The organism is Brachybacterium epidermidis (assembly GCF_015209585.1).
In the GTDB taxonomy this organism is placed as follows: domain Bacteria; phylum Actinomycetota; class Actinomycetes; order Actinomycetales; family Dermabacteraceae; genus Brachybacterium; species Brachybacterium epidermidis.
Genome location: NZ_JADEYR010000016.1, coordinates 1 through 56076, shown reverse-complemented (window position 1 = coordinate 56076; position 56076 = coordinate 1). Strand labels below are relative to the sequence as shown.

Genomic DNA, 56076 nt, shown 5'->3' with positions numbered 1-56076 from the left:
GGTGTTGGAGATGTCGATCTCCGATGCGCTGGAGTTCTTCGACGCCGTGCCCGCGATCCGCCGCCAGCTGCAGACCCTGGTGGACGTGGGCCTGGGGTACGTGCGCCTGGGGCAGTCCGCCACGACGCTCTCCGGCGGTGAGGCGCAGCGCGTCAAGCTCGCCTCCGAACTGCACAAGCGCTCCAACGGCCGCACCGCCTACGTGCTGGACGAGCCCACCACCGGCCTGCACTTCGAGGACGTCCGCAAGCTGCTGGAAGTGCTGGGCGGGCTCGTGGACAAGGGCAACACGGTGATCGTGATCGAGCACAACCTCGACGTGATCAAGAGCGCCGACCACATCATCGACCTGGGCCCCGAGGGCGGCGCGGGCGGCGGCAGGATCGTCGCCACCGGCACCCCCGAGCAGGTGGCGAAGGTGAAGGGCTCCCACACCGGGCACTTCCTGGCCCCGATGCTCCAGGCGGGCCGCGCCGGCAGGAGCTGAGCATGGCCGATCCCGCCACCTACCGGCCCGCCACCGGGTCCATCCCCACCTCGCCGGGGGTGTACCGGTTCAGGGACGACGACGGCCGCGTGATCTACGTGGGCAAGGCGAAGAACCTGCGGCAGCGCCTGACCAACTACTTCCAGGACCTCGCGGTGCTGCACGAGCGCACGCGGCGCATGGTCACCACCGCCTCCTCCGTGGAGTGGACGGTGGTGGGCACCGAAGTGGAGGCCCTCACCCTGGAGTACACCTGGATCAAGGAGTTCGACCCGCGGTTCAACGTCAAGTTCCGCGACGACAAGTCCTACCCGTACCTGGTGGTGACTATGGGGGAGGAGGTGCCGCGGGTGCACATCACCCGCCGCACGCCCCGCAAGGGCGATCGCGTCTTCGGCCCGTACACGCAGGTGTGGGCGATCCGCGAGACCCTCGACCTGATGCTGCGGGTGTTCTCCATCCGATCGTGCAGCGCCGGGGTGTACCGGCGCGCCGAGCGCTCGGGGCGGCCCTGCCTGCTGGGCTTCATCGGCAAGTGCGCAGCGCCCTGCGTGGGCGAGATCTCCGTGGCCGAGCACCGGGAGCTGGCCGAGCAGTTCTGCGACTTCATGGCCGGCAACACCTCCACCTACACGCGGCGCATCCAACGGCAGATGAAGGACGCGGCCGCGGCCATGGACTACGAGGCAGCGGCCGCCCTGCGGGACGACCTGATCGCCCTGGACAAGGTGATGGAGAAGAACTCGGTGGTGCTCTCCGACGCCACCGACGCCGACCTGGTGGGCATGGTGCAGGACGAGCTGGAGGCCTCCGTGCAGGTCTTCCACGTGCGCGGAGGCAGGATCCGGGGCCAGCGGGGCTGGATCGCCGAGATCCTCGACGACTCCAGCCCCGCCGATCTCATGGAGCGCGCCCTCACCACGCTCTACGCGGAGGCCACCGCCCCCCGGGAGGTGCTGGTCACCTCCGTCCCCGCCAACCAGGACCAGGTCCAGGCCCTGCTGGGAGCGCGCACCGAGATCCGAGTGCCCCGCCGCGGGGAGAAGAAGGACCTGCTGGCCACCGTCACCGCCAACGCCGAGGAGGCGCTGCGGCTGCACCGCCTGCGCCGCACCGGCGACCTCACCGCCCGCACCAAGGCCCTGGAGGACCTGGCCGAGGCGCTGGAGCTGGCAGAGCCCCCGCTGCGCATCGAGTGCTTCGACATCTCCCACTCCCAGGGAACCAACGTGGTGGGCTCCATGGTGGTGTTCGAGGACGGCCTGCCCCGCAAGAGCGAGTACCGGCGGTTCTCCGTGACCGGCGCCGCCGCCCGGGACGACACCGCCTCCATGCACGATGTGCTCACCCGGCGGCTGAGGCACCACCTGGACCCGCCCGAGCCGGAGTCCGAGGACCAGAAGCGCCGCTTCGCCTACCCGCCCTCGCTGATCCTGGTGGACGGCGGCCCCGCCCAGGTCGCCGCGGCCCAGCGCGTGCTCGACGAGCTCGGCATCACCGACATCGCGCTGGCCGGGATCGCCAAGCGTCTCGAGGAGATCTGGCTGCCCGGGGACGAGCACCCCGTGATCCTGCCGCGCACCAGCGAGGCCCTGTTCCTGGTGCAGCGCCTGCGGGACGAGGCGCACCGCTTCGCGATCTCCTACCACCGCTCGAAGCGGGGGCGCGCCATGCAGGCCAGCGCACTCGACGGCATTCCCGGTCTGGGGCCGGCACGTCGCCGCGCTCTGCTGGACCGCTTCGTGACCGTGAGGGCCATCCGCGAGGCCGAGGTCGAGCAGCTGCAGGAGGTCGCGGGGATCGGCCCGTCCCTCGCTGCACAGATCAGCAGCGCGCTACGATCCGATGAGCCTCAGGACGTGGCCGTGGACATGGCCACCGGTGAGATCATCGATGGCTGACCGCCCCGAGAACCCCCTCGAGCAGAAGGAGCAGCACGTGAGCACCGACGACGCGCCCACCGATGCCGCAGCGCCAGAGGCGGACCCGCCCGCCGCTGCGGGGGAGCGCCGCCCGAGCGGGGAGATCATCATCATCACCGGCCTGGCCGGCGCGGGCCGCGAGACCGCGGCGCACGCGCTCGAGGACCTCGGGTGGTACGTGGTCTACAACATCGTCCCGCAGCTGATCCCCACGCTGTACGAGCTGCAGGCCACGGCCGAGGGCCGCGACAACCGCTTCGCCGTCGTGGTGGACCCCCGCTCCGGGCCGTTCTTCGGCGAGCTCGCCGGCGTCGTCGCCCAGCTGCGCCGATCCGATGTGCGGCTGCGCCTGGTGTTCCTGACCGCCGATGAGGCCACCCTGGTGCGGCGGTTCGACTCCGTGCGCCGACCCCACCCGATGCAGGGGGAGGAGGGAGTGCTGGAGGGCATCCGACGCGAGCGCGAGCTGCTGGCCCCCTACCGCCGCACGGCCGACGTGGTCATCGACACCTCCCCGCTGAACGTCCATGAGCTCACCATGAAGATGCGCTCCACCTTCGGCACGCGGGCGGAGCAGCAGCTCACGGTGACGATGCTGTCCTTCGGCTTCAAGTACGGGATCCCCCTGGAGGCCGACCACGTCAGCGATGTCCGCTTCATCCCCAACCCCTACTGGGTGCCCGAGCTGAAGGCGCTGCGCGGCACCGACCGGGAGGTCTCCGAGTTCGTGCTCGGAGACGCCAACGCCGCCGAGTTCGTGGACCGCTACCTGGAGATGATCACCCCCGTGCTGCGCGGCTACACCACGGAGAACAAGCACTCCACCACACTGGCGATCGGCTGCACGGGCGGCAAGCACCCCTCGGTGGCGATCTCCGAGCGGATCGGTGAGGAGCTGCGGCGAGCGGGTCACGCCGTGCGCATCCGTCACCGGGATCTGGGGCGGGAATGAGCATCGCCCACCGCAAGGGCGGGGGCCGCCTGCGCACCGCCGACCGCTCCTCCAGCGCCCGCCGCGGGCGTCGTGACAGCCCCGACGAGCCGATGCGCGTGGTCGCGCTGGGCGGCGGGCACGGCCTGGCCTCCAACCTGCGTGCGCTGCGCCTGCTGGCCGACGAGATCACCGCCGTGGTCACCGTCGCCGACAACGGCGGCTCCTCCGGTCGCATCCGCAACGAGATCCCGGTGCTGCCCCCCGGGGACCTGCGGATGGCACTGGCCGCACTGTGCGAGGACTCCGACTGGGGCTCCATCTGGGGCGATGTCATCCAGCACCGCTTCTCCACCGAGGGCCAGCTCGACGGCCACTCCCTGGGGAACCTGATGATCGTGGCCCTGTGGCAGATCCTCGAGGACCCGATCGAGGGCCTGGACCAGATGGCCGAGCTGCTCGGTGCCCGCGGTCGCGTGCTCCCGATGGCGCTGGACCCCCTGGACATCGAGGCGGACGTGCGCGGCGCCGACGGCACGGTGCGCACCGTGGCCGGCCAGTGGCAGGTCGCGACGGCGGAGGGCAAGGTCGAGGCGCTGCGCCTGGACCCGCCCCGTCCGAGGGTCCCCCAGGCCACGCTGGACGCCATCGAGCGCGCCGACTGGATCATCGTCGGCCCCGGTTCCTGGTACACCTCGGTGCTCCCGCACCTGATGATCCCCGAGATCGCCGAGGCCATCCGGGCCAGCGCGGCGCGGCGCTGCATCACGATGAACCTCTCGGTGGGACAGCAGGAGGCCGAGGGGATGACCAGCCAGAACCTGCTGGACGCCGTGCTGGAGCACGCGACAGGCACACGCTTCGATGCCCTGATCGCCGATCCCACGGCGCTGGAGGACGCCTCGGAGCTCGCCCAGGCCGCGCAGCGTCGAGGGCTCAGGGTGCTGCTGCGCCAGGTCAGCGTGGGGGACGGCTCCCCGAACCACGACCCGGTGCGGCTGGCCGCCGCGTACCGCGACCTCTTCGACGACGTGGTGGGGGATGTCACCGCCGACCCTGCCCCGATCACTGCCGCTGCGCCCGAGACGACCCCAGCACAGGAGGACACCAATGGCCCTGACCGCTGACGCCAAGGAGGAGCTGAGCCACCTGGAGGTGACGCGCCCTTCCGCACGCAAGGCCGAGGCGTCGGCGATGCTGCGCTTCGCCGGTGGCCTGCACCTGGTGGGCGGGCAGGTCGTGGTCGAGGCCGAGCTGGACTCCGCGGCCGTGGCGCGCAGGCTCCACGGCATCATCGCCGAGATGTACGGGCATCGTGCCGAACTGGCCGTGCTGGCCCCATCCGGTATCCGCCGCAGCACCCGCTACATCGTGCGGGTCGAGCGTGAGGGCGGGATGCTCGCCCGCCAGACCGGCCTGCTCGACTCGCGCGGCCGCCCCGTGCGGGGCATGCCACCGGCCGTCGTCGGGGGAGCCGCAGTCGATGCGGAGGCCGCCTGGCGCGGTGCTTTCCTGGCCCGGGGGTCCCTGACCGAGCCCGGCCGCTCCGCGGCACTGGAACTGTTCTGCCCGGGGCCCGAGGTGGCGCTGGCGATGGTGGGTGCAGCGCGCAGGCTGGGGGTGGCCGCCAAGGCCCGCGAGGCCCGAGGCGGTGACCGAGTGGTCCTGCGCGACGGCGATGCGATCTCCGCCCTGCTCACCAGGATGGGAGCCCACCGCACCGTCCTGACCTGGGAGGAGCACCGCACCCGGCGTGAAGTGCGGGCCACCGCGCACCGCCTGGCCAACTTCGACGACGCCAACCTGCGCCGCTCCGCACGAGCAGCTGTCGCCGCAGGTCAGCGGGTGCAGCGGGCCCTGGAGATCCTGGGCGACGAGGTCCCCGAGCACCTGCTCTCCGCGGGGCGGCTGCGGCTGGAGAACCGGCAGGCCAGCCTCGAGGAGCTGGGCCGTCTGGCTGACCCGCCGCTGACCAAGGACGCCGTGGCCGGTCGCATCCGCCGTCTGCTGGCCATGGCGGACAAGCGCGCCGAGGAACTGGGCGTGCCAGGCACCGAGGAAGTCGTGGACGAGGACCAATTGCCGCCGTCGCCCGACGGCAGGGATTGATAGGATCGTCTCGGTCGTCGGTTCACGCCGGCACCGTACGAGCGTACGAGGGCGTGCGCGCCACCCGTCCATATTTCACAGAGACACTGTGAACAAGGAGGAACCGTGACCATTAAGGTCGGAATCAACGGATTCGGTCGTATCGGGCGCAATTTCCTGCGCGCCGCCATCCAGCAGAACGCGGACCTTGAGATCGTCGCAGTGAACGATCTCACCGACACCAAGACCCTCGCCCACCTGTTCAAGTACGACTCCACCACCGGTCGCTTCCCCGGTGAGGTCACCCACGACGACAGCTCCATCACCGTCGACGGCGACACCTTCAAGGTGTTCTCCGAGAAGGACCCGGCCAACATCCCGTGGGGCGAGGTCGGTGCGGATATCGTCATCGAGTCCACCGGCTTCTTCACCGACGCCACCAAGGCCAAGGCCCACATCGACGGCGGCGCCAAGAAGGTCATCATCTCGGCCCCGGCGAAGAACGAGGACGCCACGTTCGTGCTCGGCGTGAACCACGAGGACTACGACCCCGCCAAGCACCACATCGTCTCCAACGCGTCCTGCACCACCAACTGCCTGGCCCCCATGGCCAAGGTGCTGAACGACGAGATCGGCATCGTCAAGGGCCTGATGACCACCGTGCACGCGTACACCGGTGACCAGCGCCTGCTCGACGCCCCCCACTCGGACCTGCGTCGCGCCCGCGCCGCCGCCCTGAACATCATCCCCACCAAGACCGGCGCCGCCGCTGCCGTGGCCCTGGTCCTGCCGGAGCTGAAGGGCAAGTTCGACGGCTACGCCCTGCGCGTTCCCGTGCCCACCGGCTCGGTCACCGACCTCACCTTCGAGGCCTCCAAGGAGACCTCCGTGGAGGAGGTCAACGCCGCCATCAAGAAGGCCGCCGAGGGCCCCCTCAAGGGCATCCTGGCCTACTCCGAGGATCCGCTGGTCTCCAAGGACATCGAGGGCGACCCGCACTCCTCGATCTTCGACGGTCTCAGCACCAAGGTGATCGGCAACCAGGTCAAGGTCGTCTCCTGGTACGACAACGAGTGGGGCTACTCCTGCCGCACCGTGGACCTCGCCGTCCACATCGGCAAGTCCCTCTGAACCTGACGGTTCTCACGGAGCCCGTCCGGCGCCGCCCTGTGGGTGGAGCACCGGGCGGGCTCCGCTGTCATCACCACTCATCACTCTCCTGAAGGAGACGCAGTGCTCAAGACCATCGACTCCCTCGGAGATCTGCGCGGAAAGCGCGTGATCGTCCGAGCTGATCTGAACGTGCCGCTGGACGGCACCACCATCACCGACGACGGCCGCATCCGCGCCGCCGTCCCCACCCTGAAGCGCCTGCTGGACGCAGGCGCAAAGGTGGTCGTGATCTCCCACCTGGGCCGCCCCAAGGGCGCACCGCAGGAGAAGTACTCCCTCAAGCCCGTGGTCTCCCGCCTGGGTGAGCTGCTGGGTACCGAGGTGGCCTTCGCCACGGACACCGTGGGCGATTCTGCCCGCAGCACCGTGGAAGGCCTCGAGGAGGGTGGCATCGCCCTGCTGGAGAACCTGCGCTTCAACCCCGGGGAGACCGCGAAGGACGAGGCCGAGCGTCGCGTGTTCGCGCAGGCCATCGCAGACATGGGCGATGCCTACGTCTCCGACGGCTTCGGTGTGGTGCACCGCAAGCAGGCCTCCGTGTACGAGCTGGCCACCCTGCTGCCCTCGGCCGCCGGTGAGCTGGTGCTCAAGGAGGTCGAGTCCCTGCGCAAGGTGACCGACGAACCCGCACGCCCCTTCGTGGTGGTGCTCGGCGGCGCCAAGGTCGCCGACAAGCTCGCCGTGATCGACAACCTGCTCGGCAAGGCCGACCGCATCCTCATCGGCGGCGGCATGGCGTACACCTTCCAGAAGGCCAAGGGGTACGAGATCGGCCAGTCCCTGCTGGACGAGGAGAAGATCGACACCGTGCGCGAATACATGGAGCGCGCCGAGAAGCAGGGCGTCGAGCTGATCCTGCCGGTGGACAACGTGGTGGCCGCGGAGTTTTCCGCCGACGCCGAGCCCACCGTGGTCGGTGCCGACGGCATCCCCGCGGACCAGGAGGGCATGGACATCGGCCCGAAGACGGCCGAGCTGTTCGCCTCCAAGATCGAGGATGCGGCCACCGTGTTCTGGAACGGCCCCATGGGGGTCTTCGAGTTCGAGAAGTTCGCCGAGGGCACCAAGGCCGTGGCGAGGGCCATGTCCGAGGCCGAGGGCTTCACCGTGGTCGGCGGCGGCGACTCCGCCTCGGCCGTCCGCAACCTCGGATTCGACGAATCCGTGTTCTCGCACATCTCCACCGGCGGCGGTGCGAGCCTCGAGCTGATCGAGGGCAAGGAGCTGCCGGGCATCGCGATCCTCGAGGAGGGCACCAAGTGACCACCCGCACCCCGCTGATGGCGGGCAACTGGAAGATGAACCTGGACTGGAAGCAGGGCCTGTCCCTGGTGGAGGAGCTGGGCGAGGCCCTGCGCGAGGTCGACACCGAGGCCGTCGAGGCCGCCGTGCTGCCGCCCTTCGTGAACATCCGCACCGTCCAGACCGCCGTCGAGGCCAGCAAGCTGCCCATCGCCTACGGCGCCCAGGACATCTCCGCGCACGAGTCCGGCGCGTACACCGGGGAGATCTCCGGCAGCATGCTCACGGCGCTGGGCTGCACCTACGTGGCCGTGGGCCACTCGGAGCGCCGCGAGTACCACGGTGAGGACGAGCAGGTCACGGGCGCCAAGGTGAAGGCCGCCCTGGCGGTGGGCCTGTCCCCGATCCTGTGCGTGGGCGAGCCGCTGGAGGAGCGCAAGGCCGGCAAGCAGGTCGAGTACACCCTTGCGCAGCTCGAGGGCGGCATCGAGGGTCTCTCGGCCGATGAGGTCGCCAAGGTCGTCGTGGCCTACGAGCCCGTGTGGGCCATCGGCACCGGCGAGGTCGCCACCCCGGACGACGCCCAGGAGGTGTGCGCCGCCATCCGCGACCTGGTGCGCACCAAGCATGGGGACGCCACCGCCGAGGCCCTGCGGGTGCTGTACGGCGGCAGCGTGAAGTCCTCCAACGTGGCTGAGCTGATGACCAAGGAGGACGTCGACGGCGCCCTCGTGGGCGGCGCCTCGCTGAAGGCCGAGGAGTTCGCCAAGATCGTCGGCTACCAGGGCTGACCGCTGCCTGAGCGAGCACTGCTCGCATCACACGGGCCGGGCCTCTTCGGGGCCCGGTCCGTGGCGTATGCTGGATCGGTCCGCCCGCTCCCCGGAGCCACCCGAGAAGAAGGTTCTGTCCTCGTGGATCTGCCCCTGATCAAGCTCATCCTGCAGGTGCTGCTGGCCGTGACCAGCCTCCTGCTGGTCCTGCTGGTGCTGCTGCACAAGGGGCGCGGCGGCGGCCTGTCGGACATGTTCGGCGGAGGCGTGTCCTCCACCGCGAGCGCCTCCGGCGTCGCCGAGCGCAACCTGAACCGCCTCACTGTGGGCATGGCCCTGGCCTGGGGCGCCTGCTGCATCGGCCTGGGGATCATCGAGCGCGTGCTCTGACCCCCAGGCCTTCCTGAGAGGCCCGCTCAGAGGTCCTTCGCTGCGGCCTCATCGAGGTACCACACGGTGCTCTCCAGCCCCCGCACCGCTGAGGCGGGCGTGATCCACGGGTCGATCTGCCCGTGCGCGCGGGCCGCGGCCTCGGCCTTGTCCTTCCCCGCCGCCAGGAAGCCCACGTGCCGCGCGGAGTTCAGCACCGGCCAGGTGAGGGAGATGCGCTCGGCGGGAGGCTTGGGGGAGTCGTCCACACCCACCGCGCTGGCACCGGTCTCGCGCTGATCGGGGTGCTCCGGGAACAGGGATGCCACGTGCCCATCGGGGCCCATGCCCAGCCACAGCACGTCGAAGAACGCACGCCCGCGCGTGCGGAAGGGCTGGTCGCCGCCGGCCAGGTCGAGCTGCTGCCCGTACCAGGCGGCTCCCTCCTCGCGGGAGACGCCGTCCGCGGGGGAGGGCATCGGATGCACGTTCTTCTCGGGCATCCCCGCCTCAAGCAGCGGCACCAGCAGGCTTTCGCGCACCTGCCTCTCGTTGCGGTCCTCGGACTCGGGGTCGACGAAACGCTCATCGCCCCACCACACGTGCAGCCCCTCGATGTCGGCCGCCTTCTTCACCGCGGCCTGCAGGGCCTTCGGCAGGGCCGCGGCGGCCCTGGTGCCCACGCTGCCGCCGGTGACCACCAGGTGGGCGGTGCCCGTCTCCGCGAGGGCCGCGGCGAGATGACCGGCTGCATCCTCGGCGGCGGCCTCGGCGACGGCATCGGCGTCCGCGAGCACGCGATCGTGCGGATCGGGCTTGCCGCCGGCGTACACGGCGGCGTCCTCGATGCCGCTGAAGGCGTGGGCGAGCACCTCGCCGTACACCTCGTCCGGGTCCAGGCGCCGCAGCTCCTCGGCCAGCAGCTCGTTCAGCGAGCGGCGGGGCAGGGTGACGTGCTGCCCGGACTCATCGCCGGGCAGGCTCATCACGATGGCATCCTCGTCGCCGTTCTTGCCCGGGGTGCGCGCCAGGGAGATGGTGCCGTCGCCGCGGGTGAGATGCACACCCAGCACCCCGGAGCCGTCGGCCTCGCCCACGCCGGGGGCGGTGATCTCGACGTCGAGGTCCAGGGCCTGCTCGAGCCAGGCGGCCATCAGCACGACGGAGGGATCCTCCTCGTGGCCCACGACACGGATGCTCGAGGGCGTGGTGGCCGGGGGGATCTCGAACACGCTGGCCACCAGACCGCGCCAGTTGGTCAGCCGCGACCAGGCGAGGTCCGAGTCGCCGCTGGCGTACCCGCGGCGCAGCCGCTTGAGGGTGGCCAGCGGATCCTCACAGGAGGCGGCATCGGTGATGCGCCGCTGCGACATCGAGCCCAGCACGTCGTGGACGGGGGAGGAGGGGGCGCCGTCGGGCCACCAGGTGACGATCGGTGCGTCCGGCAGCAGCAGCGGCATGATCAGGGTGTCCAGGGAGTACAGGATCTCTCCGCGGGCACGCAGGATCACGATCTCCCCGGCCCCGGCGTCGCGGCCCACCCGCACCTCGGCGTCCAGGCCGCTGCTGTCGGCATCGGGCTCGGTGTCCACCACGATCACGCGCGCGGGGTGCTCGTGACTGGCGTGCACGGCGGCCTCGACCGGTCCGTCGACGTCCTCGCCGGTAGCGACGATGATGAGGGTGAGGACCCGGCCGATGGTGGTGGCGCCGAAGGTCTCCCGCATCTCCATCATCTTCTTCTCGACGGCCGATGCGGTGGTGTCGGTCAGGGTGGTGATCACGGTCGCCTCCAGGTGCGCCCGTCACGGGCGAGCATCTCGTGTGCGGTGTCGGGGCCCCAGGATCCGGGGCGGTAGGGGGCGGGCTTCATGTTCTCGGCCCAGTACTCGGTGATGGGGTCGAGGATCTTCCAGCTCAGCTCCACCTCCTTCTGACGGGGGAACAGCGGCGGATCGCCCAGGAGCATGTCCAGGATCAGCCGCTCGTACGCCTCCGGGGACTCCTCGGTGAAGTTCATGCCGTAGGCGAAGTCCATGGTCACATCCCTCACCTCCATCTGGGTGCCGGGCACCTTGGAGCCGAAGCGCATGGTCACGCCCTCGTCGGGCTGCACCCGGATCACGATCGCGTTCTGCCCCAGGTCCGCGGTGTCGGTGGAGCGGAACGGCAGGAACGGGGCACGCTTGAGGATCACCGCGATCTCCGTGACCCGGCGACCCAGCCGCTTGCCGGCCCGCAGGTAGAACGGCACCCCGGCCCACCGACGGGTGGCGATGTCCAGGCGGATCGCGGCGAAGGTCTCGGTGGTGGAGTCGGCGGGGATGCCGTCCTCCTCGAGGTAGGAGGCCACCTCCTCCCCGCCCTGCCAGCCGCCCACGTACTGTCCTCGGGCGGTGTGCGCGGCGAGGTCCTCCGGCAGCTCCACCGCGGAGAGCACCTTCTCCTTCTCCGCGCGCAGGTCCGAGGCGCGGAAGGAGACCGGCTCCTCCATGGCCGTCAGCGCCAGCAGCTGCAGCAGGTGGTTCTGGATCACGTCCCGGGCGGTGCCGATGCCGTCGTAGTAGCCGGCGCGGGAGCCGATGCCGATGTCCTCGGCCATGGTGATCTGCACGTGGTCCACGTACGTGGCGTTCCACACGGGCTCGAACATCTGGTTGGCGAACCGCAGCGCCAGGATGTTCTGCACCGTCTCCTTGCCCAGGTAGTGGTCGATGCGGAAGACGTCCTCCGGGCGGAACACCTTCTCCACCACGTCGTTGAGCTCGCGGGCCGATTCGAGGTCGTGCCCGAAGGGCTTCTCGATCACCACGCGGCGCCATGAGCCGTCCCGGGGCGTGTTCAGGCCCGAATCGGCCAGCTGCGAGCACACCTGAGGGAAGGCGCTCGGGGGGATCGACAGGTAGAAGGCGTGGTTGCCACCGGTGCCACGGGTGGCGTCCAGCTCGGAGACCACCTCGGTGAGCCGGTCGAAGGCGGCCTTGTCGTCGAACTCGCCGGTGACGAAGCGCAGGCCGCCCCGCAGCTGCTCGAACACACTGTCGGTGAACGGGGTGCGGGCGTGCTCGGAGACGCTCGTGCGGACGTACTCCTGGAAGTCCTCGTCCGTCCAGTCGCGGCGGCCGAAGCCCACCAGTCCGAAGCTGGGCGGCAGCAGTCCGCGGTGGGTGAGGTCGTAGATCGCCGGCAGCAGCTTCTTGCGCGCCAGGTCACCGGTGACGCCGAACATCACCATCGAGCTGGGCCCGGCGATCAGCGGGAGCCGCCGGTCGCGCGGATCGCGCAGCGGATTGCCCAGCGAGGGATCAGGGGAGTCGGTCACAGAAGGGTCCTTTCAGCATCGGGGCCACGGCAGGGCGGCCCGTCGGGCCACGGGCGGGGTGGCCCCCGGGGACCGCGCGAGGGCGAGCCGACAGGATCGGCGGCCCGCCCCCGCGGCGGGTGGGGTCAGCCACGGGTGTCGTCGATCGTCGCCGACACGGTGCTGAGCAGCTCCTCCCAGGACTTCTCGAACTTGTCGACGCCCTCGCGCTCCAACAGGGCGAACACGTCGGCCAGGTCCACCCCGGCATCCGCGATCCTCTCCAGCACCTGCTCGGCGCTCTCGGCCGACTCGGCCGACAGGGGTGCGCCCGGCTCGGAGTGGTCCGCGACGGCATCCAGGGTCGTGCCCGGCATGGTGTTCACGCAGGGATCGGCCACCAGGGAGTCCACGTAGAGGGTGTCGGGGTACTCGGGGTTCTTCACGCCGGTGGAGGCCCACAGGGGCCGCTGCACGTTGGCGCCCTTGGCCTTCAGCGCGGCGAAGCGCTCGGAGCCGAAGGCCTCGAGGTACTCCCCGAAGGCCGCCTGCGCGTTGGCCACACCGGCGGAACCGCGCATCACCGCGGCCTCCCCGCCCAGGTCCTCCAGGCGCTTGTCGATCTCCGTGTCCACGCGGGAGACGAAGAAGGAGGCCACGGAGTGGATGCGGGAGAGGTCGTGCCCGTTCTCGGCGGCCTGCTCGAGGCCGCTGAGGTACGCCTCGATCACCTCGAGGTAGCGGGCCACCGAGAAGATCAGCGTGACGTTGACGCTGATGCCCTTGGCCAGCGTGGCGGTGATGGCTGGCAGTCCCGCCTCGGTGGCGGGGATCTTGATCATCACGTTCTCGCGACCCACGATCCCGTGCAGGCGCTCGGCCTGCTCGATCGTGGCCTCGGTCTCGTGGGCGAGGCGGGGGGCCACCCCGATGGAGACACGGCCGTCGTAGCCGTCGGTGGACTCGTACAGCTCCTGGAGCAGATCGCACGCGGAGCGGACGTCGTCGGTGGTGACAGCCTCCACCACGGCCTCCACGTCCTTGCCCTCACCGGCGAGGCGCGCGATGTCCTCGTCGTACACGGACACCCCGGCTATCGCCGACTGGAAGATCGACGGATTGGTGGTCACACCCACGACGTTCCGGGTGGCGATGAGCTCGGCGAGGTCGCCGGAGGTCATCGCCTGCCGCGAGAGGTCGTCGAGCCAGATGGACACGCCGGCCTCGCTGAGGGACTGCGTGCGCGGGTTCTGCTGCTGATCGTTCATCATGCTCTCCTCAGGGCTCTCGGGGGCCGTCAGGACTGCGCGGCGGCCAGGGACTCGCGGGCGGCCGCGACGACCGCCTGCGTGGTCATGCCGTACTTCTCGAACATCACCGTGTGGGAGGCGGAGGCGCCGTAGGTCTCCACCGAGACGGCGCGGCCGGCGTCACCGAGGTAGCGGAACCAGGGCATCGCGATGCCGGCCTCGACCGATACGCGGGCGAGCACGCCCGTGGGCAGGACGGACTCGCGGTAGGACTCGTCCTGCGCGTCGAACCACTCGAACGACGGAACCGACACCAGACGGGTGGGAACGCCGTCGGCCTCCAGCTGCTTCTGGGCCTCGGCCGCGATCTGCACCTCCGAGCCGGTCGCCAGCAGGATCACCTGCGGCTCGCCGTCCGAGGCGTCCTTCATCACGTAGGCACCGCGCGAGAGGTTCTCCGCACCGGCGTACTCCTCGCGATCGAAGGTGGGCACGGCCTGACGGGTGAGGATCAGGCCCACCGGGCCGTCGCGGTGCTCGAGCGTGGCCTTCCACGCAGCAGCGGTCTCGTTGGCGTCGGCCGGCCGCACGATGCTCAGGCCGGGGATGGCGCGCAGCGCGGCGAGATGCTCGACCGGCTGGTGGGTGGGTCCGTCCTCGCCCAGTCCGATGGAGTCGTGGGTCCACACGTAGATGCTGGGCACCCCCATCAGCGAGGCCAGGCGCACCGATGCCCGCATGTAGTCCGAGAACTGCAGGAAGGTGCCGCCGTAGGCGCGCGTGAGGCCACCGATGGTGATGCCCGAGAGGATCGCGCCCATGGCGTGCTCGCGGATGCCGAAGTGCAGGGTGCGGCCGTAGGGGGTGCCGGTGAACTCCTCCGTGGAGTGCTCCTCGGGGATGAAGGACGGCTCACCGTCCATGGTGGTGTTGTTCGAGCCGGCCAGGTCGGCCGAGCCGCCCCACAGCTCCGGAAGCACGTCGGCCAGGGCCGAGAGGATGGTGCCGGAGGCGGCGCGGGTGGCCACGCCCTTCTCGTCCGCCTGGAAGGCGGGCACGGCCTCGGCCCAGCCCTCGGGCAGCTCCTGCTTGCTCAGTCGGTCGAAGAGCTCGGCGCGCTCGGGGTTGGCCTCGCGCCAGTCCTTCAGGCTCTCCTCCCACCGGCGGCGCTGCTCGGCGCCCCGCTCGACCAGCTCGCGGGTGCGGGCCAGGACGTCCTCGCCCACCTCGAAGTCCTGCTCGGGGTCGAAGCCCAGCAGCTCCTTCACGGCGGCGACGGCCTCGCCGCCCAGCTTCGCGCCGTGCACCTTGTGGGAGCCCTTCAGGCCGGGGGTGGGCCAGCCGATGATGGTGCGCAGGTCGATGAAGGAGGGCTTGTCGGTGACCTTCTGCGCCTCCTCGATCGCGTGCTTCAGGGCAGCGACATCCTCGACGTACTCGGTGCCGCCGTTCGTCCAGTCGACCGTCTGCACGTGCCAGCCGAGCGCCTCGTAGCGGGCGGCGGTGTCCTCCGTGAAGGCGATGTCGGTGTGGCCCTCGATGGAGATGTCGTTGTCGTCCCACAGCACGATCAGGTTGCCCAGCTGCTGGGTGCCGGCCAGGGAGGAGGCCTCGTTGGAGATGCCCTCCTGCATGTCGCCGTCGGAAGCGATCACGTACACGAAGTGGTCGAAGGGGCTCTGCCCGGGCCCGGCGTCCGGGTCGAACAGGCCGCGCTCGCGGCGCTGCGCCATCGCCATGCCGACGGCGGTGGCGATGCCCTGGCCCAGCGGGCCGGTGGTGGTCTCGATGCCGTCGGTGTGGTGGTACTCCGGGTGGCCCGGGGTCTTGGACTCGTAGGTGCGAAGCGCCTTGATGTCCTCCAGCTCCAGGCCGAAGCCGCCCAGGTACAGCTGGATGTACTGGGTCAGGCTCGAGTGGCCGGCGGAGAGCACGAACTTGTCGCGGCCCAGCCAGCGGGTGTCCGCCGGGTCGTGCCGCATGACGTCCTGGTACAGCAGGTAGGCGGCCGGGGCCAGGCTCATGGCGGTGCCGGGGTGGCCGTTGCCCACCTTCTCGACCGCGTCGGCGGCGAGGATGCGGGCGGTGTCCACCGCGCGTCGGTCGAGCTCGGTCCAGCCCTCGGGTGCCTTGCACGTGTCCGTCACGGGGATTCCTTTCGTCGGGGGAGCGGTGCCCGGTGGGGGGCCGCTCAGGTCGACTGCCGCGAGCGAGGGGCGCGGCACACCCTCCTAGCCTAGTCGCGTGCGACGGCGACGCCACGGGGTGCCCGTAGTTGCCGGACCGCCCGGGTGCGCGGTCTCACCCGTCCGCATCCAGGTGCCTGCGCGGCGCACCGCATACACTGGCAAGAACGCACTCCGGCGGGACCATCGAACGGGACCAGCAGCCGGGACCACGAGGAAGGACGGTGGGCGGTGACCGCCACCCAGGGCACGTCTCCGATCCGGGGCGGGAACCAGCACGAGGGCGAGGCCCGCTCGCGCCGCGACGGCCGGGGTGGCCCCACCGGTGGCGACAACGGGACGGTTCGCGCTGATAGGCCTGATCGCTCGGCGGCCTCCGTGGTCCGGGCGTATGTGGCGCTGACCAAGCCGCGGATCATCGAGCTGCTGCTGATCACCACCATCCCCACCATGTTCCTGGCCGCGGGCGGGTTCCCCTCGCCGTGGCTGATCCTGGCCACCGTGGTGGGCGGCTACCTCGCCGCCGGCGGTGCCAACGCGCTGAACATGTACCTGGACCGGGACATCGACGCGCAGATGAAGCGCACCCGCAACCGGCCGCTGGTCACCGGTGAGATCGCACCGCGCCACGGCCTGATCTTCGGGATCGTCCTCTCGATCGTCTCGACCGTGTGGCTGGGCGTGCTGGTGAACTGGATGTCCGCGGCCCTGGCCCTGGCCGCGATCCTGCTGTACGTCGTGTTCTACACGATGATCCTCAAGCGCCGCACCAGCCAGAACATCGTGTGGGGCGGGGTGGCCGGCTGCATGCCGGTGCTGATCGGCTGGTCCGCCGTGACCGGGTCCGTCTCCTGGACCGCGGTGCTGCTGTTCGCCGTGATCTTCTTCTGGACCCCTCCGCACTACTGGCCGCTGGCCGAGAAGTTCTCCAAGGACTACGCCGAGGCGGGGGTGCCGATGCTGCCGGTGGTGGCCTCCCGCTCCACGGTGGCCGGCCAGATGGTCATGCACACCGCGCTGATGGTCCTGGCCAGCCTGGCGATCATCCCGCTGGGCCACACCGGCTGGGTGTACGGCGTCAGCGCCGTGCTGCTGGGCGGTTGGTTCGGCTTCCTGGTGCTGCGCTACGCCCACCGCGTCCGCAACGGCGCCAGCGGCAAGAAGCTCGCCCCCATGAAGGTGTTCCACGCCTCCATCACCTACCTCTCGCTGCTGTTCATCGCGCTGGCGATCGACCCGTTCGTCCACCTGTGAGGGACGGCCGGCGGTGAGGGACGGCGATCGCCGGATCCTCGAGCAGTACCTGAGCCACCTGCGCATCGAGCGCGGGCTGGCCGCCAACACGGTGGCCGCCTACCGGCGCGACCTCACCCGGTACCTCGCGCACCTGGAATCGCGGGGCATCGACCCGCTCGCGGTGCAGCCCGGCCAGCTGTCCGAGTGGCTGCAGGCCCTACGATCCGGGGCCGACGGGGGGACGGCGCTGTCGGCGGCCAGCGCAGCCCGCTCCCTGGCCGCTGTTCGCGGACTGCACGGCTTCCTGGACTCCGAACGGGTCTCCACCGCCGGCGATCCCACCCGGCTTATGCCCGCACCGGCGCGGCCCAGCAGGCTCCCGCACCCTCTGCCCATCGACCAGGTGCTGCGCCTGCTGGAGGCAGCCGGACGCCCCGGCACCGGCCGGCTCGCCACCGAGAGGGCCCTGCGCGACCGGGCCCTCCTGGAACTGCTGTACGGCATCGGTGCCCGTATCTCCGAGGCCACCGGACTGGACGTGGACGACGTGGACCGCGAGCAGCGCTCCGTGCTGCTGCGCGGCAAGGGGGACAAGCACCGCACGGTCCCCGTGGGCCGGTACGCGCTGGAGGCGCTGGACGCCTACCTCACGCGCGGCAGGCCCGCCCTCGCCTCCCGGGGCCGCGGCACCCCCGCCGTGTTCCTGGGCTCCCGTGGCACCCGGCTGACCCGTCAGGCCGCATGGCAGGTGGTGCAGCGCGCTGCACGCGATGCCGAGCTGGACGAGCAGATCAGCCCCCACACGCTGAGGCACTCCTATGCGACCCACCTGCTGCACGGTGGGGCCGACGTGCGCGCCGTGCAGGAGCTGCTGGGCCACGCCTCGGTGACCACCACCCAGCTGTACACCCAGGTGACCGTGGATTCACTGCGCGAGATCCACGCCACGGCCCACCCCCGCGCCCGCCGTAGCGGCGGCCGCGCTGAGCCCCCCGGAGCGCCGTCCGGTTCCGCGGGTCCGTGAGTAGACTGGCCCGGCATCACCCGGGTTCCGACCCGCAGCAGACGACCGCTCGACGACAGGAACAGCCACAGTGAGCCCGACCGCGAACCAGCAGCTCGACATCGATCTCGGCCCCACCGGCCGGCCGATGCCCGAGCTGCCGCAGCCAGAGCCCCTGGACGGCCACGGACCTGCTCGCATCATCTCGATGGTGAACCAGAAGGGCGGGGTCGGGAAGACCACCAGTGTGATCAACCTGGGCGCCGCGCTCGCGGAGCTGGGCCGCAAGGTGCTGCTGGTGGACCTGGATCCGCAGGGCGCCCTCAGCGCCGGCACCGGGATCAACTCCTTCGACCTCGACGTCACCGTCTACAACCTGCTGATGGACCGCAGCCACGACATCCGCGAGGTCATCCACACCACCGACACCGAGAACCTCGACGTGCTGCCGGCCAACATCGACCTCTCCGCCGCCGAGGTGCAGCTGGTCAACGAGGTGGCGCGCGAGATGGCGCTGGCTCGCGTGCTCCGCCCGGTCGCGGACGAGTACGACGTCATCATCATCGACTGCCAGCCCTCCCTGGGCCTGCTCACCATCAACGCACTGGCCGCCAGCCACGGCGTGATCATCCCGCTGGAGGCGGAGTACTTCGCGCTGCGCGGTGTCGCCCTGCTGGTGGAGACCATCGAGAAGGTCCAGGACCGCATCAACCCCCGCCTCGAGGTCGACGGGATCCTCATCACCATGTTCGATCCCCGCACGCTGCACTCCCGCGAGGTGTGCCAGCGGGTGGTCGAGGCCTTCCCCGACAAGGTCTTCCACACCACCATCACCCGCACCGTGAAGTTCCCCGACGCCTCCGTGGCGGCCGAGCCGATCATCTCCTACGCCTCCTCCACCAAGGGGGCCGACGCCTACCGCCAGCTCGCCCGCGAGCTGATCTCCCGCGGCGCCGCGGCCTGAGCGCGCCAGCGATGGCTAATCGCCCCTCGTCGTCCTCCCGTCGCGGTGCGCCCGCCTCGGGCTCGCGCCGCCGCAGCGCCTTCACCCCGCCCCGCGCCGTGCGCCTGCGCGATGACCAGGGGCGCCCGCGCGCCGGGAGCGCTGCGCAGTCGACGCGCAGCGGCGCCGACGACACCCCGGCCGATGCCCCGCCGGCCCAGTACGCCCAGGACGGCGAACGGCTGCAGAAGGTACTGGCCCGCGCCGGATTCGGTTCCCGTCGCGCCTGCGAGGCGCTGATCTCCTCCGGCCGGGTCACGGTGGACGGCAAGACGGTGCACACCCAGGGCGTGCGCATCGATCCCGCCCGGCAGGTCGTCCATGTGGACGGCAGGCGGCTCCAGCTGGACGAGGGCAAGACCACCGTGGTGCTGCACAAGCCCCGCAAGGTGGTCTCGGCGATGAGCGACCCGGAGGGCCGCCGGGACCTCAGCGAGTTCGCCGACCAGTACTCCCAGCGGCTGTACCACGTGGGCCGTCTGGACTACGAGACCGAGGGGCTGCTGCTGCTGACCAACGACGGCGAGCTCGCCCACCGCCTCACCCATCCCAGCTTCGAGATCGAGAAGACCTACGTGTGCCGCTTCCACGCTCCCGGAGGGCCGCCGCGGTCCCTGGTGCGCAGCCTGCGCGACGGCGTGGAGCTGGAGGACGGCCCCGCCCGCGCCGACAAGGCGCGCGTGCTCGCCCAGGACGGCCGCGAAGCCGTCGTCGAGGTGACGCTCCACGAGGGCCGCAACCGCATCGTGCGCCGCATGTTCGCCTCCCAGGGCTTCGAGCTCACCCGGTTGGTGCGCACCCGCATCGGACCGGTGCTGCTGGGGGACCTGGCGCCGGGGCAGATGCGTGAGCTCACCGACCGCGAGCTGGGAACCCTGATGGCGGAAGTGGGCCTGTGATGAGCCCGGTGACCACCCTGGTTCCCTCGCCCGTGAGGATCATCGGCACCGGACTGATCGGCGGATCGCTGGGCATGGCCCTCGGCCGCGCCGGCGTGAGCGTGCAGGTGGAGGACGTCTCCCCGGGCACCACCGCACTGGCCGTCGAGCTCGGCGTCGGCACCCGTGCCACCGAGGCCGATCCGGACCCCGCCCTGGTGCTGGTGGCGGCCCCACCGGACGTCACCGCCGAGGTGACCGCCCGGGCACTGCGGACCTGGCCCGAGGCACTGGTGGCCGATGTGGCCAGCGTCAAGGCGACGGTGCTGGAGGCCCTGCGGCCGCTCGTGGGCACCGAGCAGCTCACCCGCTACATCGGCACCCACCCGATGGCCGGGCGCGAGGTCTCCGGCGTGATCGCCGCGCGCGGCGACCTGTTCCGCGGCCGCCCTTTCGTGATCGTTCCGCACGAGACCACCCGGCCCGAGGCCACCACGGCCATGAAGGGCCTGGCCACCGAGCTGGGCTCGGTGCCGGTCGTGATGGATGCGGCCGCGCACGATCTGGCCGTCGCCCACGTCTCCCATGTCCCCCAGGTGCTCTCCAGCCTGCTGGCGACCACGCTGCTCTCGCCCACGGAGAACGCCCTGGCACTGGCCGGACAGGGCCTGCGCGACACCACGCGCATCGCGGATTCCGATCCCCGCCTGTGGGTCGAGATCCTCGGCGCCAACGCCCAGGCCGTGGCCCAGGTGCTGGGCAGCGCCAGGGATCGGCTCGACGGGGTGATCGGCGCGCTCGAGTCCCTGGCGGGGGATCCGGATCCCGCCATCGGCTCCCGGCGGGCGCTCGCGGACCTGGTGGCCGACGGCAACCGCGGGGTGCGCCGCATCCCCGGCAAGCACGGCGGGGCCGGGGACGACTTCGGCACGCTCACCGTGCTGGTGCCCGACCGCCCCGGGGAGCTGGCCCGTCTGCTCACCGAGATCGGTGACATCGGCGTGAACCTGGAGGACCTGCGGCTGGAGCACACCCTGGGGCAGCGGGTGGGTCTCGCGCACCTGGCCGTGGCGGCGGCCCGTGAGGACCTGCTCACCCGGGAGCTCGCCGAGCGGGGCTGGACCGTGGCCGAGGGCTGAGCGAGCCGTATCCTGAACGGATGCAGACGAGCACTTCTTCCGGCGTGACCATCGCCATCGACGGCCCGGCCGGTTCCGGCAAGTCCACGGTGTCCCGCCGGGTGGCCGAGGTCCTCGAGGGAGGCATCCTGGACACCGGCGCCATGTATCGCGCCGTGGCCTGGGCCTGCCTGGAGGGCGGCGTGGACCTCGCCGACCGCGAAGCCGTCGCCGCCGTGGCCGAGACGCTCGAGCTGGAGCTGGGCACCGACCCGGCCGGAGCCACCGTGGTGGTGGCCGGCACCGACATCACCGGCGAGATACGCACCGAGCGCATCTCCACCCAGGTGAGCGCCGTGGCCACCAACACCCTGGTGCGCGCGATCCTGCAGCGCCGGCAGCGGGAGCTGATGCTGGCCACCGCCGCCGAGCGCGGCAGTTGCGTGGCCGAGGGCCGCGACATCACCACCGTGGTCGCCCCCGATGCCGATGTACGGGTGCTGCTCTCGGCGAGCGAGGACGAGCGCATGCGACGTCGTGCCGCCGAGCTCTCCTTGGACGAGACCGAGGAGACCCGTGCGCGCATGAGCGACCAGGTGCTGCGCCGCGACCGCGACGACGCCACCGTCTCCGAGTTCTTCACCGCCGCCGACGGCGTCACCTCCATCGACACCACCGGCCTCGGCATCGATGACGTGGTGGTGCGGATCCTGGCCCTGGTGGACCGGGTCGAGGAGCAGCAGGCCGCCCGCGCGGAGGCCGCCGCTGTGTCCGGCGCCCGGGGCGAATCAGCCGCCGAGGCCGAGGCGGCTCGCGGGGGCGCCGGGAGCACCGATCCGCACGGTCACCGCTCAAGCCCCTCCGACGAGGACATCGCCACGGCGCTGCGCGCGGGCCTGCAGGACTTCGAGCTGGACGAGGAGGACCTCGCCCTGCTGGACGCCGGCGAGGAGGAGCTCCCTGCCGGCACCCCCTCGCGCAACCTGCCCGTGGTGGCCGTGGTGGGCCGCCCTAACGTCGGCAAGTCCACCCTGGTCAACCGCATCCTGGGGCGTCGGGAGGCCGTGGTCGAGGACGTGCCCGGCGTGACCCGGGACCGGGTGTTCTACGAGGCCGAATGGGCTGGGCGCGACTTCTGGCTGGTGGACACCGGCGGCTGGGAGGAGAAGGTCGAGGGCATCGCCCTGTCCGTGGCCCAGCAGGCCGAGATCGCCGTCGAACTGGCGGACGTGGTCATGTTCGTGGTGGACGCCAACGTGGGAATCACCACCACCGACGAGCAGATGCTGAAGGTGCTGCGGCGCACCGAGCGACCTGTGGTGCTGGTGGCCAACAAGGTCGACGACCAGCGCGGCGAGCTGGAGGCCGCAGCGCTGTGGAACCTGGGGATGGGGGAGCCGTACCCGGTCTCGGCCCTGCACGGGCGGGGCTCCGGGGACCTGCTGGACGCGGTGCTGGCCGTGCTGCCCCTGGAGGGCCGCGGGCAGCCCGTGGACCACGGTCCCCGCCGGGTCGCACTGGTCGGGCGCCCCAACGTGGGCAAGTCCTCCCTGCTGAACCGCCTGGCGGGGGAGACCCGCGTGGTGGTGGACGACGTGGCCGGCACCACCCGCGACCCCGTGGACGAGAAGATCACCCTGGGCGGCCGGGAGTGGACGTTCGTGGACACCGCCGGGATCCGTCGGCGGGCGCTGCAGTCCCAGGGAGCTGACTACTACGCCTCGCTGCGCACCCGCGCCGCTCTGGACCGGGCAGAGGTGGCGGTGGTGCTGCTGGAGGCATCCGAGCCCATCTCCACCCAGGACCTCAAGATCATCGACATGGTGCTGGAGTCCGGCCGGGCGCTGGTGCTGGCCTTCAACAAGTGGGACCTGCTGGACGAGGAGCGCCGCACGCAGCTCGAGCGGGAGATCGAGCGGGACCTCGCGCACGTGGCCTGGGCACCGCGCGTGAACCTCTCGGCCCTCACCGGCCGCCACGCGGATCGCCTGGTCCCCGCGCTGGAGACGGCGCTGGACTCCTGGGACACCCGCATCCCCACGGGCCGGCTCAACGCGTTCCTGGGAACCCTGGTGGCGGCCCACCCGCACCCCCTGCGGGGAGGGAAGCAGCCCCGGATCCTGTTCGCCACGCAGGCCCGCACCCGCCCGCCACGGTTCGTCATCTTCGCCTCCGGCTTCCTGGAGCACGGGTACCGCAGATTCATCGAACGGCGTCTGCGCGAGGACTTCGAGTTCACCGGTTCGCCCATCGTCATCGGCGTGCGGATCCGAGAGAAGCGCAAGCGCTAAACAGCCAGTAGGGTGGCCCCATGAGCAACCCCGGTGACAACGGCTCCTGGAACCAGAGCAACGACCCCTACGGCCAGTCCTCGGCGTCGGATCCCTACGGTCAGCCGGGTCAGCCCTCGGCGTCGGATCCCTACGCTCAGCCGGTCGACCCCTCGTCGACTGACAGCACCGCTGAACCCCCGGGGAAGTGATGACCTACCAGCCCGCGCAGGCCTCACTGGATCGCGGTTCCGTCCAGACCAACGCGATCATCCTGATCGTGGTCGGCCTCATGTGCGGAGGGATGATCCCCTCGATCTTCGGGATCATCGCCCTCACCCAGATGGACACCGACATCGACTCCGCCCGGCGCATGAACCGGTACGGATGGATCTCCGCGGCGATCCTCGCGGGCCTCGCGATCCTGGCGATCCTGCTGTACATCGTGGTGTTCGTCCTGATCATGGGTGCCGCATTCCTGCCGTTCATCTTCGGCGCCTGAGATGCCCACTCCTGAGTTCGTGCTGGAACTGCGCAGGCACATCGGCACCGCACCGCTGTGGATGAGCGGCGTGACCGCGATCGTGACGGATGCAGATCAGGACCGGGTGCTGCTGGTGCGCAGGGCCGACAACGGGGCCTGGACCCCCGTCACCGGCATCATCGATCCGGGGGAGGAGCCCGCCTCCGCTGCCGCCAGGGAAGCGCGCGAGGAGGCCGGGGTCGAGACCCGCATGGTGCGCCTGGTGGACGTTCGAACCCTGCCGGAGATCACGTACGACAACGGCGATCGCGCCATCTACCTGGATCTATGCTTCCTGGCCGAGCACATCGCCGGTGATCCCCACCCCGCCGACGACGAGAACACCGAGGCGCGCTGGTTCCGGCTCGATGACCTGCCTCCGCTGAACGCCCGTTTCCGTGAGCAGATCGCCACCGCACTCTCCGGTGAGCTCGAGGCGAGGTTCCGACAGTGACGCCGGCAGCTGCGGCAGGCGCGCCGACTCCCGGGACGACCGTGGCGCTGCCCCTGGGGACACCCCGCGGGGACCAGGCCCTGATCCGGCTGCTGGCGGTGCCGCGGCGAGATCTGACGCGGGCCGGTGGACTGGCGGTCCCACTGCAGCCGTTCGCCGACGCCCTCCTGGTCGAAGTGTCCGTCGACGGTCGGGTGGTGCTGCCCGGCGCCTGGGTGGAGCCCGCAGTGCTCCAGCACGGGCAGCCCGCCCCGCGCAGCCAGGTGGTCCCGCAGGACCTGCGATTCCCCGCAGTGGTGGCTGGGAACGGCGCCTCGGCCGCACTGCACTGGGGGGAGACCATCTGGCCCCTGCCCTTCGACGACACCGTGGCCATCCCGGCCGCGTGCCGGGCCGGGACCCACTCCGCAGCCCAGCTGCGCCGTCTGGCGCTGGTGGCCGCCGGGCGTCGCCAGGAGGTGGCCCTGACCCTGTGGCGCGATCCCGGTTTCGAGGTGCCCTGGCAGGACGTGCGCCTGGTGCCGCACGCCCGCTGGTGGTTCGAGATGGCGGATGTGCCCGCCACCGCCACCTACGCCGACGCCGCGCGGCTGCAGGGGATCGGCTGAGACCGCACTCCGCCTCACAGCCAGAAGAGGCTCTGATCCGGGGTCAATGGCAGCAGCCGCTCTCCTCGGATCCGGCACCCTCCCCGGTGGGTGTCCCGAACCCCAGCGGCAGTGGCCCCGCCGCTGCCACCGCTGCCTCGCCCATGGCGCTGAGACGGCACGCGCACGAGGCAGTCACAGGGACGTCCGCCTGGGCCCGCACAATCCCCAGGCGCCGCCCCACCACGGAGGCCAGCTCGTGCTTCCCCAGGCGGGTGAGGCATTCGTGGTAGCCGTGCAGGCTCCACACGTTGTCCGGATGCAGGTTCGCGCGCGGGATGGTCGGCTCGTACCCCAGGTCCTCCCGATAGACCTGCTCGGCCTCCTCGAGGCGGTCCTGCTCCATCAGCAGCGCCGCCAGGGCGTGCCGGGTGGGCTGCATCCATGACCACGGCTCGTCGTAGGGGAGGGCATCGTCGAGCTCGACGCTGCGACGCAGGTGGGCGAAGGCCGACTCGACCTCCCCGGCGCGGTAGTCGATCTCCCCGTCGAGCATCGCGGAGGCGACCTGCAGGATGTCCTGGCAGGTGTTGTTGAAGACCGTGCGCGAGGCGGGCACTCGCTCGACCGCGGCGCGGAAGAGCTCCCGCTGCGCACGGGCCTGGTCGACGTCCCCGAGCGCCGCGTGGGCCACTCCCTTGGCGTAGTGCATCACCGCGGTGGTGGTGCAGAACAGCTGCTGGTCCTCCGGCAACGGCTCGTCGATGATCTCCTGCCAGCGGCCGAAGCGGATCAGCGCGTGCATCGTCATCGGGAAGAACCCCTCGAGCCAATCCGCCATCGGCGGGGACTGGACCCGCAGCAGCTCCGGGGGAAGCGTCGCCTCCAGTCGCCGCCCCGCGTCGACCGCCACCTCGCTCTGCCCCAGGAACATCGCCCCGTACATCACGAAGTGGAGGTTGTGGGCGCGGTACAGGCTGTAGAAGTTGAGCGGGCCGCGCTCGGCGAGGTAGCGCTCGTCAGCCTCGACAGCGAGCTCGTTGGTCTCGATGACGCGTCGGTAGTCGCCGCACAGCACGTCGATGTGCGTGGGCATGTGCACGAGGTGCCCGCCGTCGGGCACCACCTGCCGCGACCAGTCCGCCACCCACAGGGCCGATTCCGGGGTGGGGGACATCTCCATCAGATGCACCGCGAAGTGCAGCAGACCGGGGTGCCGCCGTGCCTCGGGCACAGCGAGCGCCTGCTCGATGTGCTCCTTCGCCTCCAGGGTGGGCACACCCTCCACGGGATCCCCGGTGCGCAGGTCCCACAGCTGCCAGGGCCGCACCCCCAGCAGCGCGTCCACCAGTATCGCCACCACGTCCAGATCCTGCGGATAGGAGGCCTGCAGCTCGCGGCAGGCCTCCGCGTACCGAGCACCCACTGCTCCTGCCATCCCTCGACAGTGGGCGGGTGGCCGAGGGGAAGCGGTGGGGGAGCGCGCGGATGATCGCCTGCTCGACCGGCGGGGCGGTCTCGATCAGTTCGAGCGCGCGGCGGCTGTGCTCGGCCGCGTGGACGAGGCAGCGAGCGAGGTCCTCCGGGTCGAAGTCCTCCCAGGGCTTGTTGTAGTTGGGGCCGAGGACGTAGGCGGCGCCCCAGTGCGCCAGAGCGAAGCCGGGGTCCGCCTCGGTCGCTCGCACGAAGCAGCCGTACGCCTCCTCGTGGTTGAAGGAGTACGTCCAGATCAGGCCGCGATCGAACCAGAGGGCGGCTTCGGGATCGGCGGTGGAGGCCTCGCGGCGGGACGAGCCGAGGGCGAAGGGGTACTCGTGTGTGGGGTCTGTCACTCGCGGGTACATGTTGCCGACCGTAGCAAGCGGTGCCATGCCGGGGTGAGACCTCCGCCACATCTGCGTGTAGCCTGGGACACCCGCCGGCCCGCTGCCCCAGGGCCGCGGACCGAGCCGACGACGAGGAGGTCCCCGTGGCATCCCCTTCCCCACAACCGCGCGGCACCGACCGGCGCACATTCCTGCGCTACACCGCGGGTGCGGCGACCGTGCTGCCGCTGGCGGCACTGGCCGGCTGCAGCGGAGGTGACCGCGACCCCAGCACCATCCGCGTGGCGTACCAGCAGTTCGGATCAGGCACGCTGATGGAGGACTGGATCAACCGCACCGCCGAGAGCTACACGCAGGAGCACCCGGACCGCACCATCGAGCTGGTGCCCATCGTGGCCTCCGAGAACGACTACTTCACCAAGAACGAGCTGCTGATGAGCTCCCCCCGCACCAGCCCGGACCTGGTCTACGAGGACACCTTCATCCTGCTGTCCGACGTGGGCGCCGGGTACCTGCAGCCGATCGACCAGTTCGCCCCCGAGTGGGAGCACTGGGAGGACACCGCCGAGGCCTCGCGCGAGGCGGTCACCGCCGAGGACGGCAGCATCTACGCGATCCCCACCCATACCGACACCCGTGGCATCTGGTACCACAAGGGAGTCTTCGCCGATGCCGGCCTGCCCGAGGACTGGCAGCCCACCAGCTGGGAGGAGATCCTCGAGACGGCCCGCACTATCAAGGAGGCCCTGCCGGAGGTGGCCCCCATGTTCATCTTCTCCGGCAAGTCCCAGGGCGAGAAGGCCGCCATGCAGGGCTTCGAGATGCTGCTGTACGGCACCGAGTCGCGCCTGTACGACGAGGAGGCCCGGAAGTGGGTCACCGGCTCGCAGGGTTTCGTGGACTCCCTGGAGTTCCTGCGCACGGTGTTCGAGGAGAAGCTGACCCTCTCCATCTCCCAGCACCTGGACCCGAACATCGGGGAGACGATCTACACGCAGATCATCCCCGACGGGAAGCTGGGCTTCATCATCGACGGCTCCTGGATCTCCCAGAACTGGACCGAGGGCGCGCCGAACCCGTGGCCGGAGTGGACCGAGACCATGGGTATCACCCGTATGCCCACCCAGGACGGCGGCGGCGACGGCTTCACCACCCTGGCCGGCGGCTGGAGCTGGGCGATCCCGCAGTACGCCAGCGACCCGCAGATCAGCTTCTCCTTCCTAGAAGCCCTGATGACCACGGACAACGCCGTCAAAAGGGCGATCGCGGACAACCACATCACGGTGCGCGAGGACGTCGCCGAGGTGCAGGAGTACCGCCCCTACTCGCCCACCGCGGAGTTCTTCACCGGACTGCTGGGCACCGCCTACTACCGCCCCGCACTGCCGGCCTACCCCGAGGTGTCCTCGGCGATCCAGCAGGCCATGGAGATGGTGATGACCTTCAGCTCCACCCCGGAACAGGCCGCGGCCGAGTACGACGCCGAGCTCACCGACATCGTCGGTGAGGACGAGGTGCAGGAGGAATCGGCATGAGCATTGTCGCGACCGCCCCTGATCGGGGCACCCCCGCCCAGCGGGGCGACGAGCAACGACCCCACCGCTCCCGCAGCGGCATCGGGGATCGCCTCACCCTCACACGCTCGGTGCCGATGATCCCGGCACTGCTGCTGCTGGTGGCGTTCATGCTGGGGCCGATCGTGTACTCGGTGTACCTGGCCTTCACCGACAACGCCATCCGCGGGGACGGCGCCGCACAGACCTCCTTCGTGGGCTTCGACAACTTCATCGATGCCTTCACCGACGGCGCCTTCTGGAACTCGGTGGGTCTGACCCTGGTTTTCACGATCGTCTCCGCCGTGATCGGGCAGAACATCCTGGGCATGGTGCTGGCCCTGCTGATGGAGCGCGCCAACAGGGTCGTCACCTTCATCGTCACCTCGATCGTGATCGCCGCCTGGATCCTGCCCGAGGTGGTCGCCGGCTACCTGCTGTACACGTTCTTCGCCGACGAGGGCAGCCTCAACACGATCATCACGGCCGTCGGCCTGCCCCCGCAGGACCTTCTGTTCAGCCTGCCCATCCTGGCGGTGTCGTTCGCCAACGTGTGGCGCGGTGCCGCGTTCTCGATGCTGGTGTACTCCGCGGCGCTGAGCTCGGTGCCCAGTGACGTGTACGAATCCGCAGCGATCGACGGTGCCGGCCCGATGCGCCGCTTCTGGTCGGTGACCGTCCCGATCCTGCGCCCCGCCATCGCCACCAACCTGATGCTGATCACGCTGCAGACCCTCTCGGTCTTCGGCCTCATCTTCATCATGACCGGCGGTGGCCCCGCCCAGCGCAGCCAGACGCTGCCGCTGTACATGTACGAGCAGGCGTTCTCGTACGGCCAGCTGGGCTACGGCACCGCCGTTGCCCTGCTGCTTCTGCTCATCGGCGCAGCCGCTTCCTTGCTGTACCTGCGCCTGCTGCCGGAGGAGGACAAGAAATGACCGCCACGACCAGCTCCGGGACCGCCGTGGACCGCACCGAGGAGGAGTCCGGCAGCCCCCTGCGCCCCCGCAGCTCCGGCAAGGGACCGCGGGAGCGGATGGCCTCCACCGCCAGCAGCATCGCGATGATCGTGATCGGCCTGGCCTTCCTGATCCCCCTGTTGTGGGTGGTGCTGGCCTCCTTCGACACCGAGGCCACCCTGTCCGTGCAATGGCCCTCCCGGTGGAGCCTGGACAACTACAAGGCGATATGGAACGAGGAGACCACGTTCCGGCCCCTGTGGAACTCCCTGCTGCTTTGCGGGGGCGCCACCCTGGTCACCATGATCGCCGCGGTGCTGTGCGCCTACCCGCTCTCGCGATACCGGTTCCGGGCCAAGCGGCCCCTGCTGCTGACGATCATCTTCTCCACCGGGCTGCCGATCACCGCGATCATGATCCCGGTGTACGCCCTGTTCGTGCGGGTGAACCTGATCGACTCGATGTTCGGGGCGATCCTGTTCCTGGGTGCCAGCGCACTGCCGTACGCCATCTTCCTCACCAAGGGGTTCATGGACTCCGTGCCCATCGAGATCGAGGAGTCCGGCTGGACGGAGGGCGCCGGCGTGTACCGCACCCTGTGGTCCATCGTGCTGCCGCTGATGAAGTCCGGTCTGGCCGTGGCCACGATCTTCACCTTCGTTGGCATGTGGGGGAACTTCTTCGTCCCGTTCATGCTGCTGCTGAGCCCGGAGAACCTGCCGGCCGCGGTGACCCTGTACACGTTCTCCTCCCAGTACGGGCAGGTGGCCTACGGGCAGCTGGCGGCGTTCTCGATCTTCTACTCCATCCCGGTGGTGGTGCTGTACCTGTTCATGGGGCGCACCCTGGGTCAGGGCTTCGCCGCCGCCGGCGGAGTGAAGGGCTGAATCCCGACCGTTCGTTCGCTCCCATCTGGTGACCAGCAGGCACCTGCTGACTACCGTGGACGCATCCCGTCCTCGATGAAGGAGCCAGCATGAACCAGCAGAAGAACGCCGAGAGCACCCTGAGCCCGCAGGTGGCCGAGCACGCGCACGAGCTCGGCACCAAGGACGGCCAGCCGCACTTCCCCTCCCAGGACCAGCAGCCCCCGGGGCTCACCGCCCCGATGCAGCCGGTGCCCGACCACGGCGAGGAGTCCTACGTGGGACACGGCCGCCTGGAGGGCCTTGCCGCCCTCGTCACCGGTGGTGACTCCGGCATCGGCCGCGCCGTCGCGATCGCGTACGCCCGCGAGGGCGCCGACGTGGCGATCTCCTACCTGCCCGAGGAGCAGGAGGATGCCGAGGAGACCCGTCGCTGGATCGAGAAGGCCGGTCGCCGCGCCCTGCTGCTGCCCGGCGACATCCAGGACGAACAGCTGGCCCGCTCCCTGGTCACCGACACGGTGGAGAAGTTCGGCCGGCTCGACATCCTCGTCAACAACGCCGGCTTCCAGTGGGGCCGGGCCGAGCCCAAGGGCATCGAGGGCATCGACTCCGCACGCCTGCACCGCACGCTGACCACCAACCTCGAGGCACTGTTCTGGATCACCCAGGAGGCCGCGAAGCACCTGAAGCCCGGCGGCTCGGTCATCAACTGCACCTCGATCCAGTCCTACGACCCCTCGGTGCCGCTGATGGACTATGCCGCCACCAAGGCGGCGATCACCAACGTCACCGTGAACCTCGCTGCGGACCTCGGCGAGAAGGGCGTGCGCGTCAACGCTGTGGCCCCGGGGCCCATCTGGACCCCGCTGAACGTGGCCACCCGCACCCCGGACGACTACACCGAGTTCGGCGGCAACACGCCCCTGGGCCGGGCAGGCCAGCCGTCCGAGGTGGCCGGGGCCTTCGTGTTCCTGGCCAGCCCCGCGGAGGCCAGCTACGTCTCCGGGACCGTGCTGGGCGTGACCGGGGGCCGCCCCGTCTTCTGAGGAACCGCTCGAGCTGTGCGCCCGTCGGCCCGTGAGGGTCGGCGGGCGCTTCGCCTGGGGGGGCGCAGGGCCGTGACGCGCCCGTCACATCCTCAGGGGAAGACGACGGTGCGGGCGCCGTCGAGCAGCACACGCGACTGCGCGAACCATCCCACGGCCTGGCGCAGGGTGCGGCACTCGGTGTCCTGACCGATCGCCGTGAGCTCTGCCGGTGTGCGGGGGTGGTCCACACGCGTCACGTTCTGCTCGATGATCGGCCCCTCGTCCAGGTCGCTGGTGACGAAGTGGGCTGTGGCACCGATCTGCTTCACGCCGCGGGCGTGCGCCTGCCGGTAGGGGTTGGCGCCCTTGAAACCGGGCAGGAAGGAGTGGTGGATGTTGATGCACCGCCCGGACAGCGCCTCGCACAGCTCGGGGGAGAGGATCTGCATGTACCGAGCGAGCACCACCAGTTCGATGTCGTGCTCCTCCACTGCCTCCAGCACCCGTGCCTCGAACGCGGCCTTCTGCTCCGACCCCTTGATGGGCAGATGCTCGAACGGCACCCCGTAGAAACCGGCCAGGGGGGCCAGAGTGTCGTGGTTGGCGAGGATCAGCGGTACCTCCAGGGCGAGGTTCCCGGCGTCCACCTGGAACAGCAGGTCGCTCACGCAGTGCTTCGCGGTCGAGGCCAGCAGCAGGGTGCGCAGCGGCCGGCCGGCGACGTCGAGCACATGCTCGATGTCGTAACGATCGATAACAGGCTGCAGCTCCAGCTCGAACTGCTCCGGCGCAGCGGGGGTGTCGATCTGCAGGCGCATGTAGAAGCGGCCCGTCGACGCGCTCGCGAACTGCTGGGACTCCGTGATGTTGCCACCGGTGGCCACCACCGCACCGGTGACGGCATGGACGATGCCGGGCCGGTCGTGGCACACCAGGGTCAGGACGAGATGATGGCTGGGGCTGCTCATCCGAGCAGTGTAGGAACTACCGGAGCACCGGCGCGGTGGCGTCCGCAGTCCGGGTGCGCGCAGGGAACGGCCGAGGGCGGGTGCCCCCTGCCGCGACGGGTCCGCCGACTCAGAACAGGATCTCGCGGGTGGCCGGGGTGCCCCGAGCGATCAGGCGCCCCTCACGGTAGGAGGCGATGAGCCCGGCGTTCCAGCTGAGCGCCTCCTGCCAATCGGCGGCGTCCAGGATCACGAAGCTGGCCGGCCTGCCCACGTCGATGCCGTAGTCCTCGCCCAGGTGGAGGGTGCGGGCGGCATTGTGGGTGATGAAGCGGTAGGAGCGGCGGATCTGCTCGTGCCCCATCATCTGGGTGACGTACAGGCCGTTCAGCACCACGTCTCGAAGGTTGCCGGTGCCCAGGGGGTTCCACGGGTCCACGATGTCGTCCTGCCCGAAGCTGACGTTGATGCCGGCCTCGGTGAGCTCCTTGACCCTGGTCACTCCACGGCGCTTGGGGTAGGTGTCGGTGCGTCCCTGCAGATGCGTGTTCACCAGCGGGTTGGAGACCATGTTGATGCCGCTCAGGGTGAGAAGCCGCATCAGGCGCACCACGTACGCGTTGTTGTAGGAGTGCATGGCGGTGGTGTGGCTGGCGGTGACGCGGTCCCGCAGGCCCAGCTCGAGGGCGCGGGTGGCCAGGGTCTCCAGGCCCCGGGAGGCCTCGTCGTCGATCTCGTCGCAGTGCACGTCCACCAGCAGGTCGAACTCCGCGGCCAGCTCGCACACCAGGTTCAACGACTCCACGGCGTACTCGCGGGTGAACTCGAAGTGGGGGATGGCGCCCAGGGCATCCACGCCCATCTCGGCGGCCCTGCGCATCAGCTGGGGACCATCGGGGAAGGAAAGGATGCCCTCCTGTGGGAACGCCACCAGCTGCAGGGTGATGGTGTCCCTCAGCTCCTCGCGCAGCTCCAACAGTGCCCGCAGGGCCGTGAGCTCCGGATCGGTGACGTCGACGTGGCTGCGCACGTACTGGATGCCGAACCCCGCCTGCTGGCGGATGGCGCGACCGGCCCGCTCCTTGACGTCCTCCACGGTGAGCTCGCGCTTGCGCTCGCCCCACACCTCGATCCCCTCGAACAGGGTGCCGGTCTCGTTGTACCGGGGCTGGCCCGCGGTGAGCGCGGAGTCCAGATGCACGTGGGACTCGATCAGCGGCGGCAGCGCGAGTCGCCCGGCGCCGTGGACGATCTCCTCCCCGTCGGTCGGATCCAGACGGGGGGCGATCGCGGCGATGCGGCCGTCACGGATCCGCAGGTCGCTGGTGGACTCGGCGTCCTCGATGCGCAGATCCTTGATCAGCAGGCTGGGGTTGCTCATGCCGACAGTCTCTCAGGGGCAGCGGCCTCGTCGGGCCGGCCGGTGAGCAGGTCCCCCAGCAGGTAGCACGCCACCGCGACGGCCATCGCGTTGATGGAGGCGATGCCCAGGGGCACGAACCAGCCCACCAGGCCCCCGACCACCACGCCCAGCACCGATCCCCAGGCCAGGCCCGCGCGGCGTGCGGGCCGCTTGGCCGCGGTGCCGACGTAGGCACGACGATGCCGCAGGAAGTCCGCGATCAGGATCGCGCCGATCGGGGGCAGCGTGGCGTTCAGGACGTTCAGCCACACCACGAAGTTGTCGTACAGCCACAGCGCGCTCAGGGTGCCCACCGCACCGGCCACCAGCACCAGGGGGCGCTTGTCGATCTTGGTGACGTTCGCGAAGCCGAGACCGGTGGTGTACAGCGCGTTGTTGTTGGTGGTCCAGATGTTCGCACCCAGCACGATGAGGGCGGGGATGGCCAGCCCCTGCGCGATCATCACGTAGAAGATGTCCTCCTGGCCGGTGAACGCTCCACCCACGGCTCCGAAACCGAACATCAGGGCGTTGCCCAGCAGGAAGGCGACCACCGTCGTGATCACGGCGATGCGGGGGCTGCGGGCGAAGCGCGTGAAGTTGGGCGTGGCGGTGCCACCGGAGACGAAGGAGCCCATCACCAGGCCGATCCCCATCACCAGCGGCATGCCGGAGGAGGCGGCGAACACCTCAGCCAGGCCCCCGCCGTCGGTGGTGGCGGTGATCATCGAATAGGTGCCCAGCACCGCGATCAGCGGCACGGACACGAAGCTGACGATCTCGATGGCCCGGATCCCGTAGTAGGCCGACGCCGTCATCAGCGCACCGGCGATGATCACGATCGGCCACGGGCCGATGCCCAGCAGGTCCCCGGTGGGCAGGGCGAACATGGCCACCCCCACACCGAACCAGCCCATCTGCGTCAGGGCGATCAGCGCCGAGGGGAGCAGCGACCCGGTGACACCGAAGGCCCGCTGCGCCAGCAGGTCCATGCTCATGCCGGTGCGTGCACCGATGTAGCCGAGTGCCCCGGTGTACGCCGCCAGGATCAGGCCGCCGATCGTGGTCGCGGCGAGGAAGCCGGTGAGGTCCAGCCCGTTGCCCAGGCGGGCCCCGACGCTCATGCTGGCTGAGAAGAACGTGAACCCCAGCATCACGAAGCCCACCGCCCAGAAGCCGCGTCGAGCACTGAGGGGGACGGGTTCGAGGGAGTAGTCGTGGTCCCCTCGGGGAGGGGCGTCCGCAGTGGGGGCGGTGGGGGCGCTGTTCGTCACGGGGCACTGTACGACTCGCCGCGACCAGGGTGGTGGCGTTCCGGCATGGGAGCGCGGGGATGACGGAACGGACACCTGCACTGTTCCCCGCGGCGGCGCTCGCGGTCTCGGAGGTCGCTGTGATCGCATCGATCGCCACCGGTGACGCGGAGGCTCCTTGGTCCTGGAGGATCCTGCGCACGGTGCCCACGGCACAGGGAGGTCACCCTCCCACCCGGTGTGCGCCTCCCGCGCGGGGACGGAGAAGGGCCGGGGCGTTCCCACGGGAACGCCCCGGCCCAGCGGGACTGCTGGGTGGACCCGTCAGCGCAGCTTCACGAGCGACCAGCCCAGCACCGAACCGTCGGCAGCATGCACCGCGAACGTGTCGGCCCCGCCCCGCGTATCGGGGAGGGCGACGGCGATCGAGCCGCTGGCATCGGCCTGCTGCCAATCGCCCAGCTGGGTGCCGGCAAGAGTGGTGCCGTACCAGGCGCCGGGCTCCAGACCAGCGATCCGGACCGTGGAGCCGCGCTCGACCTTCCCACCGGGCAGCTCGAGGTCGCCCTGGTCCGTTCCCCGGATCGAGGGGTGCACAGTGCCGGTCAGGGACAGCTCCGGCTTCGGCTCTGCGGGCGCTGCGACCTCCAGCGGCACCGGCTGCGCATCGACGGAGGCGGTCGCCTCGAGCCCGCCGTTGACGGCGGTCACGGTGAGCGACGGGAGGGTGGCCGTGCCTGCGACCACGTCGGCCTCGGTCAGGGTGTAGGTGCCGGTCGCGGCAGCCGTCTCCTCCGTGGCCAGCTGCTCGGCGTGGACCGCGCCGGTGAGTCCGGTCAGGCGCACGTTTCCCGTGTTCGTGGCCGTCACGGCGTACTCGATGGAGTCGCCCACCGAGTCGGTCCCGTCTCCGTCCACCTCCACGGTGCGGGTCACGGAGCGCTCCAGGGCCACCTCGGGGGTGCGCTCCCGCAGGTCCACCTCCTCGCCGACCACGCGCACGGTCTCGGCATCCAGACCACCACCGGTCAGCTCCCAGCTGGTGTCGGGGACGAAGAACCCGTCGGCCGCCTCCTCAGCGGTGACCAGGTGGCGAGGGGTGAGGCAGTCGTAGCCGTCACCGGCCGGCAGGTTCCGCCAGCGGCAGTTGCCGGGCTCCGGCGGCACGAACGGGGTGAGGTTCCCGGACACCGGCGTGACCGTCTGCGAGACGTTCGAGGTGGATTGCACACGGAAGCGGTACGGCACCTGATCGCCCTCGCCGTACGGATCGGCGGCGAGATCGCGCCCGGCATCATTGCGCTCACCGGTGATCTGGGCGCCCAGCATGGCCGGGGGCCCCTGCTCCACGGTGATCTCCGCATCGCCGCGCAGTGCGTAGCTGCCCGCGCTCACCTGGATCTCACCACGGGTGACCCCCACCTGGGCGAAGGCCGGGGCGGTCACCGGGATGCGCAGCTGGATGGACTCGCCGGGATCCAGGGCAGGCAGCTCGACGGTCTTGGCGGTCCATCCAGCCGGGAAGGACGCGGTGGCGGTGCAGGCGGGCAGCGCCACCTGATCATCGTTGCGCACGGTGAATTCCAGCTCGGTGCTCTGGCCGGCATCGAGGCCGGCCGCGGCGGGGGAGAATGCCGCGCAGAACGGGTTCAGCCACGCCTTGTCGAAGGCGCCGTAGCGGATCTCGCTGTTCGCCGCTTCGTACAGCACTCCGAAGGTGCCGTCCTGCAGCGCGACCAGATCCGAGTACGAGGTCGCACCGGACTGGAACACCTTCGCCACCGGCCAGGTGGCGCCGTCATCGCACGAGTAGCGCACGGTCCCGTTCTGACGCCCGGTGGTGCTGTTCGCGTTGGAGAACAGCAGCTCCTTGGCCTCGGGGCTGCCGGCCGTGGCATTGGGGTTCATGGGTATGATCGCGGCGTTGTTGCGGGGATCGGTGAGCGTGTGGTCCACCTCGGGCTCGGACCAGGTCTCGCCGCCGTCGGAGGAGTAGGCGACGTACCGAGCGCTGCCGCCGGAGTGCATGCGCGAGTTCAGCATCAAGGTGCCGTCGGAGAGCTCCACCACCTTGTTCTCGTCCATGTTGGTGCCGACGGGTGTGCCCATCTGCCAGGTCTGCCCGTGGTCGTCGGAATAGACCGAGTAGGCCTTCACGGTGCCGTCCGAGAACGCGCCGGCGTACTGCAGGACCAGGCGGCCGGCGTGCTCGCCGTGGCGGATCTGGATGCCGTGGCCGGAGGTGGCGAAGGTGGCGCGCACCTCCGGGGGCTTGACCACCTCGGTGACCGATTCCTTGGTCCAGGTGTGCCCGCCGTCGGTGGAGATCGAGACGGAGGCGCTCATCACCGAGCGGTCGGCGTCGTCGTTGCCATAGGCGCTGTTCCAGAACCCGGTGTCCTTGGAGAACACGTGGAAGTTGAACAGAGTCCCGGTCTCGCGGTCGTACACGTAGGAGGGATCGGAGTACCCGATCTTCTGGGCCCCGTCCTCTCCTTGGGCGACAACCGTCTGCTCTCCCCAGGTCCTCCCGCCGTCGGTGGAGCGGCGCTGCAGGATGGAGTTCGGGCCGGGGGCGTCGATCCCGGTGGGCCGACCGTCGTAGGAGGCGAGCAGGTCGCCGCCCTCCAGCTGGATGATCGCGGGGATGCGGTAGTTGGGGAACGCACCGTCACCTCCCAGTGCGATGCGCTGCTCCTCGAAGGCTCCGGGTTCCTCGGCGTGGACCATGCCTGATCCTCCCAGACCGGAAGGACCTCTCGTGCACTCGCTCACCGAACCGCTGCGCGGCGGACTGATCGCCTCCTGCCGGGCCTACCCGGGGGAGCCCCTGCGCCACCCGGAGACCATGGCGCTAGTGGCCGCCGCCGTCACCGAGGGCGAGGCCCTCGCCGTGTGCGCTCAGGGGCTCGCGGACGTGCAGCTGGTCTCGACCCGCGTGGACGTGCCGACCATCGGCATCGGGAAGGACGGCGAGAGCGGCGTGTTCATCACCCCGACACTGCGCCACGCCCAGGCGGTGATCGCTGCCGGGGCGGCGTTGCTGGGGCCGGTCATGGTGCCCCTTCGCGTGTGAGGACAACCGTCGTGCGACCGAGCGTGCGGGGGAATGCCAACGGGCACCTCCCAGATTCTGGAAAGTGCCCGTGGCCTGCTACTTCTTCGGTCGGGCTGACAGGATTTGAACCTGCGACCCCTTGACCCCCAGTCAAGTGCGCTACCAAGCTGCGCCACAGCCCGAAACCCTCCACGGCGGGAGGGCCGACGTCGATAGTACCCTGCAGGAACGGCGGGGAGCGAATCGAGAGCACCGTGACCTGCGGCACCCTACGGAAGGCGGAGCATGGTCGATAAGGATCGTCTGCAGCAGTGGAGTCGCGTGGTGGCCGAGGAGGCCCAGGCGAAGGACCACTCCGCGCCCGAGATCGCCGGCTTCACCGAGCACGAGGCCCCGTGGCGCTTCGAGGTGCTGGTCGACAACCTCAGCCAGGTCGCCGACAGCGTGCTGGACCTGGGGGACGATCTCCCCGATGCCAGCGCCGGCACCTATGACCTGGTGGTGAGCCGCTTCCGTGGGATCGACGCCGGTGAGATCGCCTCCCTGCTGCAGCCCGACGGCACCTTCCTGACCGAGCAGGCCGGCAGCGACGACCTCGCCGAGGTGCGCGAGGAGCTCTGCGCGCTCAGCGGCCCCTCGTCCCAGCCCGCCGCTCCCACCGTGTCGCTGATGGAGATGGAGAACGCACTGGTGCGCTCCGGTCTCACCATCGAGCGGGCCGACGCGCACCGCGGGCACTACACCTTCGAGGAGCCCGAGGCGCTGCTGCGCTACGCGGCCCGCATGCCGTGGCTGCCCACACCGCACCCGGACGCTCCCGGTCTCGAGGATGCCCTGGCGCGGTTCGCCGCGCGCTTCGAGGACGGCCCGCTGGAGGCGACCGCGAGTCGCTTCGTGCTGTTGGCCCGCGCGCCCGGCACTCCCGACGCCGGCAGGCTCGACCTGAGCTCCCTTCCCGATGACGATCTGAAGGTGCCGCGCGTCTGATCGACTCCCGGGACCTGCGATGCTCGCCCCGCCTGCGTGGGACCGCTGTTGCGACCACCCCGGGGGCTAGTGTGCAGGTATGCATGCCGAGCAGTCCGACACGCCCGCTGGGGGAGTGCCGCCGGAGCCGCCCGAGCAGCCGGAGGTCGCCGCGGCCTCCACCGGTGATCGGCGCGAACGGCCCATGACCCCGCACGGTGAGACCCCGTACTCACCGATGTCGCTGCTGCGCGCCCTCACCTCCAACCCGCTCGACGTCGACGCCCTGCGCGGCACCGAGGACAGCCACGAGGACGAGGAGCTCGTCGACACCCCCACCACGCGCACGCTGACAGCGATCGCGGCGGTGGTGCTCGGCTTCGTGTTCGCGGTCTCGGTGACGAATCTGCGCGAGGCCGCCTCCGGGGAGGACAGCCCCCGCGCCCAGCTCCAGCAGCGCGTGATCGAGTCGCGCAGCGAGGCCGATGACCTCGAGACCCATCGCGACGAGCCCATCGAGAGGATCGCCGAGCTCCAGCAGCAGGTGCTCGAGAGCGGGGATGCTGGCGCCGGTGATCGCCTGGCCGCCTATGAGCGCGCCACCGGCGCAGTCCCCATGACCGGACCGGGCGTGGTGTTCACCGTCGATGACTCCGCACCGCTGCCCGCCGAGCCGGGCACCACCGGAGGTGTGGTCAACCGCGTCACCGACGGCGACCTGCAGATCGCGGTGAACGGCCTGTGGGCCGCTGGCGCCGAGGCCGTCTCCATCAACGGCCAGCGCATCACCTCCACCAGCGCCATCCGCCGCGCGGGCGATGCCGTGCTGGTGGACTTCCGGCCCCTCTCACCGCCCTACCAGGTCACCGCGCTTGGCGACAGCGCCGAGCTGCGCTCCGGGTTCGAGCAGAGCCAGGACGGCACCTACCTCAGTGGCCTGTCCACGCGGTTCGGCATCCGCCTGTCCTGGGAGGCGGGGGAGGAGCTCACCGTCCCTGCCCGCACCGCGGCGACGCTGCGGGAGGCCTCCGGTGTGGAGCCCGAGCGCGGCGCCGTGCCCGAGGGCAGCCCATCCACCGACGACTCCGAGGGGGAGAACCCATGATCGCCATCATCGGCCTGCTGCTGGGCGTGATCATCGGGGTGGTGCTCCAGCCCGACGTGCCCGTGTTCCTGCAGCCCTACCTGCCGATCGCCGTGGTGGCGGCCCTGGACACTCTCGCCGGTGGTCTGCGCGCAGCCCTCGACGGCGCCTTCGACTCCCACGTGTTCATCACCTCGTTCCTGTTCAACGTGCTGATCGCAGCGTTCCTGGTGTTCCTGGGGGACCAGCTGGGCGTGGGGGCACAGCTGTCCACCGCCGTGATCGTGGTGCTGGGCATCCGCATCTTCTCCAACGCGGCAGCCATCCGGCGCCGCCTGCTGCGGTCATGACCGGCACCCGCATCCCCGAGTCCCACGGCCAGCAGCGCCGGGCCTGGCGCAACCTGCGCGGCACCCTCGCCCCGCGGGCCACCCTCTCCCAGCTGATCGTGGGCCTGCTGTGCTTCCTGCTGGGGCTGTCGATCGCGGTGCAGGTGGGCCAGCGCGAGGAGGACTCACTGCAGGGCGCCTCCCAGCAGGAGCTGCTGCGCCTGCTGGACGAGTCCGGTCGCCACGTCGACTCACTGGAGGACGAGAACGCTGAGCTGGACCGCACACTGGCCTCCCTGGAAGCGGGACAGGAGGACGATGCCGCCGCGCAGAGCGCCGCCGCCGAGCGCCTTGAGGACCTGGAGATCCTGGCCGGTACCGTGCCCGCGGAGGGCCGCGGCCTGCACGTCACCATCTCCGATCCCGCCGGCAGCGTCTCCACCGGGATCGTGCTCGGCGTCGTGCAGGAGCTGCGCAACGCGGGTGCGGAGGTGCTGCAGATCGGGCCGGTGCGGGTGATCGCCTCCACCTCCATCACCGCCGGGGCCGACGGCGGCATCGTCGTGGACGGCACCGAGATCCCCTCGCCCTACGTCATCCGCGCCATCGGCGACCCGACCGTCATGGAGCCCGCCCTGAAGATCCCCGGCGGGGCTGCGGACTCCGTCTCCTCCGCGGGGGGCACCTTCACCGTTCGCGCGGAGGACGAGATGCGGATCGACGCGGTGCGCGAGCTGGCAGAACCCACGCATTCCCAGGTGGTCAAGTGATCGTCAAATCCTGGCGGTGACGGCGGATTCTGCTCGCCCCACCCCCGGTGTCGTGCGAAGATTGATGGGCGGCGCCCGGTGCCAGTACCGTCCCCGGGCAGACCGCTGATCAGGGAAGGGGTGCGCGATGTCGGACAATACCGAATGGAACGACACGAATCTGGATCACACGTCGCAGCTGAGTGCGATCTCGCCCGTCGATCCGGCTGACGACGGCGATGCCGGCATCACGTCCCAGGATCGCGCGGCGATCGACAACCTGCCCCCGGACAGCGCCCTGCTGATCGTCCGCAAGGGCCCGAACATGGGTGCCCGCTTCCTGCTGGACTCCGAGACCACCATCGCCGGCCGCCACCCCAACAGCGAGATCTTCCTGGACGACGTCACCGTCTCCCGCAAGCACGCCGCCTTCGTGCGGGACGGCGCCGGCTTCCTGGTACGGGACCTGGGCTCCCTCAACGGCACGTACGTGGCTCGTGAGCGAGTGGACGAGGCCCACCTCGAGCCCGGTCAGGACGTCCAGATCGGCAAGTACCGCCTGACCTACCACCCGTTCCACGGGAAGGGCTGACCCGGTGCCGGCCTCCGCATCGCGCAGGCCGAGCTCGGGGGCCGCACGGCTGAGCATCGGCCAGGTCCTCGATCTGCTGCGCGACGAGTTCCCGGACCTGGCGCACTCCAAGCTCCACTACCTCGAGGCGGAGGGCCTGATCGAGCCGGAGCGCACCGCGTCCGGCTACCGCAAGTACTCCCGGGCGGACGTGGACCGCCTGCTGTTCGTGCTGCGCGCCCAGCGGGACCGCTTCTGGCCGCTGAAGGTGATCAAGGAGCACCTGCTCGAGCACGGTGTCGACGCTGCGGCCAGCTCCACGGTGACCTCGATCGCCTCCAGGCCCGGCCCCAGTGCACAGATCCAGGCGGTGCGCCTGGACCGCCGGGGGCTCGCGGAGCAGGCCCGGGTCGACGAGGAGTTCCTCACCGAGCTGGAGCAGTACGGTCTGCTGGCCGACGGGCTGCTGTTCTACGGCGCCGCGGAGCTGGAGATCACCACCGCCGCCCGGCGCCTGGCCGATGTGGGCCTGCATCCGCGGCACCTGGTGATGCTGCGCACCTCCGCCGAGAGGGAGGCGCACATGATCAACTCCATCGCGCGCCCCCTGTCGAGGCCCGGCGACCCGGCCGCCCGCGGGGGCGCGGAGGATCTCGCACGGGACCTCGGCGAATCCATGATCGGCCTGCACAGCGCACTGCTGCGGTCGAAGCTGCGGGGCCGCTGAGCACGTCGGACCGTCACCGAGCCGTGACCTGGAACCGGCGAGTTGCTGTCGGTGGGACGCCCGAAGGCGCTACGCTGACGGGGAGCTCCTCTCCTTCCCCGTCAGGAGCCGGATCCCGGAGGTCAATGTGAACGCCAGTCGCGGCGACGATCGCACCGCTCAATCCACCGTGCCTGCCGAGCCTGCGCAGGGCGTCCTGTTCGACGAGGTCGTCGACACGCCCGGTGAGCTCGGCTACCGCGGTCCCGCCGCCTGCAAGGCCGCCGGCATCACCTACCGCCAGCTGGACTACTGGGCCCGCACCGGGCTGGTCGAGCCGTCGGTGCGCGCCGCGTCCGGCTCCGGCAGCCAGCGCCTGTACGGCTTCCGCGACGTACTGGTGCTGAAAGTGGTCAAGCGCCTCCTGGACACCGGTGTCTCCCTCCAGCAGATCCGCGTTGCCGTCGCCGCCCTGCGCGAGCGCGGCATCGACGATCTCGCCCAGATCACCCTGATGAGCGATGGTGCCTCGGTGTACGAGTGCACCTCCGCCGAGGACGTCTTCGACCTGGTCCAGGGCGGCCAGGGCGTGTTCGGCATCGCCGTGGGTCGCGTGTGGCGCGAGGTCGAGACCGAGCTGGCCGTGCTGCCCAGCGTCGACCCGGCCGATGACGCCACCCTGGCCCTGCAGGACGAGCTGGCGGCCCGCCGCCGCGCCCGCCAGGCCGGCTGAGCCCCCGCACCACGAAGAACGGCGAGCCCCGGGGAAGGGGGCTCGCCGTTTCTGTGCGGCTGCACGGTGGGCGGCGGTCCGTGCCGGCGCGCTCAGGAGAGCTGGCGGGAGTCCATCACCGTGCGCAGCAGGGCATCGAAGTCCTCCGTGAGGCGCTTGCCGGAAGCGCCCTCGTAGCGGTGCAGGGGCACGGCGCCGCCCTGCGCCTGCTGCAGGCCCACGCGCTCCTCGATCACCGGCTCCAGCACCTTGTCGCCGAACAGGTCGCGCAGCTCCGCCAGGCGGTACTGGTGCTCCACCGAGCGCGGGCGGTACCGGTTGACCACCAGGCCCAGGGGGATCAGCCGGGGCGCAAGATCCTCCTCGCGCATCTCAGCCGAGAGCTTCAGAGCGCGATCGGCGGCGGTGACGGCGAAGAAGCCGGGCTCGGCCACCACCAGGGAGCGGTCCGAGGCGGCCAGGGCCGTCTGGGTGAGTCCGTTCAGCGAGGGCGGGCAGTCGATCAGCACCAGGTCGTACTGGTGGGTGCGCCTGTCCAGTGCATCTCGCAGGCGCCGCAGGTCCCGGGGTGCCGGGGCGGGGGAGTCCATCACCGAAGAGCGTGCTGAACCGGGGATCACGTCGAGATGGGAGCGCTCGTCCTTCGACCACGGGGTGGGGCGGATCGCCCGATCCACGGTCTCGGTGCGAGGCGAGGAGAGCACCTCGGCGACGTCCGGGCCGGTGGCCGGCTCGCCCAGCAGGCCCAGCGTGGTGTCCCCCTGAGGATCCAGGTCGATCACCAGCGTGTTGACGCCCTGGTGGAGAGCAGCGGACGCCAGGCCCAGGGTGACAGAGGTCTTGCCGACCCCGCCCTTGAGGGAACACACACTCACGATGAACACGCCCCGCAGTCTACCGATCACCCGGCACTGCTCCAGCGCAGACCAGGCGATAGCCTGCTACGACCGCGTCACCCCGAGCGCTGCGTGCCCACCTCCACCCCACTGTCCCAGGAGACCCCATGCCCCAGATCGAGCATCAGCTGGTCCTCGAGCTGCTCGAGGGCTGCGCGGCCAGTGCCCGCGCCGAGGCCGAACAGCTCGGGGCCGTGGGCACGGTCTCGCCCACGGAGCTGGTCCTGGCCACCGCAGATCTGGACGCCGTACGGGGGCTGCGGCGCGTGGTCGCCGCGTACACCACGGTGACCGTCCCGGCGCGCCGTCCCCGCGAGCTGCTGGAGACCTCCGTGCTGCAGCAGGTGTCGGCCCTGATCGAGGACCTCGGCCGCCAGCGCCCCCGGCAGCGCTTCACCGGCCTGCGGCTCGCCGCAGCGGGAGCCGACAGCACCGAGATGCAGCGCATCGCCGAGGCCGTGGCGGAGCTTGCCCGGGTGCCCGTGGACGAGGAGGGCGATCTGCTGCTGCGGGTGCGCCGTGGCGCAGCGGGCGCGGGGGAGTCCTGGCAGCTGCTGCTGCGCACCACACCACGGCCTCTCTCCGCCCGGCCGTGGCGCACGGTGAACTACCCCGGCGCCGTCAACGCCACCATCGCGGCCACCGTCCTGGACCAGATGGTGATCGGTGCAGGCGACGAGCTGCTCGACATGACCTGTGGATCCGGGACCTTCCTGGTGGAGCAGCTGCACGAGGTCGCCCCGGCCCGTGCCGTGGGCGTGGACCTGGATCCCATGGCGATCGAGGCCGCCCGTGCGCATCAACGTGCTGCCCGGCGCAAGGGCCGCATCGACTGGATCACCGGCGATGTGCTCACGGCCCCCGTGGAGGCGGGCTTCACCCGGATCCTCACCAACCCGCCATGGGGCACCCTGCACGGTGAGCATGCCACCAACGAGCAGCTGCACGCGGACCTGCTGCGCCGCGCCGCCGCCCTCGCTGCGCCCTCCGCCCGCCTGGGAGTGCTCACCCATGAGATCCGCCGGATGAAGCAGGTGCTCCAGGCGCAGGTGGACGAGCCCGGCGCCTGGCGGCTGGAACGGGAGCACCGCTTCTTCCAGAAGGGTCACCACCCGCGCCTGTTCCTGCTGCGCCGCTGAGACGGCCGGCAGCGGCAGGGCTCTCGCTCAGAACCCTCGCCGGGCGCCCTCCAACGCCTGCAGCGCGGAGTCCTCGCCCTGCAGGCTCACCTGAGCGTGCTCCCGGCCGAACGCCCACAGCAGCAGCTCGGAGGGCCGGCCGTGGACGCTCACCGCGCCACGGGCGTTCCTGGTGGGGATGCGCACCGAGCCGTGGGGGGATATCAGGGTCACCTCCACGTCGGCCTTCACCAGCAGGCGGGCCATGCGGCGCAGGCCGGACCAGAGCTGGGCCTGGTCGGAGGTGGCGAGCTCGCGCGGCTCCCAGTCGGGGCGAGCGCGGCGCAGGTCCTCGAGGTGGATGAAGTACTCCGCCGTGTTCATCAGCCCGTCCAGCACCCGCACGGGGGAGAGCTTCTGCGGGCCGGAGCGGAACTTCTCCACCCGCTGTGCCCAGGGCAGTGCACGCAGCGCGTCCAGGCCCTCCTGGGCCTTGCGGGCCACGGGCGCGACCGGAAGCTTCGGACCGATCATCAGATCGGGGCGCTGCTCACGCAGCAACAGGTGCTCGAGCAGATCGGAGGCGTCCCATCCGGGAAGGACCGTCGGCGCCGCGGGGCCACCGGCATCAAGGAGATCGGCGAGGGCAGCTCGCTCACGCTGGACCAGGGAGGCTGCTGATGTGTCGCTCATGTCACCCATCCTAGAGACAGCCCCTGCGCCGTCACCTGATACGGCGGTGGGGGAGTGACCGCCCTGCCGGCTCCGACTGTCAGCTCTGGTTGCTGAAGGCGTCGTCGAAGGACGTCTCGGAGACGGGGTAGTCCAGGGTGCGCAGGTGCTCCAGGGCCTCCTTCGCACCGTGCAGGCGGTCCATCCCGGCGTCCTCCCACTCGATGGAGATGGGGCCGTCGTAGCCGATGGAGCGCAGCGCCCGGAAGCAGGCGTCCCACGGAACGTCACCGCGGCCGAAGGACACGAAGTCCCAGCCGCGGCGCGGGTCGCCCCACGGCAGGTGCGAGCCCAGGCGGGTGTTGCGACCGGTGGTGCGCACCCGGATGTCCTTGCAGTCCACGTGGTAGATGCGGTCGGCGAAGTCGGTGATGAAGGAGACCGGGTCGATCTCCTGCCACATGAAGTGGGAGGGGTCCCAGTTCAGTCCGAACGCCTCCCGGTTCCCGATGGCCTCCAGAGTGCGCTTGGTGGTCCAGTAGTCGTAGGCGATCTCGGAGGGGTGCACCTCATGGGCGAACCGCACCCCGCACTCGTCGAACACGTCCAGGATCGGGTTCCAGCGGTCGGCGAAGTCCTGGTAGCCGGCGTCGATGACGTCCTGCCCGACCGGCGGGAACATGGCCACGTACTGCCAGATCTTGGAGCCGGTGAAGCCGATGACGGTCTTCACGCCCATCTTCTGTGCCAACCGGGCGGCGTCCTTCATGTCCTCGGCGGCACGCTGGCGCACGCCCTCGGGGTCGCCGTCGCCCCAGATGCGCTGGGGCAGGATCGCCTGGTGGCGGAAGTCGATCGGGTCATCGCAGATCGCCTGACCCCCCAGGTGGTGGGAGATCGCCCAGCACTTCAGGCCGTGCTTCTTAAGGATTCCCAGACGCTCGGCGACGTAGTCCTCGTCGTCCCAGCGGGAGGCGTCCAGGTGCTCCCCGGAGATCGCGATCTCCAGGCCGTCGTACCCCCAGCCGGCCGCGAGCGCGGCGACCTCGTCGAGGGTGAGATCGGCCCACTGGCCGGTGAACAGGGTGTGCTGTGCCATAGCTGCTTCTCCTTCGGGTAGAGGGCTCTGTCAGAGGGGGATGGTGGCGCCGTCGGCCGCATCGGAGGCGATCACCGCATCGAGCACGCGCTGCAGCGCGAGCCCGTCGGCGAAGTCGGGGGCGTAGGTGGCGGCCTCGCCGTCCCGGATCGCCACCAGCAGGTCACGGGCCTGGTTCGTGAAGGCGTTCTCCCAGCCCAGCACGTGCCCCTGCGGCCACCAGGCCTCGAGGTAGGGGTGCTCCGGCTCGGTGACCAGGATGCGGGTGAAGCCCTGCTCGGCGATGGGGGCGGTGGAGTCCAGGAACCACAGCTCGTTGGGGTTCTCGAGCTCGAAGCGCAGAGCGCCCTCCGTGCCGAACAGCTCGATGCGCAACTGGTTCTTCGCGCCGTTGGCGACCCGGGAGACCTCCACCGAGCCGAACGCGCCTCCGTCCAGCTCGAGGGTGGCCCAGGCGGCGTCATCGACGGTCACCTGCTCCATGCCGTCCTCGCCCTGCCGCTGCGGGATCATGGTCGCCAGCCGGCCGCGCACCGCGGTGGTGCGCTGCCCGGTCAGGTGCTGGATCTGGTCGATCGCGTGGGAGCCGATGTCCCCCAGCGCTCCCGAGCCGGCGGTCTCCTTGCGCAGGCGCCAGGTCATCGGGGCGTCCTCGTCGACCAGCCAGTCCTGGAGGTAGGAGGCGCGCACCTGGCGGATGCTGCCCAGGCGCCCGTCGGCCACCAGCTGCCTGGCCAGCGCCAGGGCGGGGACCCGACGGTAGGTGAAGCCCAGGGCCGCGACCTGACCACGGGCCTTCGCGGCCTCGGCCGCCTCGACCATGGCTTCGGCCTCGGCGGTGTCGTTGGCCAGGGGCTTCTCGCACAGCACGTGCTTGCCGGCCTCGAGCGCCGCGATCGCGATCTCGGCGTGGAGGAAGCCGGGCGTGCAGATGTCCACGATGTCGATGTCGTCGCGGGCGATGACCTCGCGCCAATCGGTGGCGTGCTCCTGCCAGCCCAGCTGCTGGGCGGCCTCGGCCACGGCCTGCTCGTCACGGCCGACGATGACCCTGCGAGCCACCTCGGGCACATCGAAAGCAGCACCGACGGTGCGCCATGCCTGGGAGTGGGCCCGCCCCATGAAGGCGTAGCCGATCATGGCCACCCCCAGTGGGCGGTCGGTGGGGACGGTGGGACTGTTCACGGGGATTTCTCCTCGGGGTCGTGTCGATCAGAGCGTCGCGGCGAGGGGGTCGAAGTCCTCGTCCAGCAGCGCCGGGGCGCTGACGGTGGAGGCCAGGTCCACGCCGGAGGTGGTGCCGGTGGCCTCGTCCAGGCTGATCATGATGTCCAGGACGTGGTCGGCCAGCTCCCCCGTGAGGCGGTGGGGGCGGCCTGCGCGAATGGCGCGGGCCATCTCCAGCACGCCCAGGCCGCGCCCGGTCACCGCACCGGTGGCCTCGTGCTCGGTCCAGTCCTCGTCGCCGCGCTGGGCGACCAGGGTGGGGCCCTCGAACACGTTCGGATCCGGCAGGGCGATGGTGCCGGTGGAACCGGTCAGCTCCAGCACCGGCGGCCGCCCGATCGGGTCGTCGAAGGAGAACTCGACCGAGCCGGTGGTGCCGCTCGCAAAGCGCAGCACGCCGTTGACGTGGGTGGGGACCTCCACCTCGAAGGACTCCCCGGCGCGGGGCCCGGAGCCGATGGTGCGGGTCTCGCTGGCGCGGGAGCCGACGGCGCTGACGGAGGAGACGGGGCCGTAGGCCATCACCAGGGCGGTGAGGTAGTACGGGCCGATGTCGTAGAGCGGTCCCGCGCCGGCCTGGAACAGGAAGTCTGGGTTGGGGTGCCAGGACTCGGGGCCGGGGGAGCGGAAGCGCGCCACCGCGGAGCGGGGCTCGCCGACCACGCCGGAGGCCAAGGTGCGCAGGGCGGTCTGCACGCCGGCACCGAGCACGGTGTCGGGGGCGCACCCGACCCGCAGGCCCGTCTCGGAGGCCTGGCGCAGCAGGGCGGCGGCGTCCTCACGGTTGGTGGTCAGCGGCTTCTCGCTCCACACGTGCTTGCCGGCCTCGAGGATGGAGCTGGAGACCGCGTGGTGGGCGGCCGGGATGGTCAGGTTGATGACGATCTCGACGTCCGGATCGTCCAGCACGGTCTCCACCCCGCCGTGGTGGGGGATGCCGTACTCCTCGGCGCGAGCAGCGGAGGCCTCTGCCCTCAGATCGCCGATGGCGCGCACCTCGACGTCGGGGAAGGTGGCGAGCTGGGTGAGGTACTGGGCGGCGATCACGCCGGCACCGATGATGCCGACGCCGACGGGTCCGGTGGGGGTGGTCATCGGGCGCCACCTCGCTGGAATTCGCCGAGCTGGGCGTAGGAGCGGGCGATGGCCTCGAGCACGTCACCGCTGTAGTCGTCGAACTCGATCACGCCGGTCTGGATCCAGTCCGCGGCGGCGAGAACGGAGGGAACGTCCATGTCGCCCTGACCCAGGGGCTGCTGATCGGCGGTGGAGCCCTCGAAGGGCCCGTCCTTCAGGTGCAGCAGCTGGACGCGCTGTCCCAGCCGGCCCAGCAGCTCGGCCGGGTCGGTGCCGCCCACAGCGCACCAGAAGGTGTCCAGCTCAAGGACCACGCGGGGGTCGAGGTGGTCGGCGAGGACCTCCAGGCCGCAACGGCCCTCGAAGATCGGGCGGGCCTCGAAGTCGTGGTTGTGGTAGCCGACGTTCACGCCGTGCTCGGCGGCGATGCCGGCCAGTTCGTTGAGGCGGTCAGCGGTGGCCTTGATGTCGGGGACCTGGTTCCACTTCTCACGGTCCACGTACGGGTCGATCACGGTGCGCACGCCGAGGGAGGCGGCGGCCTCGAACACGCGTGCCGGGTCCTCACTGGTCACCAGGGAGGCATGGGTGGAAGGGGCGGTCAGGCCGTGCATCGGCAGCTGCTCGCGCAGCATCTCGACATGGTCCATGAGAGCGAAGGGCTCCACCTGGGTGAAGCCGATCTCGGCCAGGCGGGCCAGGGCGGCGGTGGGGTCATCGGTCAAGTGCTGGCGGATGCTGTACAGCTGGACGGAGATGTCCACGGGGGCGACTCCTCGAAGCCGGGGGGTGTCAACTGGATCACACAACCCTATGGCTCTGAACTGGGGTCCGGCAAAAGCCTTCAGGACTCGTCACATCCGGGCGGCCGCGCCCACGGGAGCCGACCCCATGGACGGGCCTGGGCGAGGTCGATCACCTCACGGATCTGCTCGCCTGCCCGGATCTGCATACCTGCCAGTACGACCACTCGCCGGGGCGCGCACAGGACTGGGGATGGCGCACACTGAGGGGGTGGAACGAGACGTGAGCGCAGCCCTGACCTTCGACGTGATCGACGGGACGGAGGTGGCGCTGCTGTTCGCCGTCTCCGCTGCCCCCATCGAGCAGGAGACGCTCGAGGTGACCATCGGTGGCCGGGACGTCCTGGTGGAGGAGACCCGGGACCGGTTCGGCAACCGCATGCACCTGCTGAAGGACCTGCCGGAGGGCACGGTGCGCCTGCGGTACAGGGCCACCGGAGTGGGGCAGGCGGAGCCGCCCACCGTGGAGCCCACCGATGCGGCCTCGCACCTGCGGCCCTCCCGCTACTGCGAGGTGGACGAGTTCACCAAGGTTGCCGCCGAGGTGGTGGGGGATCGCACCGGGATGGCCGCGGTCCACGCGGTGGTGGCCTGGGTGCACCAGCACCTGGACTACGTGCCCGGCTCCAGCACCGTCACCGACTCCGCGCGCAGCACCTACGTGGCGCGGCAGGGCGTGTGCCGGGACTACGCGCACCTGACCTCGACGCTGCTGCGGGCCGGTGGGATCCCCTCGCGCTGCGTGTCCGCCTACGCCCCGGGCCTGTCCCCGATGGACTTCCACCTGGCCGTGGAGGCGCTGGTGGATGAGCAGTGGGTGGTGGTCGATGCGACCCACCTGGCGCCGCGCGCCTCCATGGTGCGCATCGCCACCGGTCAGGATGCGGCCGACACGGCCTTCATGACCACGCTGGCGGGCAGGCTGAAGCTGACGGGGATCCGCGTCAACGCGGTCGCGAACCCGGGCCTGCCGGAGGAGAACTGGGAGCAGACCGTCCAGCTGCGCTGATCGGCCTGACCGGCACTGACCAGATCAGGCCGGGGTCGGGCCCTCGGGGGTGTCCTCGCCCGGCTCGTCGTCGGGCCGGCCGTCGGCGTCGGTGGGCCGGCCGGGCTGCTCCGGCTGCTCGCGGTCCCGGTCGTCACCGGACTCGTCGAGCCCGGCCAGGTACTGCTCGAACTCGGCGGCCAGGTCCTCACCGGTGGGGACTTCCTCGCCGGCACCGGCGGTGATGGCCCGATCGAACTGCTTCTCCAGGCTCGCCACCATCTCCTGCAGCTGCGGGGCGGCCTCCACCTGGGCGGCGATGGACTGCCGCACGGGCTCGGCCTGCGACTCCAGCGCTCCGTAGGGAACGGTGGGGCCGGCCTCCTCGCCCACCGCGCGCAGCAGCGCCATCGCGGCGTCGGGGTAGGCGATCTCGTGCAGGTACTGCGGGACGTGCGCCACCAGGCCCACCACCTCGTGACCGGCGTCGGCCAGGCGCATGGTGAGCAGGGCGGTGAACGGCGCGCGCAGGCGGAACGTGCCGGGCATGGTTCGGCGCACGCTGATGGAGTCGGGGCTGCCGGCGAAGCGGGTCACCGGCAGCTCGCGGGTGTGGGGGACCGGTGCCGGGAAGCTCTGCAGCAGCAGGGTGCGCTCGATGCCCAGCTGGTCCACGACGATCCGCAGGGCGGTGGCCACTCGCTCCCACTGGAAGGAGGGCTCGGGGCCGGTGAGCAGGAAGAACTGCTCGCCGTCGATGTCGGTGACCTCGTGCAGCAGGATCTCGGGGCGCTCGTAGTCCTCGAAGTGGTCCAGCTCCAGGGTGACCTCGGGGCGGCGGCCGGCGTAGTCGTACACCTGGTCCATGTCGAGCCTGCCCACCACGCGGCTGGGCAGGGAGTTCAGCAGGTGGTCGTCGATCACCGCCTGCGCGCTGCCGGCGTCGCTGAAGGCACCGAGGGTGACCAGCAGGGTGCGGCCCTGCAGGCTGCGCGAGTCGATGTGTCGCTCGTAGCTGAACAGGCTCGTGGGATCCATCAGGGCCTCCTGTGATGCGTGCACCGGGCGGGCGCGGGGATGACCTACGTTCCAACCAGTCGCGGTGGCGGATTATTCCGTGGCGGTGATCACCCCCGCGTCGGCGGGGGCGTCACCGCAGCAGAGCGAGGGAGTCCACCGCCAGGCGCGCGGCGAGCACGGCGATCACGATCAGGAACACCACGCGGACGAACCGTGATCCGAGCCTCAGCGCGAGGCGTGCCCCGAGGTAGCCGCCGGTGATGTTGGCCAGCGCCATCACCGCTCCCAGGATCCACCACACCTGGCCCTGCAGGCCGAACACCAGCAGGGCACCGATGTTGGTGGTGAGGTTGGCGAGCTTGGCGTGCACGCTGGCCTCGAGGAATCCGTAACCGAGCACCACCACCATCGCGATGATGAAGAAGCTGCCGGTGCCGGGCCCCAGGATCCCGTCGTAGAAGCCCACCGCGCTGCCGATCGCACCGGCCCGCAGCACGTGGGAGCGCCCCCGATGGCGGGGCTCGTGGACGAGCCCCATGGCGGGTCGCAGCAGCGTGTAGGTGCCCACGCCGATGAGGGCCACCAGCACGATGGGGGACATCCAGGCGCGGGGGATCAGCGAGGCCAGGGCCGCACCTGCGGCGCTGCCGGCCAGCGCGCACAGGACCAGGGGGATCGTGGTCGCGGCCACGGGCATCACGCGCCGTACGTAGGTGGCCGCGGAGACCGCGGTACCGGCGGCGCTGGCCAGCTTGTTGGTGCCCAGCACTGTGGCGGTGGAGGTGTCCCCGGGCAGGCCGGTCAGCAGGGCGGGCAGCTGGATGAGACCGCCGCCGCCGACGACGGCATCCACCCAGCCGGCGAGGAACGCGGCACCGATCAGCAGCACGAGGGTGAGGGCGGTGAGCTGGGTGAGCTGGTCGAGCAGGGGCACCCGTCAAGTGAACACCGCGGGCGGCGGTGCCTGCCACACTGGTGCCATGACCTCGGTGATCTGGGACATGGGTGGAACGCTGGTGGACACCTATCCGGACGTGGACCGCGCCCTCGCGGCCGCGGTCCACGCTGAGGTGGACGACGACGCCCTGATGGAGGTGGCCCGGCTGACCAGGGTCTCCAGCTCCCGCGCGATGAGCACGCTGGCCGGTCGCTACGACGTGCCGGAGGAGACGCTGCGCTCCGCCTACAACGCACTGAAGGACCGGTGGGAGCGGCAGGCACCGCCGCTCATGGACGGCGTGCTGGAGGTCATGGATGCCGTGCGCGCGGCCGGCGGTGTGAACCTGGTGGCCACCCACCGCGACCGCGACAGCGCGACGGTGCTGGTGGAGTCCCTGGGCCTGGAGATCGATGACATGGTGTGCGCCCCGGACGGCTTCCCCCGCAAGCCCGATCCGGCGATGCACCGGGCCCTGCTGGAGCGCAACGACCTGACCGCGCAGAACTGCCTCGCAGTGGGGGACCGGCCCGCCGATGTGGAAGCCGCCGAGGCAGCCGGCATCTGCGCCTATCTGCTCACCACCCCGGGAATCCCCCTGGGGGCGCCGGGGATGAGGAGGATCGAGTCGCTCAGCGAGCTGCCCGTGTGAGGGCTGGAGCCCATCGACACCGGCAGGAATCCCCCCCGAACCGCGGCGACCAGTGGCACCGTTCGGCTATGACGACGATCACAGGACAGTCGCGGTTAGGGGAGTGACCAAGCGCGATCTGCGAATGGGCCGCCGCATGAGCGAGCTCGCCGAGAAGGCGGGCGGGGAAGCGGACCCGTGGGCCCCGGCGATGCTCGAGCTGGCCTTGGACACCGCCAACCGGGATGTGATCGCACCGTTCTGGGCGGCTCTGCTGACCGGCGATGCGTGCAACGTCGACGGGGATGGCGTCGTCGATCCCAGCAAGCGGGTTCCGGCGGAGCCTGACGGCGCATGACCCGCGGCACTCGGGACATCCTGTGGCCCGACGCGCCAGGAGATCGTCCACGCGCTGGCGGGCGCTGTGTGTCAGGTAGACCCGTATCTGTCACCAGCGCCTAGGGCAAGTGCCAAGTAGTTGCGAGAAATGATCAAGAAACTGGATTCGCAGGCAGTTGGCACAATCCGAACCCGCCTGCGCTTCATCACCTAAACTCCAGCATGGACGTTACTAGAGAAGCAAGGTGCATGACCTAGCATCGCTGCGCAAGGCCAAAGAACCTGGCTACAGTCCAGGCGCATGACGAGAGCGACCAAGCAGCAGACCCTGATCTCCACCGTCTTCGAGGCAGCCGAGCGCGCGACGGACAGCCTCACCCACCTCGTCCCCGACCTCGACCGGGGCCGCTGCGAGTACGCCGTGGCGAGCGTGCTGCTGGAGGAGGCGTGGGTCAGTGGTCGTTGACGGACTCTCAGCGACTCCGGATGGGCCAAACCGAACCTGTGGGGTTGTGGACAGCCCGGCAAGAATGGACGCATGAGCACCGACGCGGAGTACCCCGGAGGCCCAAGGCATCCTGAGCACACCGACTGGCTTCTTGAACTCGGGAGGGCTACCTACGCGGCTGCCGGGCTGTCCGGCATCGCTTTCGATCTCCTGCGGGTGCACTCAGGTTTCGAGTCCGGGGACCTGTACAAGGACCCTCTGGGCAGGTTGCTGGAGAAGTTGCGCACGTCGCCTCCCACCGTGGAGGGGATCGAGGACTTCATCGCTCTGGCCGAAGAGGCATTGGTGGTCCGCAACGATGTCCTGCACGCCCTCCCGGTACTGCACGGGTTGTATCGTCGTCGCAGTGACGACCTTGGCTACGTCCGCAACTACTACGACCTGAACTCGCTCCGCGAAGCGACGCAGGTCATGGAGAACGCGAGCCGGAAGGGCAACGAGGTGCTCTACGCCGATGGTGATGAAGCCGTCAGGCGCTGGGTCGAGAGCGGCTGATCAGTTCGCCTCAGGGCGCACCGCGTTGGCGATCTTCACCGCCACCTGCTCCAGCGTGTCCTCCCCGGTGCTCAGTCCAGACCGGGACGCCAGCAGCGGGCTCTCCTCACGGAGTTCCTCGTAGGTGATGCCGTGGACGACCGGAATCACCCGGTCTGTGGCGAGCAGCGCCGACAACTCCTTGTCCGCGATGCCCTCGGCGGCGAGGCTCTTCACAAGGTTCGGGGTGGCCAGCACGATGCCGATGTGTGACATGCGCAGACCCTTGTCGATCTCTCGCACCAAGGAAGTACCCAGGGCAACGTCCTTCTCCGAGAACCACACCTTCACCCCGAACCCCTCCAAGAGGTCGTGGAGTTCTTGCGCCGCTCCCTGCCGGTCGCCCCAGGCATGGCACAGGAACACGTCGCGACGCTCGGGATGCGCTGCCGCCTGGCGCTCGGCTTCGGTGGCCACCGAAGCCAAGGTGCGCTCCTCCGTGGCACGGTACGTGACTGTGGGACGACTGGCCGACTGCAACTTCCGGTTCGTGTCCCGCACCCACTTGTCGATCTCGCGCTGAGCGGCCTGCTCGTTCCGACGTTGCTGAACTTTGGCGTCGCTCTCAGCCTTGCGCTGCGCAGCCTTCAGGTCGCGCTCGAACTGCTGCTCGGCCTTTCGGACCTCGCTCTTGATCTGCTGCTCGACCTTGCGCTGAGCCGCGCGCATCTGGGACACGATCTGGGACTGCGACGGCATTCGTGGTGTTGGCACCTTTGGACTCCTAACTGATCGGTGGAGTCCAGCATGACAAGGAGCACTGACAGAACTGAAGGGATGAGTCGACAGAGGACGATATGCACCTCAGCCGCGAGGAGCCGCTCCACCGTCCGCGAAGCCGTCGAAGGCCCGGATGTCCCGCTCGGGCTCGGGAAGGCCGTCACGGCGGCGCTGGGAGTCCTTGCGGCGGTCTTCTCGATCCTCGGCCTCGAAGACTTCAGCGAGCGCCTCCAGATCGGCCTGGAGGGAGTCCTTGGGGTTGTGCTTGGTCATGACGGTCCCTCCTGGTGTGGGTTTGTGTGACTGGGTGCTATCGAGAGTAGACACACAGGTGTCCGAGGAGCGGCCTACAGTGAGGTCCATGGCTCCACCGATCCCGTTCGAGGACATCCGCAATCTCCCCCTCCCCGACCTCGCGCTCCGGCTACTCAACGGGATGGGCGACAGCCCAAACTTCAACAACTTAATCCAGGGGATCAGGAACTCGAACCCGTATGGCGAGCCCCTCCCTTCTGACATCGGAGCCCTCCTGGGAAGGCTCTCTGACGCTTGGTCCTGAGTTGGACCTCTTTAGTGACCCATGTGTCAAGTCATCTTGAGGGCCTTGAGGATGGTGCGGGCATCGTCGGTGAGCTCGGCCTTGGCCGTGATGTCCTGGCCGGCCAGGGTGATGGTCACGT

Annotated in this window: 57 protein-coding genes and 1 tRNA gene (1 of these 58 only partly in view); 38 read left to right on the top strand and 20 right to left on the bottom strand. The window is 70.3% G+C overall.

Going from position 1 to position 56076, the window contains the following annotated elements:
• The 9 genes from uvrA to secG all read left to right on the top strand — a co-directional run.
• On the top strand, positions 1–487 hold the final stretch of the coding sequence (gene uvrA / locus IOE58_RS12340) for an excinuclease ABC subunit UvrA (RefSeq protein ID WP_193866673.1). 2372 nt of this gene lie to the left of the window's left edge; the window shows 487 of its 2859 coding nt (coding positions 2373–2859); the start codon falls outside the window, past its left edge; it ends in the stop codon at positions 485–487.
• Between the two features lie 2 nt (positions 488–489).
• Positions 490–2388, top strand: a complete 1899-nt coding sequence (gene uvrC / locus IOE58_RS12335) for an excinuclease ABC subunit UvrC (protein WP_193866672.1) — start codon at positions 490–492, stop codon at positions 2386–2388.
• Positions 2381–3361, top strand: coding sequence for an RNase adapter RapZ (gene rapZ, locus IOE58_RS12330; RefSeq protein ID WP_228019985.1), 981 nt, complete (start codon positions 2381–2383; stop codon positions 3359–3361). Before uvrC ends, rapZ begins: the two co-directional genes overlap by 8 nt.
• Positions 3358–4467: a gluconeogenesis factor YvcK family protein gene (locus IOE58_RS12325; RefSeq protein WP_228019983.1), complete on the top strand. Its 1110-nt coding sequence runs from the start codon at positions 3358–3360 to the stop codon at positions 4465–4467. The genes rapZ and IOE58_RS12325 overlap by 4 nt, the downstream gene beginning before the upstream one ends.
• Complete coding sequence (whiA, locus tag IOE58_RS12320; protein WP_193866671.1) at positions 4451–5449, top strand: DNA-binding protein WhiA; 999 nt, start codon at positions 4451–4453, stop codon at positions 5447–5449. Before IOE58_RS12325 ends, whiA begins: the two co-directional genes overlap by 17 nt.
• Positions 5450–5554: 105 nt before the next feature.
• Positions 5555–6559 (top strand): type I glyceraldehyde-3-phosphate dehydrogenase, encoded by a 1005-nt coding sequence (gene gap / locus IOE58_RS12315; RefSeq protein ID WP_193866670.1) that lies wholly within the window; start codon positions 5555–5557, stop codon positions 6557–6559.
• A gap of 102 nt (positions 6560–6661) precedes the next feature.
• Positions 6662–7864: a phosphoglycerate kinase gene (locus IOE58_RS12310; protein WP_193866669.1), complete on the top strand. Its 1203-nt coding sequence runs from the start codon at positions 6662–6664 to the stop codon at positions 7862–7864.
• Positions 7861–8634 carry a triose-phosphate isomerase gene (gene tpiA / locus IOE58_RS12305; protein WP_193866668.1) on the top strand — a complete coding sequence of 258 codons (774 nt, stop codon included), beginning with the start codon at positions 7861–7863 and terminating at the stop codon, positions 8632–8634. The genes IOE58_RS12310 and tpiA overlap by 4 nt, the downstream gene beginning before the upstream one ends.
• Positions 8635–8757: 123 nt before the next feature.
• Positions 8758–9006, top strand: coding sequence for a preprotein translocase subunit SecG (secG, locus tag IOE58_RS12300; protein ID WP_431831708.1), 249 nt, complete (start codon positions 8758–8760; stop codon positions 9004–9006).
• Between the two features lie 26 nt (positions 9007–9032).
• On the opposite strand, the gene pgl is transcribed toward secG, so the two are convergent.
• The 4 genes from pgl to tkt form a co-directional block, all read right to left on the bottom strand.
• Positions 9033–10769: a 6-phosphogluconolactonase gene (gene pgl / locus IOE58_RS12295; protein WP_193866667.1), complete on the bottom strand. Its 1737-nt coding sequence runs from the start codon at positions 10767–10769 to the stop codon at positions 9033–9035.
• Positions 10766–12307 carry a glucose-6-phosphate dehydrogenase gene (zwf, locus tag IOE58_RS12290; protein WP_193866666.1) on the bottom strand — a complete coding sequence of 514 codons (1542 nt, stop codon included), beginning with the start codon at positions 12305–12307 and terminating at the stop codon, positions 10766–10768. Before zwf ends, pgl begins: the two co-directional genes overlap by 4 nt.
• A 125-nt stretch (positions 12308–12432) precedes the next feature.
• On the bottom strand, positions 12433–13554 hold the full coding sequence (gene tal, locus IOE58_RS12285; RefSeq protein ID WP_193866665.1) for a transaldolase: 1122 nt from the start codon (positions 13552–13554) through the stop codon (positions 12433–12435).
• Between the two features lie 29 nt (positions 13555–13583).
• Complete coding sequence (gene tkt / locus IOE58_RS12280; protein WP_193866664.1) at positions 13584–15683, bottom strand: transketolase; 2100 nt, start codon at positions 15681–15683, stop codon at positions 13584–13586.
• A 270-nt stretch (positions 15684–15953) separates the two neighbouring features.
• Between tkt and IOE58_RS12275 the strand changes: the two genes are divergently transcribed.
• From IOE58_RS12275 to IOE58_RS12230, 10 genes are all read left to right on the top strand, one after another.
• A complete protein-coding gene (locus tag IOE58_RS12275; RefSeq protein WP_348981978.1) occupies positions 15954–16976 on the top strand; it encodes a heme o synthase in 1023 nt (340 codons plus the stop codon).
• A gap of 13 nt (positions 16977–16989) precedes the next feature.
• A complete protein-coding gene (locus IOE58_RS12270; RefSeq protein WP_193866663.1) occupies positions 16990–17982 on the top strand; it encodes a tyrosine recombinase in 993 nt (330 codons plus the stop codon).
• A 70-nt stretch (positions 17983–18052) separates the two neighbouring features.
• Complete coding sequence (locus IOE58_RS12265; RefSeq protein ID WP_431831707.1) at positions 18053–18925, top strand: ParA family protein; 873 nt, start codon at positions 18053–18055, stop codon at positions 18923–18925.
• 11 nt (positions 18926–18936) lie between these two features.
• Complete coding sequence (locus IOE58_RS12260; protein WP_193866662.1) at positions 18937–19863, top strand: pseudouridine synthase; 927 nt, start codon at positions 18937–18939, stop codon at positions 19861–19863.
• A complete protein-coding gene (locus IOE58_RS12255; protein WP_193866661.1) occupies positions 19863–20981 on the top strand; it encodes a prephenate dehydrogenase in 1119 nt (372 codons plus the stop codon). The genes IOE58_RS12260 and IOE58_RS12255 overlap by 1 nt, the downstream gene beginning before the upstream one ends.
• Positions 20982–21001: 20 nt before the next feature.
• Positions 21002–23251, top strand: a complete 2250-nt coding sequence (der, locus tag IOE58_RS12250) for a bifunctional cytidylate kinase/GTPase Der (RefSeq protein WP_193866660.1) — start codon at positions 21002–21004, stop codon at positions 23249–23251.
• Positions 23252–23271: 20 nt separating this feature from the next.
• On the top strand, positions 23272–23442 hold the full coding sequence (locus IOE58_RS12245) for a hypothetical protein (RefSeq protein ID WP_193866659.1): 171 nt from the start codon (positions 23272–23274) through the stop codon (positions 23440–23442).
• Entirely contained in the window at positions 23442–23732 is a 291-nt protein-coding gene (locus tag IOE58_RS12240) for a hypothetical protein (protein WP_193866658.1), read from the top strand. Before IOE58_RS12245 ends, IOE58_RS12240 begins: the two co-directional genes overlap by 1 nt.
• Position 23733: 1 nt before the next feature.
• Complete coding sequence (locus tag IOE58_RS12235) at positions 23734–24207, top strand: NUDIX hydrolase (protein ID WP_193866657.1); 474 nt, start codon at positions 23734–23736, stop codon at positions 24205–24207.
• Between the two features lie 41 nt (positions 24208–24248).
• Complete coding sequence (locus IOE58_RS12230; protein WP_348981977.1) at positions 24249–24815, top strand: hypothetical protein; 567 nt, start codon at positions 24249–24251, stop codon at positions 24813–24815.
• 43 nt (positions 24816–24858) lie between these two features.
• Here IOE58_RS12230 and IOE58_RS12225 read toward each other — a convergent pair whose 3' ends face one another.
• Positions 24859–26232 carry a tetratricopeptide repeat protein gene (locus IOE58_RS12225; protein WP_228019976.1) on the bottom strand — a complete coding sequence of 458 codons (1374 nt, stop codon included), beginning with the start codon at positions 26230–26232 and terminating at the stop codon, positions 24859–24861.
• Positions 26233–26763: 531 nt separating this feature from the next.
• Here IOE58_RS12225 and IOE58_RS12220 point away from each other — a divergent pair.
• The 4 genes from IOE58_RS12220 (at position 26764) to IOE58_RS12205 (ending at position 31047) form a co-directional block, all read left to right on the top strand.
• Positions 26764–28155: an extracellular solute-binding protein gene (locus tag IOE58_RS12220; RefSeq protein ID WP_193866655.1), complete on the top strand. Its 1392-nt coding sequence runs from the start codon at positions 26764–26766 to the stop codon at positions 28153–28155.
• Complete coding sequence (locus IOE58_RS12215) at positions 28152–29111, top strand: carbohydrate ABC transporter permease (RefSeq protein ID WP_193866654.1); 960 nt, start codon at positions 28152–28154, stop codon at positions 29109–29111. Before IOE58_RS12220 ends, IOE58_RS12215 begins: the two co-directional genes overlap by 4 nt.
• Positions 29108–30019 (top strand): carbohydrate ABC transporter permease, encoded by a 912-nt coding sequence (locus IOE58_RS12210; protein WP_193866653.1) that lies wholly within the window; start codon positions 29108–29110, stop codon positions 30017–30019. The genes IOE58_RS12215 and IOE58_RS12210 overlap by 4 nt, the downstream gene beginning before the upstream one ends.
• 89 nt (positions 30020–30108) lie before the next feature.
• Positions 30109–31047: an SDR family oxidoreductase gene (locus IOE58_RS12205; RefSeq protein ID WP_228019973.1), complete on the top strand. Its 939-nt coding sequence runs from the start codon at positions 30109–30111 to the stop codon at positions 31045–31047.
• Between the two features lie 92 nt (positions 31048–31139).
• Here IOE58_RS12205 and IOE58_RS12200 read toward each other — a convergent pair whose 3' ends face one another.
• The 4 genes from IOE58_RS12200 to IOE58_RS12185 form a co-directional block, all read right to left on the bottom strand.
• The gene (locus IOE58_RS12200) at positions 31140–31997 is read right to left on the bottom strand and encodes a formyltetrahydrofolate deformylase (RefSeq protein WP_193866652.1); all 858 of its coding nucleotides are present in this window, start codon (positions 31995–31997) and stop codon (positions 31140–31142) included.
• Positions 31998–32106: 109 nt separating this feature from the next.
• Positions 32107–33357, bottom strand: coding sequence for a cytosine deaminase (gene codA, locus IOE58_RS12195; RefSeq protein WP_193866651.1), 1251 nt, complete (start codon positions 33355–33357; stop codon positions 32107–32109).
• Entirely contained in the window at positions 33354–34652 is a 1299-nt protein-coding gene (gene codB, locus IOE58_RS12190; protein WP_348981976.1) for a cytosine permease, read from the bottom strand. Before codB ends, codA begins: the two co-directional genes overlap by 4 nt.
• A 303-nt stretch (positions 34653–34955) precedes the next feature.
• A complete protein-coding gene (locus IOE58_RS12185) occupies positions 34956–37361 on the bottom strand; it encodes an exo-alpha-sialidase (RefSeq protein ID WP_193866649.1) in 2406 nt (801 codons plus the stop codon).
• Between the two features lie 31 nt (positions 37362–37392).
• Between IOE58_RS12185 and IOE58_RS12180 the strand changes: the two genes are divergently transcribed.
• Positions 37393–37707: a hypothetical protein gene (locus IOE58_RS12180; RefSeq protein WP_348981975.1), complete on the top strand. Its 315-nt coding sequence runs from the start codon at positions 37393–37395 to the stop codon at positions 37705–37707.
• A gap of 90 nt (positions 37708–37797) precedes the next feature.
• Here IOE58_RS12180 and IOE58_RS12175 read toward each other — a convergent pair.
• A tRNA-Pro gene (locus IOE58_RS12175) sits at positions 37798–37871 on the bottom strand.
• A gap of 103 nt (positions 37872–37974) precedes the next feature.
• Between IOE58_RS12175 and IOE58_RS12170 the strand changes: the two genes are divergently transcribed.
• The 7 genes from IOE58_RS12170 to IOE58_RS12140 all read left to right on the top strand — a co-directional run bounded on the left by IOE58_RS12170 (position 37975) and on the right by IOE58_RS12140 (position 42827).
• A complete protein-coding gene (locus IOE58_RS12170) occupies positions 37975–38676 on the top strand; it encodes a hypothetical protein (RefSeq protein ID WP_193866647.1) in 702 nt (233 codons plus the stop codon).
• Between the two features lie 79 nt (positions 38677–38755).
• Positions 38756–39760 (top strand): DUF881 domain-containing protein, encoded by a 1005-nt coding sequence (locus tag IOE58_RS12165; RefSeq protein ID WP_193866646.1) that lies wholly within the window; start codon positions 38756–38758, stop codon positions 39758–39760.
• The gene (locus tag IOE58_RS12160) at positions 39757–40089 is read left to right on the top strand and encodes a small basic family protein (RefSeq protein ID WP_193866645.1); all 333 of its coding nucleotides are present in this window, start codon (positions 39757–39759) and stop codon (positions 40087–40089) included. The genes IOE58_RS12165 and IOE58_RS12160 overlap by 4 nt, the downstream gene beginning before the upstream one ends.
• On the top strand, positions 40086–40838 hold the full coding sequence (locus tag IOE58_RS12155; RefSeq protein ID WP_193866644.1) for a DUF881 domain-containing protein: 753 nt from the start codon (positions 40086–40088) through the stop codon (positions 40836–40838). The genes IOE58_RS12160 and IOE58_RS12155 overlap by 4 nt, the downstream gene beginning before the upstream one ends.
• 127 nt (positions 40839–40965) lie before the next feature.
• On the top strand, positions 40966–41409 hold the full coding sequence (locus IOE58_RS12150; protein ID WP_193866643.1) for an FHA domain-containing protein: 444 nt from the start codon (positions 40966–40968) through the stop codon (positions 41407–41409).
• 4 nt (positions 41410–41413) lie between these two features.
• Positions 41414–42115: a transcriptional regulator FtsR gene (ftsR, locus tag IOE58_RS14685; protein ID WP_193866642.1), complete on the top strand. Its 702-nt coding sequence runs from the start codon at positions 41414–41416 to the stop codon at positions 42113–42115.
• A 127-nt stretch (positions 42116–42242) separates the two neighbouring features.
• Positions 42243–42827, top strand: a complete 585-nt coding sequence (locus tag IOE58_RS12140) for a MerR family transcriptional regulator (RefSeq protein WP_193866641.1) — start codon at positions 42243–42245, stop codon at positions 42825–42827.
• 92 nt (positions 42828–42919) lie between these two features.
• On the opposite strand, the gene IOE58_RS12135 is transcribed toward IOE58_RS12140, so the two are convergent.
• Positions 42920–43711 (bottom strand): ParA family protein, encoded by a 792-nt coding sequence (locus tag IOE58_RS12135; protein ID WP_193866640.1) that lies wholly within the window; start codon positions 43709–43711, stop codon positions 42920–42922.
• Positions 43712–43830: 119 nt separating this feature from the next.
• Here IOE58_RS12135 and IOE58_RS12130 point away from each other — a divergent pair, with 119 nt between their 5' ends.
• On the top strand, positions 43831–44862 hold the full coding sequence (locus tag IOE58_RS12130; protein ID WP_193866639.1) for a methyltransferase: 1032 nt from the start codon (positions 43831–43833) through the stop codon (positions 44860–44862).
• Positions 44863–44889: 27 nt separating this feature from the next.
• Here IOE58_RS12130 and IOE58_RS12125 read toward each other — a convergent pair whose 3' ends face one another.
• The 5 genes from IOE58_RS12125 to IOE58_RS12105 all read right to left on the bottom strand — a co-directional run bounded on the left by IOE58_RS12125 (position 44890) and on the right by IOE58_RS12105 (position 49680).
• Positions 44890–45534 (bottom strand): TIGR03085 family metal-binding protein, encoded by a 645-nt coding sequence (locus IOE58_RS12125; protein WP_193866638.1) that lies wholly within the window; start codon positions 45532–45534, stop codon positions 44890–44892.
• 79 nt (positions 45535–45613) lie between these two features.
• Positions 45614–46612 carry a sugar phosphate isomerase/epimerase family protein gene (locus IOE58_RS12120; protein WP_193866637.1) on the bottom strand — a complete coding sequence of 333 codons (999 nt, stop codon included), beginning with the start codon at positions 46610–46612 and terminating at the stop codon, positions 45614–45616.
• Between the two features lie 30 nt (positions 46613–46642).
• A complete protein-coding gene (locus IOE58_RS12115) occupies positions 46643–47752 on the bottom strand; it encodes a Gfo/Idh/MocA family protein (RefSeq protein WP_193866677.1) in 1110 nt (369 codons plus the stop codon).
• 72 nt (positions 47753–47824) lie between these two features.
• Entirely contained in the window at positions 47825–48934 is a 1110-nt protein-coding gene (locus IOE58_RS12110) for a Gfo/Idh/MocA family protein (protein WP_193866636.1), read from the bottom strand.
• A complete protein-coding gene (locus IOE58_RS12105; protein WP_193866635.1) occupies positions 48931–49680 on the bottom strand; it encodes a TIM barrel protein in 750 nt (249 codons plus the stop codon). The genes IOE58_RS12110 and IOE58_RS12105 overlap by 4 nt, the downstream gene beginning before the upstream one ends.
• 262 nt (positions 49681–49942) lie before the next feature.
• Between IOE58_RS12105 and IOE58_RS12100 the strand changes: the two genes are divergently transcribed.
• Positions 49943–50728, top strand: coding sequence for a transglutaminase domain-containing protein (locus tag IOE58_RS12100; RefSeq protein ID WP_348981974.1), 786 nt, complete (start codon positions 49943–49945; stop codon positions 50726–50728).
• 24 nt (positions 50729–50752) lie between these two features.
• Here IOE58_RS12100 and IOE58_RS12095 read toward each other — a convergent pair whose 3' ends face one another.
• The gene (locus IOE58_RS12095; RefSeq protein ID WP_228019970.1) at positions 50753–51745 is read right to left on the bottom strand and encodes a PAC2 family protein; all 993 of its coding nucleotides are present in this window, start codon (positions 51743–51745) and stop codon (positions 50753–50755) included.
• Between the two features lie 112 nt (positions 51746–51857).
• Positions 51858–52661, bottom strand: coding sequence for a TSUP family transporter (locus tag IOE58_RS12090; RefSeq protein WP_193866633.1), 804 nt, complete (start codon positions 52659–52661; stop codon positions 51858–51860).
• 46 nt (positions 52662–52707) lie between these two features.
• Between IOE58_RS12090 and IOE58_RS12085 the strand changes: the two genes are divergently transcribed.
• The 4 genes from IOE58_RS12085 (at position 52708) to IOE58_RS12070 (ending at position 54637) form a co-directional block, all read left to right on the top strand.
• A complete protein-coding gene (locus IOE58_RS12085; protein ID WP_193866632.1) occupies positions 52708–53316 on the top strand; it encodes an HAD-IA family hydrolase in 609 nt (202 codons plus the stop codon).
• 136 nt (positions 53317–53452) lie between these two features.
• Positions 53453–53653 carry a hypothetical protein gene (locus IOE58_RS12080; RefSeq protein WP_193866631.1) on the top strand — a complete coding sequence of 67 codons (201 nt, stop codon included), beginning with the start codon at positions 53453–53455 and terminating at the stop codon, positions 53651–53653.
• Positions 53654–53935: 282 nt separating this feature from the next.
• Positions 53936–54100 (top strand): hypothetical protein, encoded by a 165-nt coding sequence (locus IOE58_RS12075; protein WP_193866630.1) that lies wholly within the window; start codon positions 53936–53938, stop codon positions 54098–54100.
• Positions 54101–54172: 72 nt separating this feature from the next.
• Complete coding sequence (locus tag IOE58_RS12070) at positions 54173–54637, top strand: hypothetical protein (RefSeq protein ID WP_193866629.1); 465 nt, start codon at positions 54173–54175, stop codon at positions 54635–54637.
• Here IOE58_RS12070 and IOE58_RS12065 read toward each other — a convergent pair whose 3' ends face one another.
• Both IOE58_RS12065 and IOE58_RS12060 read right to left on the bottom strand, forming a co-directional pair.
• The gene (locus IOE58_RS12065; RefSeq protein WP_228019968.1) at positions 54638–55375 is read right to left on the bottom strand and encodes a toll/interleukin-1 receptor domain-containing protein; all 738 of its coding nucleotides are present in this window, start codon (positions 55373–55375) and stop codon (positions 54638–54640) included. It abuts the gene before it with no gap.
• A gap of 105 nt (positions 55376–55480) precedes the next feature.
• Positions 55481–55669, bottom strand: coding sequence for a hypothetical protein (locus tag IOE58_RS12060; protein ID WP_193866628.1), 189 nt, complete (start codon positions 55667–55669; stop codon positions 55481–55483).
• A gap of 88 nt (positions 55670–55757) precedes the next feature.
• On the opposite strand from IOE58_RS12060, the gene IOE58_RS12055 reads away from it, so the two are divergent.
• Positions 55758–55955, top strand: a complete 198-nt coding sequence (locus IOE58_RS12055) for a hypothetical protein (protein ID WP_193866627.1) — start codon at positions 55758–55760, stop codon at positions 55953–55955.
• Positions 55956–56076 lie beyond the last annotated feature (121 nt).

What these genes read in the sequence shown, in the direction of transcription:
- IOE58_RS12065 (WP_228019968.1), bottom strand. Translation starts at nt 55,375, where the DNA reads ATGCCGTCGCAGTCCCAGATCGTGTCCCAGATGCGCGCGGCTCAGCGC.
- IOE58_RS12150 (WP_193866643.1), top strand. Translation starts at nt 40,966, where the DNA reads ATGTCGGACAATACCGAATGGAACGACACGAATCTGGATCACACGTCG.
- IOE58_RS12210 (WP_193866653.1), top strand. Translation starts at nt 29,108, where the DNA reads ATGACCGCCACGACCAGCTCCGGGACCGCCGTGGACCGCACCGAGGAG.
- IOE58_RS12155 (WP_193866644.1), top strand. Translation starts at nt 40,086, where the DNA reads ATGACCGGCACCCGCATCCCCGAGTCCCACGGCCAGCAGCGCCGGGCC.
- IOE58_RS12055 (WP_193866627.1), top strand. Translation starts at nt 55,758, where the DNA reads ATGGCTCCACCGATCCCGTTCGAGGACATCCGCAATCTCCCCCTCCCC.
- IOE58_RS12085 (WP_193866632.1), top strand. Translation starts at nt 52,708, where the DNA reads ATGACCTCGGTGATCTGGGACATGGGTGGAACGCTGGTGGACACCTAT.
- IOE58_RS12165 (WP_193866646.1), top strand. Translation starts at nt 38,756, where the DNA reads ATGCATGCCGAGCAGTCCGACACGCCCGCTGGGGGAGTGCCGCCGGAG.
- IOE58_RS12255 (WP_193866661.1), top strand. Translation starts at nt 19,863, where the DNA reads ATGAGCCCGGTGACCACCCTGGTTCCCTCGCCCGTGAGGATCATCGGC.
- tal (WP_193866665.1), bottom strand. Translation starts at nt 13,554, where the DNA reads ATGAACGATCAGCAGCAGAACCCGCGCACGCAGTCCCTCAGCGAGGCC.
- IOE58_RS12225 (WP_228019976.1), bottom strand. Translation starts at nt 26,232, where the DNA reads ATGGCAGGAGCAGTGGGTGCTCGGTACGCGGAGGCCTGCCGCGAGCTG.
- IOE58_RS12245 (WP_193866659.1), top strand. Translation starts at nt 23,272, where the DNA reads ATGAGCAACCCCGGTGACAACGGCTCCTGGAACCAGAGCAACGACCCC.
- IOE58_RS12120 (WP_193866637.1), bottom strand. Translation starts at nt 46,612, where the DNA reads ATGGCACAGCACACCCTGTTCACCGGCCAGTGGGCCGATCTCACCCTC.
- whiA (WP_193866671.1), top strand. Translation starts at nt 4,451, where the DNA reads ATGGCCCTGACCGCTGACGCCAAGGAGGAGCTGAGCCACCTGGAGGTG.
- rapZ (WP_228019985.1), top strand. Translation starts at nt 2,381, where the DNA reads ATGGCTGACCGCCCCGAGAACCCCCTCGAGCAGAAGGAGCAGCACGTG.
- IOE58_RS12110 (WP_193866636.1), bottom strand. Translation starts at nt 48,934, where the DNA reads ATGACCACCCCCACCGGACCCGTCGGCGTCGGCATCATCGGTGCCGGC.
- der (WP_193866660.1), top strand. Translation starts at nt 21,002, where the DNA reads ATGCAGACGAGCACTTCTTCCGGCGTGACCATCGCCATCGACGGCCCG.
- IOE58_RS12095 (WP_228019970.1), bottom strand. Translation starts at nt 51,745, where the DNA reads ATGGATCCCACGAGCCTGTTCAGCTACGAGCGACACATCGACTCGCGC.
- IOE58_RS12205 (WP_228019973.1), top strand. Translation starts at nt 30,109, where the DNA reads ATGAACCAGCAGAAGAACGCCGAGAGCACCCTGAGCCCGCAGGTGGCC.
- IOE58_RS12240 (WP_193866658.1), top strand. Translation starts at nt 23,442, where the DNA reads ATGACCTACCAGCCCGCGCAGGCCTCACTGGATCGCGGTTCCGTCCAG.
- IOE58_RS12115 (WP_193866677.1), bottom strand. Translation starts at nt 47,752, where the DNA reads ATGATCGGCTACGCCTTCATGGGGCGGGCCCACTCCCAGGCATGGCGC.
- IOE58_RS12125 (WP_193866638.1), bottom strand. Translation starts at nt 45,534, where the DNA reads ATGAGCGACACATCAGCAGCCTCCCTGGTCCAGCGTGAGCGAGCTGCC.
- IOE58_RS12215 (WP_193866654.1), top strand. Translation starts at nt 28,152, where the DNA reads ATGAGCATTGTCGCGACCGCCCCTGATCGGGGCACCCCCGCCCAGCGG.
- IOE58_RS12170 (WP_193866647.1), top strand. Translation starts at nt 37,975, where the DNA reads ATGGTCGATAAGGATCGTCTGCAGCAGTGGAGTCGCGTGGTGGCCGAG.
- IOE58_RS12070 (WP_193866629.1), top strand. Translation starts at nt 54,173, where the DNA reads ATGAGCACCGACGCGGAGTACCCCGGAGGCCCAAGGCATCCTGAGCAC.
- codA (WP_193866651.1), bottom strand. Translation starts at nt 33,357, where the DNA reads ATGAGCAACCCCAGCCTGCTGATCAAGGATCTGCGCATCGAGGACGCC.
- IOE58_RS12060 (WP_193866628.1), bottom strand. Translation starts at nt 55,669, where the DNA reads ATGACCAAGCACAACCCCAAGGACTCCCTCCAGGCCGATCTGGAGGCG.
- IOE58_RS12080 (WP_193866631.1), top strand. Translation starts at nt 53,453, where the DNA reads ATGAGCGAGCTCGCCGAGAAGGCGGGCGGGGAAGCGGACCCGTGGGCC.
- IOE58_RS12130 (WP_193866639.1), top strand. Translation starts at nt 43,831, where the DNA reads ATGCCCCAGATCGAGCATCAGCTGGTCCTCGAGCTGCTCGAGGGCTGC.
- IOE58_RS12185 (WP_193866649.1), bottom strand. Translation starts at nt 37,361, where the DNA reads ATGGTCCACGCCGAGGAACCCGGAGCCTTCGAGGAGCAGCGCATCGCA.
- IOE58_RS12160 (WP_193866645.1), top strand. Translation starts at nt 39,757, where the DNA reads ATGATCGCCATCATCGGCCTGCTGCTGGGCGTGATCATCGGGGTGGTG.
- uvrC (WP_193866672.1), top strand. Translation starts at nt 490, where the DNA reads ATGGCCGATCCCGCCACCTACCGGCCCGCCACCGGGTCCATCCCCACC.
- IOE58_RS12260 (WP_193866662.1), top strand. Translation starts at nt 18,937, where the DNA reads ATGGCTAATCGCCCCTCGTCGTCCTCCCGTCGCGGTGCGCCCGCCTCG.
- IOE58_RS12325 (WP_228019983.1), top strand. Translation starts at nt 3,358, where the DNA reads ATGAGCATCGCCCACCGCAAGGGCGGGGGCCGCCTGCGCACCGCCGAC.
- IOE58_RS12200 (WP_193866652.1), bottom strand. Translation starts at nt 31,997, where the DNA reads ATGAGCAGCCCCAGCCATCATCTCGTCCTGACCCTGGTGTGCCACGAC.
- IOE58_RS12075 (WP_193866630.1), top strand. Translation starts at nt 53,936, where the DNA reads ATGACGAGAGCGACCAAGCAGCAGACCCTGATCTCCACCGTCTTCGAG.
- IOE58_RS12235 (WP_193866657.1), top strand. Translation starts at nt 23,734, where the DNA reads ATGCCCACTCCTGAGTTCGTGCTGGAACTGCGCAGGCACATCGGCACC.